The 57,671-nt window shown below is 52.0% G+C and carries 53 protein-coding genes (2 of these 53 only partly in view); 23 read left to right on the top strand and 30 right to left on the bottom strand.

Annotation, left to right across the window (positions count from 1 at the left end):
• Positions 1-1,712 carry the 5' portion of an ABC transporter permease gene (locus ACYVBJ_RS04635; RefSeq protein ID WP_460981119.1) on the bottom strand. 703 nt of this gene lie to the left of the window's left edge, so 1,712 of the gene's 2,415 nt are visible here — the first part of the coding sequence; its start codon is at positions 1,710-1,712; its stop codon lies beyond the left edge, outside the window.
• 205 nt (positions 1,713-1,917) lie between these two features.
• A complete protein-coding gene (locus ACYVBJ_RS04630) occupies positions 1,918-4,305 on the bottom strand; it encodes an ABC transporter permease (RefSeq protein ID WP_460981118.1) in 2,388 nt (795 codons plus the stop codon).
• Positions 4,306-4,374: 69 nt separating this feature from the next.
• On the opposite strand from ACYVBJ_RS04630, the gene ACYVBJ_RS04625 reads away from it, so the two are divergent.
• Positions 4,375-4,788: a hypothetical protein gene (locus tag ACYVBJ_RS04625; protein ID WP_460981267.1), complete on the top strand. Its 414-nt coding sequence runs from the start codon at positions 4,375-4,377 to the stop codon at positions 4,786-4,788.
• Between the two features lie 43 nt (positions 4,789-4,831).
• On the opposite strand, the gene ACYVBJ_RS04620 is transcribed toward ACYVBJ_RS04625, so the two are convergent.
• A complete protein-coding gene (locus tag ACYVBJ_RS04620) occupies positions 4,832-5,509 on the bottom strand; it encodes an ABC transporter ATP-binding protein (protein ID WP_460981117.1) in 678 nt (225 codons plus the stop codon).
• Positions 5,510-5,598: 89 nt separating this feature from the next.
• On the opposite strand from ACYVBJ_RS04620, the gene ACYVBJ_RS04615 reads away from it, so the two are divergent.
• The gene (locus tag ACYVBJ_RS04615) at positions 5,599-5,958 is read left to right on the top strand and encodes a four helix bundle protein (RefSeq protein ID WP_460981116.1); all 360 of its coding nucleotides are present in this window, start codon (positions 5,599-5,601) and stop codon (positions 5,956-5,958) included.
• A 75-nt stretch (positions 5,959-6,033) separates the two neighbouring features.
• Here the strand turns inward: ACYVBJ_RS04615 and ACYVBJ_RS04610 are convergent, their stop codons facing one another.
• Positions 6,034-7,281 (bottom strand): efflux RND transporter periplasmic adaptor subunit, encoded by a 1,248-nt coding sequence (locus tag ACYVBJ_RS04610; protein ID WP_460981115.1) that lies wholly within the window; start codon positions 7,279-7,281, stop codon positions 6,034-6,036.
• A gap of 202 nt (positions 7,282-7,483) precedes the next feature.
• Positions 7,484-9,208, bottom strand: a complete 1,725-nt coding sequence (locus ACYVBJ_RS04605; RefSeq protein ID WP_460981114.1) for an ArnT family glycosyltransferase — start codon at positions 9,206-9,208, stop codon at positions 7,484-7,486.
• Between the two features lie 170 nt (positions 9,209-9,378).
• Here ACYVBJ_RS04605 and ACYVBJ_RS04600 point away from each other — a divergent pair, with 170 nt between their 5' ends.
• Entirely contained in the window at positions 9,379-10,749 is a 1,371-nt protein-coding gene (locus tag ACYVBJ_RS04600) for a sigma-54-dependent transcriptional regulator (RefSeq protein WP_460981113.1), read from the top strand.
• Between the two features lie 11 nt (positions 10,750-10,760).
• Here ACYVBJ_RS04600 and ACYVBJ_RS04595 read toward each other — a convergent pair whose 3' ends face one another.
• The gene (locus ACYVBJ_RS04595) at positions 10,761-11,510 is read right to left on the bottom strand and encodes a lysophospholipid acyltransferase family protein (protein WP_460981112.1); all 750 of its coding nucleotides are present in this window, start codon (positions 11,508-11,510) and stop codon (positions 10,761-10,763) included.
• Positions 11,511-11,682: 172 nt separating this feature from the next.
• Between ACYVBJ_RS04595 and ACYVBJ_RS04590 the strand changes: the two genes are divergently transcribed.
• From ACYVBJ_RS04590 to ACYVBJ_RS04580, 3 genes are all read left to right on the top strand, one after another.
• On the top strand, positions 11,683-12,660 hold the full coding sequence (locus ACYVBJ_RS04590; protein ID WP_460981111.1) for an acyl-ACP desaturase: 978 nt from the start codon (positions 11,683-11,685) through the stop codon (positions 12,658-12,660).
• A gap of 6 nt (positions 12,661-12,666) precedes the next feature.
• The gene (locus tag ACYVBJ_RS04585; protein WP_460981110.1) at positions 12,667-14,070 is read left to right on the top strand and encodes a sensor histidine kinase; all 1,404 of its coding nucleotides are present in this window, start codon (positions 12,667-12,669) and stop codon (positions 14,068-14,070) included.
• 83 nt (positions 14,071-14,153) lie between these two features.
• Positions 14,154-14,921 carry a cyclase family protein gene (locus ACYVBJ_RS04580; protein ID WP_460981109.1) on the top strand — a complete coding sequence of 256 codons (768 nt, stop codon included), beginning with the start codon at positions 14,154-14,156 and terminating at the stop codon, positions 14,919-14,921.
• A gap of 1 nt (position 14,922) precedes the next feature.
• On the opposite strand, the gene ACYVBJ_RS04575 is transcribed toward ACYVBJ_RS04580, so the two are convergent.
• From ACYVBJ_RS04575 to ACYVBJ_RS04525, 11 genes are all read right to left on the bottom strand, one after another.
• The gene (locus tag ACYVBJ_RS04575) at positions 14,923-15,450 is read right to left on the bottom strand and encodes a hypothetical protein (RefSeq protein ID WP_460981108.1); all 528 of its coding nucleotides are present in this window, start codon (positions 15,448-15,450) and stop codon (positions 14,923-14,925) included.
• A 54-nt stretch (positions 15,451-15,504) separates the two neighbouring features.
• A complete protein-coding gene (locus ACYVBJ_RS04570) occupies positions 15,505-15,960 on the bottom strand; it encodes a DinB family protein (protein ID WP_460981107.1) in 456 nt (151 codons plus the stop codon).
• On the bottom strand, positions 15,957-18,962 hold the full coding sequence (locus ACYVBJ_RS04565; protein WP_460981106.1) for a glycoside hydrolase family 3 N-terminal domain-containing protein: 3,006 nt from the start codon (positions 18,960-18,962) through the stop codon (positions 15,957-15,959). The genes ACYVBJ_RS04570 and ACYVBJ_RS04565 overlap by 4 nt, the downstream gene beginning before the upstream one ends.
• 136 nt (positions 18,963-19,098) lie before the next feature.
• On the bottom strand, positions 19,099-20,262 hold the full coding sequence (locus tag ACYVBJ_RS04560; RefSeq protein ID WP_460981105.1) for a trans-sulfuration enzyme family protein: 1,164 nt from the start codon (positions 20,260-20,262) through the stop codon (positions 19,099-19,101).
• Positions 20,263-20,372: 110 nt separating this feature from the next.
• Positions 20,373-21,077 carry a porin family protein gene (locus ACYVBJ_RS04555; protein WP_460981104.1) on the bottom strand — a complete coding sequence of 235 codons (705 nt, stop codon included), beginning with the start codon at positions 21,075-21,077 and terminating at the stop codon, positions 20,373-20,375.
• Between the two features lie 201 nt (positions 21,078-21,278).
• Complete coding sequence (locus ACYVBJ_RS04550; RefSeq protein ID WP_460981103.1) at positions 21,279-23,003, bottom strand: M14 family metallopeptidase; 1,725 nt, start codon at positions 23,001-23,003, stop codon at positions 21,279-21,281.
• Between the two features lie 188 nt (positions 23,004-23,191).
• On the bottom strand, positions 23,192-24,355 hold the full coding sequence (locus ACYVBJ_RS04545; protein ID WP_460981102.1) for an FAD-dependent oxidoreductase: 1,164 nt from the start codon (positions 24,353-24,355) through the stop codon (positions 23,192-23,194).
• 36 nt (positions 24,356-24,391) lie between these two features.
• Entirely contained in the window at positions 24,392-25,150 is a 759-nt protein-coding gene (locus ACYVBJ_RS04540) for a helix-turn-helix domain-containing protein (RefSeq protein ID WP_460981101.1), read from the bottom strand.
• A 142-nt stretch (positions 25,151-25,292) separates the two neighbouring features.
• Positions 25,293-25,640 (bottom strand): cupin domain-containing protein, encoded by a 348-nt coding sequence (locus tag ACYVBJ_RS04535; protein WP_460981100.1) that lies wholly within the window; start codon positions 25,638-25,640, stop codon positions 25,293-25,295.
• 11 nt (positions 25,641-25,651) lie between these two features.
• Positions 25,652-26,065, bottom strand: coding sequence for a hypothetical protein (locus tag ACYVBJ_RS04530; protein WP_460981099.1), 414 nt, complete (start codon positions 26,063-26,065; stop codon positions 25,652-25,654).
• Between the two features lie 54 nt (positions 26,066-26,119).
• Positions 26,120-26,716: an RNA polymerase sigma factor gene (locus ACYVBJ_RS04525; RefSeq protein ID WP_460981098.1), complete on the bottom strand. Its 597-nt coding sequence runs from the start codon at positions 26,714-26,716 to the stop codon at positions 26,120-26,122.
• A gap of 267 nt (positions 26,717-26,983) precedes the next feature.
• Between ACYVBJ_RS04525 and ACYVBJ_RS04520 the strand changes: the two genes are divergently transcribed.
• A complete protein-coding gene (locus tag ACYVBJ_RS04520; protein ID WP_460981097.1) occupies positions 26,984-27,268 on the top strand; it encodes a hypothetical protein in 285 nt (94 codons plus the stop codon).
• A gap of 77 nt (positions 27,269-27,345) precedes the next feature.
• Positions 27,346-27,696: a hypothetical protein gene (locus ACYVBJ_RS04515; RefSeq protein WP_460981096.1), complete on the top strand. Its 351-nt coding sequence runs from the start codon at positions 27,346-27,348 to the stop codon at positions 27,694-27,696.
• A gap of 104 nt (positions 27,697-27,800) precedes the next feature.
• On the opposite strand, the gene ACYVBJ_RS04510 is transcribed toward ACYVBJ_RS04515, so the two are convergent.
• The 5 genes from ACYVBJ_RS04510 to ACYVBJ_RS04490 all read right to left on the bottom strand — a co-directional run bounded on the left by ACYVBJ_RS04510 (position 27,801) and on the right by ACYVBJ_RS04490 (position 31,981).
• Positions 27,801-28,991 (bottom strand): DUF748 domain-containing protein, encoded by a 1,191-nt coding sequence (locus ACYVBJ_RS04510; protein WP_460981095.1) that lies wholly within the window; start codon positions 28,989-28,991, stop codon positions 27,801-27,803.
• Between the two features lie 138 nt (positions 28,992-29,129).
• Positions 29,130-29,897, bottom strand: a complete 768-nt coding sequence (locus ACYVBJ_RS04505; RefSeq protein WP_460981094.1) for a pentapeptide repeat-containing protein — start codon at positions 29,895-29,897, stop codon at positions 29,130-29,132.
• A gap of 134 nt (positions 29,898-30,031) precedes the next feature.
• Positions 30,032-30,379 carry a hypothetical protein gene (locus tag ACYVBJ_RS04500; protein ID WP_460981093.1) on the bottom strand — a complete coding sequence of 116 codons (348 nt, stop codon included), beginning with the start codon at positions 30,377-30,379 and terminating at the stop codon, positions 30,032-30,034.
• A gap of 72 nt (positions 30,380-30,451) precedes the next feature.
• Complete coding sequence (locus ACYVBJ_RS04495; protein WP_460981092.1) at positions 30,452-31,228, bottom strand: PD-(D/E)XK nuclease-like domain-containing protein; 777 nt, start codon at positions 31,226-31,228, stop codon at positions 30,452-30,454.
• Between the two features lie 108 nt (positions 31,229-31,336).
• Entirely contained in the window at positions 31,337-31,981 is a 645-nt protein-coding gene (locus ACYVBJ_RS04490) for a hypothetical protein (RefSeq protein ID WP_460981091.1), read from the bottom strand.
• A gap of 239 nt (positions 31,982-32,220) precedes the next feature.
• On the opposite strand from ACYVBJ_RS04490, the gene ACYVBJ_RS04485 reads away from it, so the two are divergent.
• The 4 genes from ACYVBJ_RS04485 to galU all read left to right on the top strand — a co-directional run bounded on the left by ACYVBJ_RS04485 (position 32,221) and on the right by galU (position 35,272).
• Positions 32,221-32,589 (top strand): XRE family transcriptional regulator, encoded by a 369-nt coding sequence (locus tag ACYVBJ_RS04485; RefSeq protein WP_460981090.1) that lies wholly within the window; start codon positions 32,221-32,223, stop codon positions 32,587-32,589.
• Between the two features lie 106 nt (positions 32,590-32,695).
• Positions 32,696-33,166 (top strand): hypothetical protein, encoded by a 471-nt coding sequence (locus ACYVBJ_RS04480; RefSeq protein WP_460981089.1) that lies wholly within the window; start codon positions 32,696-32,698, stop codon positions 33,164-33,166.
• Positions 33,167-33,325: 159 nt separating this feature from the next.
• Positions 33,326-34,321, top strand: coding sequence for a mevalonate kinase family protein (locus ACYVBJ_RS04475; protein WP_460981266.1), 996 nt, complete (start codon positions 33,326-33,328; stop codon positions 34,319-34,321).
• 84 nt (positions 34,322-34,405) lie between these two features.
• On the top strand, positions 34,406-35,272 hold the full coding sequence (gene galU, locus ACYVBJ_RS04470) for a UTP--glucose-1-phosphate uridylyltransferase GalU (RefSeq protein WP_460981088.1): 867 nt from the start codon (positions 34,406-34,408) through the stop codon (positions 35,270-35,272).
• A gap of 36 nt (positions 35,273-35,308) precedes the next feature.
• On the opposite strand, the gene ACYVBJ_RS04465 is transcribed toward galU, so the two are convergent.
• Positions 35,309-38,302: a sialate O-acetylesterase gene (locus ACYVBJ_RS04465; protein WP_460981087.1), complete on the bottom strand. Its 2,994-nt coding sequence runs from the start codon at positions 38,300-38,302 to the stop codon at positions 35,309-35,311.
• Positions 38,303-38,488: 186 nt separating this feature from the next.
• A complete protein-coding gene (locus ACYVBJ_RS04460) occupies positions 38,489-41,491 on the bottom strand; it encodes a sialate O-acetylesterase (protein WP_460981086.1) in 3,003 nt (1,000 codons plus the stop codon).
• Positions 41,492-41,873: 382 nt separating this feature from the next.
• Here ACYVBJ_RS04460 and ACYVBJ_RS04455 point away from each other — a divergent pair, with 382 nt between their 5' ends.
• A complete protein-coding gene (locus tag ACYVBJ_RS04455; protein ID WP_460981085.1) occupies positions 41,874-42,572 on the top strand; it encodes a hypothetical protein in 699 nt (232 codons plus the stop codon).
• Between the two features lie 63 nt (positions 42,573-42,635).
• On the opposite strand, the gene aspS is transcribed toward ACYVBJ_RS04455, so the two are convergent.
• Both aspS and ACYVBJ_RS04445 read right to left on the bottom strand, forming a co-directional pair.
• Positions 42,636-44,411, bottom strand: a complete 1,776-nt coding sequence (gene aspS / locus ACYVBJ_RS04450; protein ID WP_460981084.1) for an aspartate--tRNA ligase — start codon at positions 44,409-44,411, stop codon at positions 42,636-42,638.
• Positions 44,412-44,582: 171 nt separating this feature from the next.
• Positions 44,583-46,064, bottom strand: coding sequence for an amidohydrolase (locus ACYVBJ_RS04445; RefSeq protein ID WP_460981083.1), 1,482 nt, complete (start codon positions 46,062-46,064; stop codon positions 44,583-44,585).
• Between the two features lie 98 nt (positions 46,065-46,162).
• Here ACYVBJ_RS04445 and ACYVBJ_RS04440 point away from each other — a divergent pair, with 98 nt between their 5' ends.
• The gene (locus ACYVBJ_RS04440) at positions 46,163-47,140 is read left to right on the top strand and encodes an HNH endonuclease (protein WP_460981082.1); all 978 of its coding nucleotides are present in this window, start codon (positions 46,163-46,165) and stop codon (positions 47,138-47,140) included.
• A gap of 164 nt (positions 47,141-47,304) precedes the next feature.
• On the top strand, positions 47,305-47,541 hold the full coding sequence (locus ACYVBJ_RS04435) for a hypothetical protein (RefSeq protein ID WP_460981081.1): 237 nt from the start codon (positions 47,305-47,307) through the stop codon (positions 47,539-47,541).
• Positions 47,542-47,875: 334 nt separating this feature from the next.
• Here the strand turns inward: ACYVBJ_RS04435 and ACYVBJ_RS04430 are convergent, their stop codons facing one another.
• From ACYVBJ_RS04430 to ACYVBJ_RS04420, 3 genes are all read right to left on the bottom strand, one after another.
• Positions 47,876-48,298: a DUF4143 domain-containing protein gene (locus ACYVBJ_RS04430; RefSeq protein WP_460981080.1), complete on the bottom strand. Its 423-nt coding sequence runs from the start codon at positions 48,296-48,298 to the stop codon at positions 47,876-47,878.
• A 44-nt stretch (positions 48,299-48,342) separates the two neighbouring features.
• Entirely contained in the window at positions 48,343-48,936 is a 594-nt protein-coding gene (locus ACYVBJ_RS04425) for an ATP-binding protein (protein WP_460981079.1), read from the bottom strand.
• A 158-nt stretch (positions 48,937-49,094) separates the two neighbouring features.
• Entirely contained in the window at positions 49,095-50,237 is a 1,143-nt protein-coding gene (locus ACYVBJ_RS04420) for a cysteine desulfurase family protein (protein WP_460981078.1), read from the bottom strand.
• A gap of 98 nt (positions 50,238-50,335) precedes the next feature.
• Between ACYVBJ_RS04420 and ACYVBJ_RS04415 the strand changes: the two genes are divergently transcribed.
• The 5 genes from ACYVBJ_RS04415 to ACYVBJ_RS04395 all read left to right on the top strand — a co-directional run bounded on the left by ACYVBJ_RS04415 (position 50,336) and on the right by ACYVBJ_RS04395 (position 54,565).
• A complete protein-coding gene (locus tag ACYVBJ_RS04415) occupies positions 50,336-50,620 on the top strand; it encodes a hypothetical protein (RefSeq protein ID WP_460981077.1) in 285 nt (94 codons plus the stop codon).
• 195 nt (positions 50,621-50,815) lie between these two features.
• The gene (locus tag ACYVBJ_RS04410) at positions 50,816-51,382 is read left to right on the top strand and encodes a DinB family protein (RefSeq protein ID WP_460981076.1); all 567 of its coding nucleotides are present in this window, start codon (positions 50,816-50,818) and stop codon (positions 51,380-51,382) included.
• Between the two features lie 92 nt (positions 51,383-51,474).
• Positions 51,475-52,266, top strand: coding sequence for an SDR family NAD(P)-dependent oxidoreductase (locus ACYVBJ_RS04405; RefSeq protein ID WP_460981075.1), 792 nt, complete (start codon positions 51,475-51,477; stop codon positions 52,264-52,266).
• 161 nt (positions 52,267-52,427) lie between these two features.
• Positions 52,428-53,360 carry a polysaccharide deacetylase family protein gene (locus ACYVBJ_RS04400; protein WP_460981074.1) on the top strand — a complete coding sequence of 311 codons (933 nt, stop codon included), beginning with the start codon at positions 52,428-52,430 and terminating at the stop codon, positions 53,358-53,360.
• Positions 53,361-53,605: 245 nt separating this feature from the next.
• Entirely contained in the window at positions 53,606-54,565 is a 960-nt protein-coding gene (locus ACYVBJ_RS04395; protein WP_460981073.1) for an ABC transporter substrate-binding protein, read from the top strand.
• A 64-nt stretch (positions 54,566-54,629) separates the two neighbouring features.
• Here ACYVBJ_RS04395 and moaA read toward each other — a convergent pair whose 3' ends face one another.
• The gene (gene moaA / locus ACYVBJ_RS04390) at positions 54,630-55,610 is read right to left on the bottom strand and encodes a GTP 3',8-cyclase MoaA (RefSeq protein ID WP_460981072.1); all 981 of its coding nucleotides are present in this window, start codon (positions 55,608-55,610) and stop codon (positions 54,630-54,632) included.
• Positions 55,611-55,900: 290 nt separating this feature from the next.
• On the opposite strand from moaA, the gene ACYVBJ_RS04385 reads away from it, so the two are divergent.
• From ACYVBJ_RS04385 to ACYVBJ_RS04375, 3 genes are all read left to right on the top strand, one after another.
• The gene (locus ACYVBJ_RS04385) at positions 55,901-56,452 is read left to right on the top strand and encodes a DUF2490 domain-containing protein (RefSeq protein WP_460981071.1); all 552 of its coding nucleotides are present in this window, start codon (positions 55,901-55,903) and stop codon (positions 56,450-56,452) included.
• Between the two features lie 177 nt (positions 56,453-56,629).
• Positions 56,630-57,169 (top strand): hypothetical protein, encoded by a 540-nt coding sequence (locus ACYVBJ_RS04380; RefSeq protein WP_460981070.1) that lies wholly within the window; start codon positions 56,630-56,632, stop codon positions 57,167-57,169.
• Between the two features lie 270 nt (positions 57,170-57,439).
• Positions 57,440-57,671, top strand: the beginning of a protein-coding gene (locus tag ACYVBJ_RS04375; RefSeq protein ID WP_460981069.1) for a hypothetical protein. The gene runs 893 nt beyond the window's last position; the window shows 232 of its 1,125 coding nt (coding positions 1-232); the start codon lies at positions 57,440-57,442; the stop codon falls past the right edge of the window.

Below are 57,671 nucleotides of genomic sequence, written 5' to 3'. Positions count from 1 at the left end.
AGCACGGACGATACCGTGTCGGTGCCAAATGTCGAACTGAAATCACGGCCTTTGACGAGTTTAACCCCCAACGTTTTCAGGTAGTCGAAGTCGACCCGCAGCCAGTCGCAGCGTACATCACGCTTGTTATACGTAAAGCCGTACATCATACGCGACGAGTTGCCATCCAGCCCGGCACCAATGTTAACCCCTGAGCCCGACACCGATACAATGTTGGGGTTGTTGGCCAACTGGTTGCGCACTTGCTGCAGGGCGGTTGCGCCGTCGAGGTCCTGCCCAACTGGTATACTAATAACCTGCTCCTCGTTTATACCCATCGGCTTTTCGCGCAGGTATTTTATTTGCTGACCCATGATCAGCGTACAAACAATGAGCAGGCAGGCAATGGAAAACTGGGCCACGATAAGGGAGTTACGTAACACCCCTGGCCGTTTCATACTCACTTTACCCTTTAAGACTTCTACCGCATTGAAGCGGGTCGCAAACCAGGATGGGTAACCTCCCGCCACCAGGGTTACAAGCACAAAACCTAAACCCGTTATGAGCAACGTATCGACTTTCAGAAAGTTGTCGAGCGACAGGTGGCTGCTGAAGAGCCGGTTGAAGGTGGGCAAAAAGAACCAGGCCAGTCCGAGTCCAATCAACAGCGAGACAAAACAGAGCAGGAATGTTTCGCCCCAGATCTGACCAAACAACTGCGTCCGACCAGCGCCCAGCGATTTCCGGACGCCCACTTCCCGCGCCCGGCCAACGGCCTGTGCAATGGTCAGATTGACGAAGTTAATACAGGCAATCGCCAGAATAAATAAGCCTACCAATAGCAGCGTATAAATGTATGTTTTGCTGATTCCCTGGCCTCCGCCCGTTTCTGTATCGAAATGAACATCGGTAAAGGGCATTAGCAAGAGACTTTTCTGATAGCCCAGACTGTTTTTCGGATACCCCTGAGCGTTACGTTCCTTGTTGTCGGACGCGAAGTATTTGTCGGTAAAGGCTTGCAAGCGCCGTTCGAGCATGGCCGGTGTGGTTCCGGCTTTCAATTTCACATACGTCTCATGATTCGTGTGATCCCACCGGCCTTTATAATCTGCGTAATCGCCTTTGTTTTCAATACGGGTCAGGGCATCGTACTGCTGAGTAGAGTTGTCCGGAAAGTCGCCGATAACACCGGTTACGACGAAGGGTTGCCAGCCGTTGTCCAGTCGAATCTGGATCGATTTACCCATAGGGTCTGCCGTCCCGAATACGTCTTTGGCCATATTCTCGCTGATAACGATATTACTCAGGCCAGCCAGGGCGGTATTGATATTGCCTTTCTTGAGCGGAAACGAGAATACCTTCAGAAAATCGGCGTCGCAGCTTCGCACCATCTTCTTGTAGGTCTGCTCTCCCTTTCGGACCCCGCCACTGCCCCACACAATTCGCGTTACCGCTTCAATTTCCGGAACTTCGGCTTTCAGAGCCGGTGTCAGCGGATAAGGCATTGACGCACTTTTGTTGGGTTTACCATCGCGTTCGCTTTGTTCAAAATAGAGCCTGAAAATGCGGTCAGCGTCGGTATGGAACCGGTCGTATGATAGCTCGAACGCTGAGGTCAGAAAAAGCAGCAGACCGGTGGCAAAAGCTACCGCCAAACCGACTACATTAATTACTGTATGCGTACGATGTTTCCAGAGATTGCGAAGGCCAATTTTGATGTAACTGAAAAGCATAGCTGGCTAAACGTTAAAGGAGATCGAATCGGGTGTTTGAGACGTAGCACCCTCGAAAATTAGCTGCGTTGTGTCGAATACCGCACTAACTAAGCTCAACTGTTGTGCCATGATACAAAAAGGCCGCCCTCGTTAAGAAAACGGCTTTTTTGTAAGGTTTCGTTGTCCAGTTCCGGACAGTCGTACGTCCGATTATGAACGGTTTCTACTCGGCTTTTAAGCTCTTGACGGGGTTCATCAGGGCGGCTTTGATACTTTGATAGCTTACCGTCAGGAAGGCAATAAACACGGCCAGCCCGCCCGACAAACCGAAAATCCACCAGGTCAAATCGGTTTTATAGGCAAACGTGCCCAGCCACTTGTTCAGCGCCCACCAGGCTAACGGTGAGGCCAGTACCAGAGCAATAAATACAAGCTTGAGAAAGTCTTTTGACAGCAAACCGACAATGCTGGTAACGCTGGCACCCAGCACTTTGCGCACACCAATTTCTTTGGTCCGTTGTTCCGCCATGAAAGCGGCCAGCCCGAATAAACCTAAGCAGGAAATCAGAATCGCCAGCAGACCAAAGTAATTCACAAGCGTATTAACCTGCTGCTCAGCGCGGTACAGGCCTTCGTATTCTTCATCCAGGAAATGATAGCTGAACGGATAGTTTGGGTTGAAGTCTTTGGCCAGCCGCTCCATATCGCTGATGGCCTGTTGGGTCTGCCCGGCCTTGGTTCGTACGAGAAGATAGCTGGTGTTTCGCGCATCGAACGCCAGAATCAACGGTTTAATGGGGTCGTGCAGTGAATTGATGTGGAAGTCTTTCATCAACCCAATAATCTTTCCTTTACCGGGCCAGAACGAAACTTCTTTGCCCACCGGGTCTTTCATGCCCGGCCGGTCCGCCGGTGCGGCCGATTCGCTCATCAGTTTGGCCGTTGCTTCATTGATCAGGTAGTTGGTTGAATCTGCCGGACTATCGAACCGGAAATCACGACCGTCGAGCAACCTGATATTCATGGTTTTGGTAAAATCACCGCCGACAAACATGCAGGAGACGCTCGTTTGCAGCTTAGGGTCCTTACCCGGCCACGTCAGATCGGCAGAAGAGGCCTGAATATTTACGGGTAACAACATAGTCGTCGTCGCCGACGAAATAGCCGGAGTCCGCATGACTTCCTGCCGGAAAGCTTCTACCTTTTTAGGCTGGGCAATTTCCCCTTCCAGCGGCATGTAAATCACATTTTCGCGGTCGAGACCCAGGTTTTTGGTACGTAGGTAATCCATCTGTCTGCCAACGGCCAGCATGCCTACGATCAGGAATATAGACAACGAAAACTGAAAAACGACCAGCGTCCGACGAAACAGGGTGGGGCCAGGGCCGAACTGTAAACGCCCTTTCAGTATTTTGATGGGTTGGAGGGAGGAGAGAAACAACGCTGGGTAGCTGCCCGACACAACGCCGGTTACCAGTATAAGGCCTCCAAGCAGGAGCCAGAGTGAAGGCTCAGCCAGGCTTATAACCAGCTGTTTGCTAAACAACGTATTGAACGTCGGCAGGATAACCCAAACCAGTGCTAAAGCCAGCAGTACCGCCAGTAAACTTGTTAATACAGCTTCGCTTAGAAACTGGCCAATCAGTGATGACCGCATGGCCCCTACTACCTTCCGAACGCCAACTTCTTTGGCACGCATGGCCGAACGGGCTGTCGCTAGGTTCATGAAGTTGATGCAGGCAACGAGCAGGATGAACAAAGCTACGATAGAGAAAATTCGAACGTACTCGATCCGGCCGCCAACGGCTTTGCCATTTTTGTAGTCTTCATACAAGTGCAGGTCAGTGATGGGCTGTAAGATGGGGCGGCCCGTTTCGAAATTCTTTCCGGCATAACGTGGGTAGATCACGCCCATCGCGGTTTCTGTCTGCGCCAGCGTCGTATTAGGCTTGAGTCGGACGAAGGTCTGAAACGAGCTGTTGCCCCAGGTTTTCATCCAGTCCTCTTCCTGCACCTTCCAGTTTACCAGCCAGCCGAATTGCAACGTAGCGTTGTAAGGCAAATCCTCAATTATAGCGCCTACGACGTAAAATTTGTTGTTGTCGAGCTGTACCGTTTTGCCCAGCGCCGACGTATTTGGGAAATATTTTTCGGCTACTTTTCGAGTGATAACAATCTGATTCGTCTGGGCCAGCGCTGCTTTAGGATTCCCCTGCACAACGGGCAAGTTGAAAACATCAAAGAAGTCTGCGGTTGCGTAATGTCCCTTTTCTTTCGCGGCTTTATCCCCGGCTTTAATGAGCGTTTCGAAGCCCCAGTTGATTTTGGTGGCAGCCGCCACTTCTGGAATATGCTGTGAAATCGTTTCCTGCAACGGACCCGGCGTCGCAAAATTTGTCACCGTGTCGCCGTTGAAAGGAAAATTTACCCGTACAAAATAGATCTTGTCAGCATCGGGCAGGAAACGGTCATAGCTCAATTCATCCCTGACCCATAAGCCGATCAGTAAACTGCAGGCCATCCCTAAGGCCAGCCCAAATATGTTTATCGACGAGTAGAGTTTATGCTTTAACAAACTCCGAACGGCGATCTTGACGTAGTTGCGGAACATGATCGTTTTGGATAGTTTTGTGAGAAACGCACAGCCACTAGGTATTTTCCTCCTGTTACGTCAACATCCATTGCCAATGAGGACCTTGGCCTTTGGGCACCGGTTGAACATCAGCGAATAATTTCGTTGCTGACAGTGGGATTAGGCGTGTTGTACTATCGCGAGAAGAGTATTCGACTAGAACCGCTTCCCGAGACCATGCTTGACGAAGGGAAGGCCAGTCAGATACCTGATGTTTCGTTACGCGATAACCAAACCGACCAAACGCCGATTATTATTGAAGTATGCCACACAAATGGGTTAAAAGGTGATCTTCAGAAGGTAATCCAACTGATTGATGAGGACCTATACGGTATTCGTGAGGGCTTTGTCTTCAATTATAAAACGCGAGAGTGGCTTCGATACCGATTTGGCGATGGTGCCTTACCAACGGCATCGTCGTTCTCGGAGCTACTACAACTCGATTTAAACGAATTCTTATAAAAGCGAGCCGCAGGTATCTGCGGCTCGCTTTGGTTATACGCGATTATACGTGGAAATTTTCCGTCACCACTTTTCCGTCGAATAGATTGACAATGCGGTGGGCAAAGCCAGCATCGTAGGGTGAGTGCGTTACCATGATGATCGTAGTACCTTCGTCGTTCAGCTCGCCCAGCAGTTTCATTACTTCTTCTCCGTTTTTCGAATCGAGGTTACCCGTCGGTTCATCAGCCAGAATCAGCTTGGGTTTAGCGACGACCGCCCGGGCGATGGCCGTCCGTTGCTGCTGACCACCCGACAGTTGCTGCGGGAAGTGATTGCGCCGGTGCATAATGCTCATCCGGTTCAAGGCTTCTTCAACGCGAGCTTTACGTTCGTCGGTGGGAGTTTTTAAGTACAGGAGCGGCAACTCCACGTTTTCATAAACCGTCAGTTCGTCGATCAGATTGAAGCTTTGGAAAACAAACCCGATTGAGCCTTTACGGAGCTGGGCGCGCTGCCGTTCCGTCATTTTGGCCACTTCCGTACCGTAGAAATTGTACTCGCCATCGCTAGGGTTATCCAGCAGACCGAGAATGTTGAGCAGCGTCGACTTGCCGCAACCGGAGGGGCCCATGATGGCAACAAACTCGCCGTCTTTCACATCCATGTTGATGCCATTGAGGGCGGTGGTTTCAACTTCTTCGGTAGCGAAGAGTTTCTGAAGGTTAATTGTCTGGATCATTGTTATTTTAGGAGAAGCGGGAGGGAAGGAGAATAAGGACGAAAGGGATTTTACTAGCTTTGCCTATACTCACCTAAACTCTCGTAATCATGGCTAAAGTTGAAAAATTCGAAGACCTATTAGTTTGGCAAAAAGGTTTGGCTCAGGCAGTTAATTTATACAAGTTACTTGCTGATTGTAAAGACTATGGTTTGCGTGATCAAATGCAACGCTCATCCGTTTCTGTGCCGTCAAATATTGCAGAGGGCTTCGAGCGCCACACTAACAAAGAGTTTATTCGATTTTTACGCATTGCAAAGGGCTCTAATGGTGAGTCAAGAACACAAATCTACCTGGCTATCGGTGTTGGCATCCTCGATGCAGAAGCTGGTAATGAACTACTTAGCAAGAGCCGCATCATTTCGTCGATGCTGCAAAACCTGATTAAAACTAGAATAGAGAAGTTCTAATAGTATTGAGTAAGGAGGAGCGAGCGAAACAAGACCAAAGTAACGCTCCTCTCTTTCCATTCCTCCCTTTCCTCCTTAAAACTCCAAGACTTCGTTATCGCCAAAATTTTCGTAAGAACTCGTAATGACCTGTTCGCCGGGTTGCAATCCATCCAGCACTTCGTAGAACTCTGGATTCTTGCGGCCTAACGTAATGGTACGCTTGACCGCCCGCTTGCCAGAGTTATCGACAACGTACACCCAGTTGCCACCCGTGTCGGAGAAGAAACCACCCACCGGCAGCAGAGTCGCTTTAGCCGCCTTGCCTAATTCAAGCTGAATCGGCGATGACTGGCCCCGTTTAATGCCGGTTGGCGCGCCATTCACAAACGTCATATCAACTTCAAAGCGGCCATTCTTTACTTCCGGATAGACACGTTTGATTTCTAACTGGTGCATTTTGCCGTTAAACTCGAACGAACCTTTCAGGCCCGGAAATACGCGGCTGATGTAGTGTTCGTCGATGCCGACCCGCATCTTAAAGCCGTTCAAATCGTCGATCTGGCCGATGTTCTGGCCCCGGTTGATGTTCGATCCAACTTCCACATCAATACTTGACAACTGACCGGATACCGGGGCTTTTACAACCAGGTTATCGAGCGTTTGCTGCCAGAGCGCTACGTTACGTTGGGTCCGTCGCAGCGTACCTTCCAGTTGCTGAATCTGAAGTTTTGAGTTGTCCTCCTGATATTTCTGGGACTCAATTTCAATTTTGCGCTGCTCGACCAGGCGCTCGTACGCCCGTTTGGCTTTTAGATAGTCTTCTTCCGAAACAACCTTGTCTTTAATAAGCTTGGCCTGCCGATCGTAGGTGTCCTTTGCCTGCTCGATTTGAGCTTCCAGATCAGCCAGGGTTTTGCGCAGGGTATAGCGTTCAACGCGCAGTCGCTGGCGGGTATTCTGTAAATCGTTAACGAGTCGGTTGGCTTCCGTTTCCGATTGCAGAAAGCTTAGCTTAAGGTTCTGGTTTTCCAGTTTTAGCAGCACATCACCTTTGTCGACTGTATTACCGCCTTCCACTAATTTTTGCGTTACGTAGCCACCTTCAATGGCATCGAGCCGGATGGTTTTAAGGGGCTGCACAACGCCGGTCACCGCAATGAAATCTTCAAACGGGCCTGTTTTGACCTCCGAAACGGTGATTTTATCTTTCTCTACGTTAAGCTTCGAGCGACGATCGGCAAAGAAGAATGTGTAAGCCAGTAAGGCGGCAATCAGTACTCCACCACCTGAGAGTGCAATGCGCTGGGTTGTCCAGAAACGTTTAGGTAAGACGCGATCCATTGTTAATGAGCGAACGAGTGAAATAGTGAAACCGGGACGCCGGCCGAAGCGATCAAACGCTTTGAACTCATTCGCTTGCCAGATACTTCCCAATAGCCGTGCCAACTAGGGTCTATCATTGACGATCAGCTATTTAGACGGTTTTGTTGCTTATTGTCTGTCCGGTTTCGGACAAAATGCTGTCCGCTTTTGTCCTGCGGTATTACGGCCGGGAAACTTCCGCCAGAACGTAGGGGGTTACTGTCCGGGCGCGGGTCTTATGGTTGAGAAAATCATACGTCAATACACTGACATGGTAGTAGGGAAACGAAGCTACCCGGCGGACGTTGAAACCTCGGGTGGCTAATGAATCGGCCTCGGTTGCCGTAGTAAACACCTGTTTCGATTGCTCCCGAACCTGAGCCGATAACGCTGAATCCGACCGGGCATATACGGTCGGGGCATCGGCGTAAAATTCATACGTCCAGTAACTTCCCCCCCCCACACCCGTACCGGGTTCATACAGTACGGTTGGTCGATTGGCTAGTCCTGGTTGTCCATTCACGTAGCGAGCGGCCGTCATGCCTGCCTGATAATACATGAGCGTTGGGTACAGAAACAGATTCAGCATACCGGCCAGCATCAGTACTACGCCAACCATACGGCCCATAAGCGACAGCAGACTGGTTTTTCGGAACAGAGTGAACGTAGCGAACGTAATGACCGCAACCCAGCCCAGCGCCAGCCCCAGTTGACTGGGCTCGACCAGCAGCAGAATAGCGACACTGAGCAGGACTAAAAGCAGGCCAATTACCGTCTGTCCGATGGTCCAGCGTCGGAGCGCAAGGGGGCGTAAATTGACCAGAAAGTGAGCCGTAAGTATCGAAAAGAATGGGAAAACAATGTTCATGTAGTGCGGTAGCTGAAATCCCGACAGCGAAAAGAGCAGGAACGTAGCAAGTCCCGACCCCAGCGATACGTACTCCGGTAAGCTGCCTGAACCTGGCAGGTTTCGCTTCGTTAAACCAGCCAGCGCCTTACCGACGCTCACGTAAAGGGGAAGCGACCAGGGCAGAAAGGCCCACAGGAGCGTATGCACAAAGAAAAACTTGTCACCTTGGCCCTTGATCGGGCCCGTGTTAAAGAAGCGACCGAACTGGCTATCCCAAAAGAAAAAGCGCACGCCCGATACGCCCGTTTCGCCAAATATCACCTTTTCAGGATGAAGGTCAAACTGTACGTACAGGCAATACACTTCGGGGAGCGTAAACAGAAACGACAAGACCACTGCTGCGTACCAGCGCGGTTTTAGAAGCTCGCGCCCGTTGCCGGTGATCAGCCAATGCACTACAAGCCCGGCGCCGATTGGCACCAGCACAAACACACCTTTGGTCATCAGGGCGCAGCCAGTCAGCAGCGAACCGAAAAGTATATGCCGCCATTGCTGAACGGAACCTCTGCGATTGTCCGTCGACTGAAAAACCCGCCAGAAGTGGTAAACGGGGCCGATAATCAGGAGCATCAGGTACGGTTCGGCCCGGACGTCGCTGTTCGACAGTACGCCGTGAAAGGCCGTTAACAGCACGAGTGCCGCAACCTGAGCAACCAGTTTTGGGTAAATTAGCCGGGCAAAGGAATACGTATAAGCAACGCTGCCCAGAAAAAACAGCAGTGCCGGAAATTTATAGGCAAACGTAGTAACGCCCAATATCTGATAACTAATTGCCGTTATCCAGAATGGAAAATGGGGTTTGTCGAGCCAATCGGTTCCAACTGCGTATAAATTGACAAAGTCACCGGTTTGCGCTATCTTTTTGGCAATAGTAGCGTATAGGGCACCATCGGGTTCGAGAATGGGCGCAACCAGGCCGGTTGCGTTCAAAAATAGGCCAGCCGCCAGTAAACCGTAAAACCAGCGATTCGTAAAAGATAACCGTTCGTCTGTCATTAACTTGGTAGGGAGAGCCAGTACAGCAACGGCGGCCAGGCTCACAAATGAGTTGTGGTCCACACCGACGCAGTGACTTTTATCGTCCTCAAAGTACGTAAGAAAAGCCTAATCTGCCGTTCATCCGGTATCGTATGCAACAATATAGTCATCCGGTTTATCTTTGAGCTATGCAAGATGCCAAACTTCTAATCGTCGACGATGACCCCGACGTTTTACTGGCCGCCCGCTTGTTGCTGAAGCGGCACGCCCGTACGGTGGACATTGAAAAGAACCCCGAAAAGCTTCCATTCCTGCTCAACAATAATCAGTATGATGCCATTGTGCTGGATATGAATTTTCAGCGCGATGTGAGCAGTGGACGCGAAGGCTTTGCCTGGCTCGACCGCATTCTGGATATTAATCCACAGGCGCGGGTGGTACTCTTTACGGCCTATGGCGATGTAGAGATGGCCGTTCGGGCGATTAAGGCCGGGGCCGTTGATTTTGTGCTGAAACCCTGGCAGAACGACAAATTTCTGGATACCATTCGCGGGGCCGTTGAAGGCAAAAAAAATGAGGGCGACGAAGTGCCCAAGGATAAAGAAGGGAAGGTTGTTGGCAAAAATAGCTCAGTTCCGAAAGCCGTTTCTCAATCCTTAATTGGCGCGGCTATGCGCCCGGTTCTCGACACCGTCGAACGGGTGGCGCCTACCGATGCCAACGTGTTGATTCTGGGCGAAAACGGTACCGGTAAGGATCTGGTTGCCCGCGCTATCCACGAACAATCGCTCCGACGCGATAAGCCGTTCGTGAGCGTCGATGTGGGCGCCTTAACCGAAAGCCTGTTCGAGAGTGAGCTGTTTGGTCATGTGAAAGGCGCCTTTACTGATGCGCGGGAGGATCGGGCCGGACGGTTCGAAGAAGCGAATGGCGGCACTATCTTTCTCGACGAAATCGGAAACTTAAGCGCTTCGCAGCAGGCGCGTCTGCTAACCGTTCTGCAACAGCGGCAAGTAACGCGGGTTGGGTCTAATAAAGCCAAGCCTATTGATGTCCGGTTGATTTGCGCGACGAATGCCGATTTGAACGAACGCGTTGCGGAGCGCGTATTCCGGCAGGATTTACTGTATCGCATTAACACGATTGAGCTGCACTTGCCCGCCCTGCGTGACCGCCCTACGGACATTGGTCCGCTGGCCGAGCATTTCATGAAGAAATACGCCAAGCAATACAGCCGGCCTGTCACCAACCTAAGTCCCATCTTACTTCAGGAAATGAAGCAATACCGCTGGCCCGGTAATGTACGGGAACTACAGCATGCGGTTGAGCGGGCGGTGATTCTGGCCCAGGGTTCTACGTTAGAAGTGACCGATTTTGTGTTTCGGAAAGACGCTTCGGCGAGTTCGCCTGTCAATGAAACGCTGCAACTGGAAGACATGGAACGCCAGTTGATTCAGCAGGCTATGCAGAAACATCGGGGTAGTATTACCGACGTAGCGCGTGAACTGGGCCTGTCACGGCAGGCCTTGTACCGGCGTCTGGAAAAATTTGGCTTGTAAGCAAGTTTGGCTCAGCGCTGAGCGATAAGTCCATCCAGCTCCTCCGTAATCGACTCCTGCGCGAGCCGTACTACCTCATCGGCTGTGCGGCCGGTCGGTTCAATGCCGGGTAACACCATCCACGACATTTTCGAGAACGACCGGAGCGGAAACACCCCTTTCGGATTGAAATGACCCGTACCGCGCACAGCGATTGGAACGACCAGGGCATTCGGGGCCCGTTTCAGCAGGGTAGCTACTCCGCCAGTGACAAAAGGGCGCATTTGCCCCGATGCGGACCGGGTTCCTTCCGGAAAAATAACCGCCGAGTAGTTGTGCTGCTGAATAAACTTACCCAGACGGGCTATTTCAACGATGGCCTGTTTGGGGTCCTTCCGATCGATGAGCGCAGCGCCACTCTTGCGGAGGTTGTACGAAACGCCGGGGATGCCGTGCGCCAGTTCAATCTTGGAAACAAACACCGGCGTATGTCGACGCAGAAACCAGATGATCGGCGAGATGTCGAACATGCTTTGGTGATTAGCCAGAAAAATAAGGGGCCGGTCGGTCGGTAGGTTCGACGGCTGCTGAAACCGGATTCGGCTGCCGGTCAGATACCAGCCATAGGCGATACACGCATTCATCCAGTCTACTGTCTTTTTGTGGGCGGCCTTGCCAAACGTATGAAAGGCGACTACCTGAGCAACGTGAAATACAACGAGCACTAACCCGAAGTAGAGTAAGTAAAGGCAGCTCAGCACGTAATCCAGTAATTTTTTCATAAAGAATGCGCGGCTATACGACTACCGCCAGAACAAATATTTTGGGTTCAAAATTAACGATTGGCGGTTTTTTATTGCGTAGAAATTGACCGGCTGCCTAAAATGGTGGTGTATTTTAATCGTACTTTGCTGGATAATTGGATTATTTATCAATCTTCTGCGTTGAGTTTACATGAGTTTATCTGGAGCACGTTTGGATGTTATGCGGTTCGTCGGCGAGAAAATCGACGCCCTGATCGGAGAGTACCTGAAACCTATTGAGTCAAACTGGCAGCCAGCGGATCTATTGCCGGACACTACCAAAGATGACTTTCTGGCGGAGGTGAAACTGCTTCGCGAAAGTGCGCGTGAACTGTCGTACGATTACGTGGCCGTTCTCATCGGCGACACCATAACCGAAGAAGCCCTGCCCACCTACGAAGCCTGGCTGATGGATATGGAAGGGGTTGATCAGGGTGACCGGCAACAAGCATGGACGAAGTGGATTCGGGCCTGGACTGCCGAAGAAAATCGGCACGGTGACCTGTTGAACAAATTTTTGTATTTGTCGGGCCGGGTTAACATGCGGGCAATGGAGGTTTCCACCCAGTATCTGATTGCCGACGGATTTGATATTGGCACGGGTCGCGATCCCTACCGAAATTTCGTGTACACCTCGTTTCAGGAATTGGCTACGAACGTATCGCACCGCCGGACAGCTACGTTAGCTAAACAGGCGGGCTGTACCCAGCTCTCCAAGATCTGTGGCGTCATTGCTTCGGACGAAATGCGGCATGCTAAAGCGTATAAGGCATTTGTGCAGCAGATTTTCGAGGTTGACCCTTCCGAGATGATGCTGGCCTTTGAAGATATGATGCGCAAAAAAATTGTGATGCCCGCTCACTTTTTGCGCGAAACAGGTACTAAAATTGGGCAGACCTTTAGTCATTTCTCCGATGCCGCCCAGCGGTTAGGCGTCTACACGACCCATGACTACATTGATATTGCCGATTCTTTGCTGACCGACTGGAACATTGGCGCTATTGTTGAACTGAACGACGCCGGTCAACGCGCCCGCGACTATCTGATGGCTCTGCCGGATCGGCTGCGCCGGGTAGCTGATCGCACAAAGGTGCCAACGCTCGAATACCCATTTAGCTGGATTGCCTAGATATCTATGAACCGTTTCGCTTTCGGTATTGGCTGGCGTATTGTCAGCATTGTCGTCCTGACCGGAGCGATCGTGACCATGTATTTGCGGCAGGCAAATCAATTCTGGCTGTTTCCGACGGCCAGTCTGTTGCTGCTGCTCACGCTGAACCTGTACCAGTATGTGACGGGGCTGAATCGTAAACTCACTCGATTTCTGGAGTCGGTGCGCTATTCTGATTTCGCCGTTGCGTTTCGAACCGATAGTAATCTGGGTCCCTCGTTTGTTGACCTCAACGACCAGTTCAACGAAGTGCTGGATGCGTTTCGGCAGGCACGGGCCGAGAAAGAAGCGAACCTGCACTACGTCAATACCATTGTGCAGCATGTCAGTGTTGGCCTGCTGACGTTCGACGTAGCGGGGCAGGTCGAACTCGTTAATCAAACGGCGCTTCGGCTGCTGGGTATCTACCGGGTACGGACGCTCAGTGATTTAAACGCTACGCACCCCGATCTGGCCGACCTGCTCCGTTCGGCAACGAATGCCTCGGGTCCGGTCATGTACCAGACCGGTACGGATGGCGAATTGTCGGTTCGGTGCACGGCCGTGCGGCTGCGCGGTCGCCTGGTTACCGTTGCTTCGTTACAGAACATCCGGACGGAACTGCAGCAGCGCGAACTTGAAGCCTGGCAAAACCTGACGAAGGTACTGCGGCACGAGATCATGAACTCCATCACGCCGATTGTGTCGCTGGCAAGCACCATGCGCGATATTGTTGAAACCGATTTAGTGCCACTTACAAAAACGGAACAGACGGTAGACCTGGAGAACGGAGGTGCTGACAACGACCTTGTTCTGCCAACGGTCGTTTCCGAATCGATCAGTGACCTGCGCGACGCACTGAGTACCATTGAGCAGCGGGGGGCTGGCGTTATGCGGTTCGTTGATGCGTACCGGCATTTTACCACCATTCCGCAGCCCATTTTTGCCGAGGTGGGTGTTGAGCAGTTGTTACGTCACGTTGCGCAGCTTGCCCAGGCCAATGCGCAGAAAAGCCAGATCACCATCGACATTGCTTCGCCAAACCTGGCCATTCGGGGCGATGCTGCGCAAATCGAAATGGTATTAATTAATCTGCTGAAGAACGCCGTTGAAAGTCTGGAAAAAACGCCGGGTCTGACACCGGCCGACCCATCCATCCGGCTTGAGGCCACTGCCGACGGTCCACACGTCGTAATCCGCGTGGCCGACAACGGTCCTGGCATTGAACCTGAAGCGCTGGAGCAGATTTTTATTCCGTTTTACACGACTAAAAAAACGGGTTCGGGTATCGGGCTAAGTCTGTCGCGGCAAATCATGCAGCTCCACGGTGGCCAGCTTACCGCCGAGTCGACCCCAGGCCAGGGCAGTACGTTCAACATGATTTTCTAACGTTTTTTTGAAAGTATACTGCGGTTTAAACTGCTAGTTTAGTGCGCCCCTAATACGTTGCATGCTGTAGCTGATATTTTCTGATGCCACGGATCATTGACCTTTCCAAACCCATTCGTTTCAATGCCGATGACCCGTGGTTTATGCGGGTAAAGATCAAACACAAGAGCCATAGCAAAGCCCGGTGGCTCATTCGCTTTCTTGGATTGCCGTTTCGGCTGTTTCCAAAAGACTTTCAGGGGTGGGCCGACGATACCATCCAGAAAATGGGTGTCCATTCGACAACGCACCTTGATGCGCCCTGGCATTATGCACCAACCGTTGCGGGACAGCCTGCCAAGACAATCGATCAGATTCCGCTGGATTGGTGTTATGGCGATGGGGTTGTCATTGATGTGAGCCATAAAGCCGATTTTGACCCGATTACTGTTGCCGATTTGCAGGAAGCCTTACAAAAGACGGGGGCTCAGCTTCGCCCGACCATGATCGTATTGATTCGGACAGGCCGCGATACGTTGAACGGTACCAAAGAGTTTGCCGAGAAAGGAACCGGCATGAGCCCGGAAGCCACTCGCTGGCTGATTGATCAGGGCATTAAAGTCATGGGTATCGACCAGTGGGGGTGGGACTTACCCTTACCGTATATGATTCAGCAGGCGAAGCAAAGGCAGGATCGCGACCTGTTCTGGCAGGCGCATCTGGTCGGTCGCGAGCAGGAATACTGCCACATGGAACAGTTGGTTAACCTGGATGCGTTACCGCCCTTCGGCTTTAAAGTATGCGTGTTCCCGCTCAAGATTGTCGGCGCGTCAGCGGCTCCGGCGCGTGTAGTGGCTATTCTGGACGAATAGGCTATTTGGTATACTTATAGCTCTTCTTATTCGCAGTAAACAATTCTTTCTTATCGAATTGAAGGCTAAAGGCAAAGGGTCTATCCTTATGATCTGTAAAATAGAGCACTTTAGCCTTAGGAAGCCCTTTTAATTCGAATAGAATTGGAATAATTGGAACCAGTTCATACTCACCATTCCCCGGCAGGATGAGCCATAGCGTTTTATTCTCTCTGACCTGAACCGTTACATCGCCTTCAGCGGGTACACTCCACGCTTGGTATGTATGTGGGTCATCGCTGATGTTTACGAATTGAGACGGTCTGTTCAGGTTTTTAAATGAGTATTCACCGCTTAACGCGTTGAGATAGCTGGTGTCCCTCATCTTAGCCGCCGTTGAACTGTCCGAATGGTGGGTGATGTAAACAGGGACTTTAATGGGCGTACTCGCTGAATTGGGCGATTGATTACCCAGTTCTACAGCCGGCGATTGAGCATATATAGCCGTAGAAATCAGTACTGAGAAGGACAAGCAGAGCCAGGCGTCCATTTTGATTACGTTGAGACGTTAAAAGCCGTTTATCATTCGCCAAATCGCCTAAAACTAACTTTCCCGCGCCCAGACGATGAAATCCGTTACCGGCGCTTCGGTCAGCATGGGCCGAATGAGCTGCACCACCTGCCCCCGGTGGTAAGCCGCATGGTGACTCATGTGCGTAAGAATGTCGATAATCGTACTTTGATACGACTCCCCGGCCGAGGTAACATACTCGACGGGTCGAAGCAGTTCCGGCTCCGCTAATGCCGTTACGTAACTGACCAGCTGGCGGTGTTGCCGCTCCGCCGTTTCGCCCATCCAGCTAACGGGTATATTTTCCCAAATGGCCACGTACGTAGGTTCCTTAGCAACCCGCCCGAACCAAACTTGCTGGGCCGATAAGACGTGACCCATTACCGCCAGCGCTCTTGCTGGCGGGTTATCTATTGTCTGAAGACTTTCGATGATGCGCTGGTTGGCCCATAGTTCGTAGTTCAGCAGGTGAATTAGAAAGTTTTTCATTGTATACCCCGCTTAATCGCCTGATAGAATGCTTCGGCGACATTCGTCCGTATATTCAACGTACTAATCCGGTTGTTGTTTCGCGTAGGGTACACCCGATTTGATAAAAAAACGTACGACAGGTTATACGCCGGGTCCGGATCAATCCACACGAACGTACCGGTAAAGCCCGAATGACCGAAGCTGGCCTTCGTGGCCGACCGGGGCGCATTACCGGTAAAGGTAAACGACGGCTTCTCGAAGCCGAGCCCGCGCCGGTTACCCAGTTCCGGGAATTGATAACGGGTGAACTCCGCAATGGTCTTAGTCGAAATGAATCGCTGACCCGCGTACGCTCCCTGCTGACGGTACATTTCCATGAGCTTCATCAGATCGTTGGCTGTACCAAACAGGCCCGCATGGCCCGATAGACCGTTGAGCATGGCGGCTCCTTCGTCGTGAACGCGCCCCCAGATCAGGGTTTTGCGGAACAGCGAATCGTATTCTGTCGGCACAATCCGGTTCAGACTGTAGAAACGGCGTGGGTTATACCTCAGCGTTGTTGCGCCCAGTGGGCGGTAAAACGTCGTTTTCAGGTAATCTTCAAAGTCCTCGCCCGTGAGTCGTTTGATAACCTGCGGGTAAAGAATGAACGACAGATCTGAATACACGTATTCTTTTTTCTCGTTCAGGGGGGAGTCTCTGATCTGCTGAAAAATCGTTTTTGGATAGCTCTTATACTCATACAAACTATCCGTAACCTCAATAGGGTAGCGGCTCGACCGTTCATTCTTAAACGTCTTGGGCTTCCACGTACCATCGGGGTTTTTCGTATCCATCCAGAACGGTATCCAGGCTTTTAGCCGGGCCTGGTGCGTCAGAACGTCCCGCCAGACCAGGTTAGCTTTGTTGGATTTTTTCAGGCCGGGCAGGTAATCGGCCATTTTACCGTCCAGATTGAACTTGCCCTCGTCAACCAGCCGCATCAGCGCCGGGGTCGACGTACTGACTTTGGTTACCGAAGCCATATCGAACAGGTCGTCAAGTTGCACCGGTACGGGTTCGGCTCCGAGTGATGCGTCGTAGGTATGCGTACCGTATGCCTTCTGGAAGATTATTTTACCATCTTTGGCCATCTGCACCACACAACCCGGAAACGCGCGCTGGCTGATACCTACGTTCACCAGCGAATCGACCTGACGAGCCAGGAACTGCCCATCGATACCCACCTCTTCGGGGATGGTATACTTGACCCGACCAATGGATTGAACCTGTAAACCGTCGCCTACCCGGAACCGCTGATTGACCGTAACGGGGAGCTTACCCGATGCGCCAATTGCACCAAAGATCAACTGCGCCGATAACTCCTCGGTGTTGTTCGTCAACTGATACGGCATCACAATAGCTCTGGCCTCCTCGATGTTACGTCCCGGTTGCGCCGTGTCGGCCGGGAAGGTCAGCTTATCGAGGGCGTACGCATTGCCGAAGACCGTAACAATGGCTTTGCCAGTCGCCACCAGTTCACTGAGTAAACCGGCAGTTTTGGTCTGCAACCCATAACGCGCAGCGGGACGGATGTTGTTCAGGTGAACATCCACCAGAATCAGGTTGTAGTTCCTCAGTGAATCGCGCACCTGGGCGATGGTCGAGTCGGGCGATTTGGACGTCAGGTTGAAGTGGTTAACCTGCGTGTAATTTCCCGCCATTTGCTGAAAAGCCGTTTGCTTGTCGCTCTCCAGGGCAACCGATGCGATACGTAACGTATCGAGTCGCTGCAGCGGTAAAATATGTTTATCGTTTTTAAGAACGGTCAGGCTGGCCTCGGTCAGTCGGCGATTCAGCAGTTCGTCCTGCACCGAATTCAGATCGCGCACTAAATCGTTCAGCACGATTGGCTTATACCGATCAAGACCCACCCAGGCTTTTGCCCGCAGCACTTTCAGACAGCGCGCATCAATGGACGCCTGCGTAATGCGTCCTTCGGTAATTGCCTGTTTGACCAGTGAAATGGCCGCCGGAACGTCTTCAGTAAATTCCAGCACATCCATGCCGGCTTCCAGGCCAAGTTCATCGGCCCGCCCCGAAGGAAAATACTTCGTTACGCCTTTCATGTTCATGGCGTCCGAAAAAATGAGACCCTGGAAACCCAGTTCATTTCTGAGCAGGTTGGTAACAATGTTGGGCGAGAGCGTGGAAGGCCGGTTGCGGGTGGTGTCTAAAGCCGGAATGCTCAGATGAGCCACCATCACGCCCGCTGCGCCCGCATTTATCAGTTGCCGAAATGGGTAGAGTTCGAGCGAGTCGAGGTCAGCCCGGCTTTTTATAATCAGCGGCAAATCGTAATGCGAATCGGTGCCGGTATCGCCGTGGCCGGGAAAATGCTTGATACTGGTCAGGAGCCGGTTGTCCTGCATCCCCCGCATGTAGGCGAGTGCTTTCCGCGTAACGGCGTATTTGTCTTCGCCAAACGAACGAAAGTTGATGACCGGGTTATTGGGGTTGTTATTCACGTCGACCGACGGCGCAAAATTGACGTGCACGCCCAGCCGGCGAGCCTGACGGGCGAGGTTAGCGCCCATCCGGTAGATCAAACTGTCGTTGCCCTGAATGGCACCCAGGGTCATTTGATACGGGTACCGAACGGTACTGTCGAGCCGCATTGCCAACCCCCACTCCGCGTCCATCGCAATCAGCAGCGGAACGGCCGATAGCGCCTGTAGCCGGTTGGTAAGCTTTGCCTGCCGCATGGGGCCACCCTGAAACATCACCACGCCACCGAGTTTATTGGTGCGCACGAGCGTAACGAGCGAGTCTTCGTAGGCGGGTTTTCGGTTCGAATAGCCCGCTACCATAATCAGCTGGCCAATCCGCTCATCGGGCGTCAGCGTCGCGAAGACCGAGTCGGCCCAGCGGTTCTGCCGTTCTGTGAGTTTGAGAAATGAAGGCGCCTGGGTTTGCGCAAACGCCGAAAGAGATAAACAAAGGCAGACTAAAGCAGAAAGAACAGACCGGCAGAAGGCCATGAGCAAAAAATTGGGTCGTGAAAGGTCAAAAATACGAAAAGTAGCCGAGGGCATGGCTTAAACTTGACAGCCGTCTGCCAGAATTGCCCGGTATGGTCCTGTTATTTAGTATGCGGTTCTGGAGCGTAACGCCTGCCTACTGCGCTACGTGGCGTAGTGCCTGGTCCAGATCGGTGATGAGCAGGGCAGGGTCCTCCAGGCCGATGTAGAGCCGAACCAGCTTGAACCCGTCGTCTTCCGGAGCTGTATCGGAAGCGTAGCCAACGCTGGCCGGAAACACCAGCGATTCATGACCACCCCAAGAAACACCCAGGATAAAGCGCGTCAGCGAATCGGCAAATGTATCGACGTCTTCTAACCGATTGGTATTCAGTTCCAGCGTAATAAGGCCCCCGCAGCCCGCCATCTGCCGACGGGCCAGCTCAACCTGCGGGTGACTATCGGCCAGCGGAAAGTGGACACGACTCACGGCCGGGTGCGTTTCCAGAAACCGGACAATCTGGTGCGCGCTGTCGTTGCTACGTTGCACCCGCAGGGGCAGGGTTCGTAAGCCTCGAATCAGCAGCCAGGCATTTTGCGGGGAAATAATCCCACCCAGCGTCATGTATTCGCCGAAGAAAATCTTCTTCATCATCGCTTTTGTGCCACAAACCACCCCCGCTATTACGTCCGAATGGCCGCCGATGTATTTTGAAGCCGAGTGCATCACCAGATCGATGCCCAATTCAATAGGTCGCTGAAAAAGCGGAGTGCAGTGGCTATTGTCGATCATGGTCAGAATACCGTGCTGCTTCGCCAGTTGGGCTACGGCTGCGAGGTCCTGCAACTCAAACAGCCACGAACTGGGCGATTCGAGGTAAATGATTTTCGTGTTTGGCTGGATAGCCTGCTCAAAATTAGCCAGGTCCGTACCATCGACAAAGGTAGTGGTGACCCCAAATCGGGGCAGGTAGTTAGCCATCAGCTTCTCAGTCCAACTGTAGGGTTTTCTGACGGAGACGATGTGGTCGCCCTGGCTTACATTCGCTAATACTGCAACCGAAATTGCCGCGCTGCCACTCGCCATCACGAGGGCGTCTTCGGCCCCTTCCAGTGCTGCCAGCTTTTTGCGCAGGATCTCGACCGTTGGATTGTTGCCGCGCGTGTAAAAATGGCGTTCGTCTTCGTGGGCCAGATCGGCCCGCATGGTCGCTACGTTGGCGAACGTGAAATTACTGGCCTGAATAACGGGCGGAGCAATGGCGTTGAAGTAGCGCTCGCGCTCTTCGCCAAGCTCATTAAGAATATAGGAAAGATCCAAAAGCGTGAAGCGTTCTAGGTAAGGAAGCCCAAGTTTAAGCAAAAAAGCTGTCCCCAGTACCATTTGGAAGGGATACTGGGGACAGCTAAAGTTGATCAATGCGCAGACTTTTAGCGCTTGTAGCGGCTGCGGTATTCCGGACCAACGCCAAAGCCATAGCCCAGCGTAAGCGTAATGGTTGAGTTATAGATATTTTGCTGGCCCACACCTCCCCGGTAAATAGGCTGGCTCGTAATATCCGCTAGTCCAAAAGTGTAGCGGGCATCAATCAAAAACCGCTGGCGTTCGCCGAAGCCGGGCCAGTTTAACTGAAAGCCAGCCAGTAGACCCAGATCTAAGTTCTTGAAGGCGCTGGAATTGTCAATATCAGGCTGCGAGAATCCGTTGATTTTTTGTTTCGTCACTTTAGCGCTCAGGGGAATCGCCAGGGATGGCCCCAGAAACAGGTTTGGTCTGAACCGGCCGTTTAAGGTCAGAAAGTACCGGAGCGCCACTGGAATCTCCAGGTAGTTAACGTGTTGCTTAAACTCCACTGGAACGTTACCGGGATCAACTCCTTCAAACTTACCCCCGCGCTGCGAATACAGTACGTCGGCTGAAATGCCAAAATGGTTTAGTGAACTGTACATCAGGAAAGCGCCGGCCGCTAAACCTGGCGTTAGTTTATACCCGTTTACGTCGCCACGTAATGTGGATAAATTTAAGCCCACACGAGGCCCCGCACTGAAACGTTGCTGCGCAAAAACGCTTGATATACAGAAAGAAAAAACAAAAAAGGCTGCAATGAATGGACGTAGCGAAATTGAGCGAAACATAGAATGTAATAATAGATTGTTACGCCCCGTTAACGCCTGAGGTTTCACAAATGTTTTAAGCAACCGGGCTACTTTTTAGATTCCGGGCTTATTTTTTGTATTAGCTGGAAGCATTGGCAACGAAAGTTGCCGTTCAGAAAACGAGTATGGCAATTGCTCAGCGCAGGTTGTTAGGCATCGTTAGCCTCATTCCAAACTCCGCTATCGACTGTTCTCCAGCCGATATACCGGGTAGCGATTAAACGTCTTTTCGAAGTAGGGCGTTTGTTTGTAGATGAATTCCAGCTGAACATTGGCGTTTTGGGCGAAAGCTTTGTCGGCCGCTTGCTTGTCGGCTAACTTTTGGCGCAGGGCGGGGTCTTTCCGGAGCAATTCAGCGGCCGTGTCTTCGAAAATGTAATCCGAGAAATATTCTTTCTGGTCGAGAATGCTGTCGAAGAAATTCCAGGTAAAAAACGAGTCGGCGGCCTGGGGTTCCAGCGTTTCGATCAGGTAACGGTTCGCGGGTTGGTTCGTAACAATGAGGTAATCGCCTTTATAAAACTGGATTCGCTGCGACTCCGTCCGAACCTTTACGCCCGAGTGCAGATAGTGCCCTTCGTACGGCCGCTGGCTGGTCCGGTAGTCGTCCAGATAGTAAGCCGACACGCTGATCAGCGTATCCTTGGGTAGCGTCTGCATCCGAACGCCGTTACGTTTCAGCAGGGCAATCACGTCCGACCAGGCCTGCGGAATGACGTAGGCATTGGGTTTCGTCAGTTGAAGATCGGGCACAAAGGTGTTCAGATACGGTATGCGCTTTGTAAAAGGTTTCGTCCGGTCGTAATACAGCCGCTTCAGGCCCGACACTTCACTGGGTTTGTACCCCGCTTCGTAACCACGAAACGTAACGGAGTCTACCTTGCTGCGGTCGAGTCTGTAATTGGTTGCGAACGTAGCCTGCTGGCTTACAGCGGCATCCGCGCGTTGTTTGTTAGCTAGAATCGTTTTGGCGTCACGTTCGCACAGGCGCAGTACAGCCTCGTCAAACGCATAACTGCCCTTTACCCGTGCTGGATAGTTTTTCCACATGTGCGTTTCGAGCGTAAAACCAAAGCAGTTGAACATAGCCGCGTACCCTGTTGTGTAGCGTGGCGAATCGTTATAGCCGAGGAGTCCACTTTCAGGCGTTTCTTTCGGGTGGTTCACGTACGGCGCGGGCGGAAACCCTTTTTCGGTGAGCGCTTTATCCAAATCGGGCTGAAAGGTCTGGGTCATGTAGCCCGATACGACGGGTTGGAGCTTGTCTTTCTGCGTAGCAAAATACGTAACCACGTGCTGATAGTCAGCGCCGTTGCTGGTATGGTTGTCGATAAACACCTGCGGATTCAACTGCTGATACATCGCCTGAAACGAACGCGTATTTTCGGCATCGGCCTTAATGAAATCACGGTTTAAATTCAGGTTTCTGGCATTTCCGCGAAAACCGTACAAATCAGGCCCATTCTGATTCACCCGCGACACACCCCGGTTCAGACTGCCGCCCACGTTGAAAACAGGTACAATAGCCAGCAAGACGTTTTTGGGTAGTTTGTTCGTCAGCAGCAGGTCGCGTGCCAGCATCATGCAGGCATCGATACCTTCCGGCTCGCCGGGGTGAATGCCGTTATTGATCAACAGCGCAACGCGGTTGGGTCGGGCGGTAAATACTTTATCGGACGCAAGCAGGAATACATGCAGCGGCTTTCCGACATCCGTTTTACCCACCTCAATCAGTTTCGCCTGATCAAACTGTTGATCGAGCCGTTGGTAATAGTCAATGATTTCAGTGTACGTAGCGGTTTGGCGGCCCTGACTTCGTTCGTAAGGCGTAGTCCAGTTGGCTTTAGTCTGGGCGAAACCAGCGGTTGAGAATATGGTGAGCAGCAGGTAAAGCTGTTTTTTCATAAGTAAGCCTTTATAAGATACAAAATTATCCGAAATAGCCCAGATCGTTTGCCTAATGATGCAATGGGATATTCAGGATGTTGCCTGGTGTTGAAAAGCTGACGCGAATGAGACCCAACGGTTAGCCGACCGTCTTTAACGTCTGATTCGCGTCGGCAATATTATCGACCAACACAAAGCTTATCAAGCTATTTATTTCCCAGCCTTTCAAACTCGTTGAACAGGCCAAGGAGGCTATTGAGAGAATCGGGGGAGTGGAGCATGGCCGTTGAATTCAATGTCATTTGTGCGATTTCGGCAGCTCTGGCCCGCATGTATTTTTCGTAGTGAGCAATGGCCGACTGGACATCTGGAAATGCAGTACTAATCAGGCATTCGCTTAATTCCAGGGCATCCTGCATCGCCATGTTAACACCCTCACCGGCATAGGGTGGCATCAGGTGAGCCGCATCCCCCAGCATCGTAAGGTTCGGTAAGGCTTCCCAGGATTGATCTGACGGCATACAGTACTGGGGACGAGGAACAAAATGCGGCTCTGCCTGTTCGAACAGCTCAGTCCAGACAGGTGCCCAACCCGCAAATTCGGTTTGGAACCAGGCCAATACCTGCGCATTGTCGGTAAAATCAAGGCCGCATGTAGCCGCCCAGGATTCGTCAGTTTTGCAGCCTGTATAGAAAGCCAGACTACCGTCGCCTTTGGAACTCACGATCAATGATTTGCTGTCGTCCAACACGAATAGTTTTCCGCCTTTCAAGAGCTTATGAATGGTCGGAGCAGCCGTTTCTGAATGATAAACCGCGCCTTCTACGATAGTAATGCCCGCGTAAAACGGTGTAACAGACGTAATCAGCGGACGAATTCTGGAGTTTGCTCCATCGGCAGCAATCACAATATCGGCTTTGGCTGAGCTACCATTTTTGAAATTAAGTTTCCAGCCATTACCCAGCGGACTCATCGAGACAAACTGACTGTTCCAGACAACAGTATCGGGTTGTAAAGAGTCCAGTAAGATGTTTCGCAATGGTCCGCGGTCAATCTCCGGACGACCTTCCTCGAACGAGTTCCGCTCGTGGTCATCAAATCGGATACCTGCCTGTTTGTCCAGCACACGTAACTGGCCAGCTCCGGGACGGTAATTCACCCAAAAGGCGTCGATCAATCCGGCTTTACGCAGGGCTTCCAGGCCAGATTCTTCGTGCAAATCAAGGGTAGCGCCCTGCACACGAGCGGCTCTGGTTGTATCTCGTTCAAAGACCGTTACGTTAGCGCCGTTCAGTTGTAACAGTCTGGCCAGTGTGAGGCCACCCGGACCTCCGCCTACAATCGCGATGTGTTTATTAGTTAGTAGCATTGCCGTTTTAACTGATAAGTAGTTGACGGCACAAAGCTATTTTTGGGGTAGGGTAGAAAATTGTATAAATCGGTCGTTGGCGTTCCTGGCCAGTTCTTTGGGCGTAACGCCGGAATAGCGCTTAACTTCTTTAATGAAGTGCGCCTGATCCGTGAAGTTTTGTTCAGGAAAGAGTTTGCCTTCTTTGATCTGACCGAACGAGGCCCGGTAGCGCAGAATGTTGCAATACGCCTTTACGGACAGGCCAAACCACTGATTAAAATATCGATTGAGCTGGCGGCTGCTCCACTGAATGGAATCGGAAAGCTCTTTGATGGTGACTGCCCCGTTGGCTGCATACATCAGGTTGAATAACTTTCGCTTTCGTTCATCGACGTCGGCATCAAGCAGCCCTTTCATTTTCTCGGATACTTTATCACAAAACTGATCGAAGTCGGTGAGGTCGTCGTCGGTTAGGCCCCAGAAATCGGCTGGCAGCGATTGAACTTCGTTGATCAGTGAGGATATCTTTGTTTGAAGGATGTACTCAACGCCGAGCGGCTTGAAGCTGACCGCAAAAATGACCGAGTCAGGAGCCAGCGTACCGGGTGAAGCTTCGCTGCCTAAGCCCAGAAGTACTACGTGATAGGGTTCAACGGCAGAAACCGAAAAGAAGATATCGATTCGGCCGTCGGGGAGCACAACCACAGCCTGTTCGTCGGCAGAATGATTGGCAAGCATCCAAAGGCTTTCGACAAAATCGGCTAACTGTGGCGCAGGCTTGCTGATTCGATAGTCGATGTTGCGGGCTGTCATAGTAGAACAGGTTGACTACGTATAACCCGCGCTGGGTTTGTGCACAGATACTCACTAGCTCTGCCTGTAGCCATATCTTGACGAGTCGGTAAAAACGCCTTGCTTATTGTACGCTTTGGGAAACGAAAGAGATTTTCGCTGGCTATTCAGTAATTGTCGTTCTATCGCCGTGGGACTTGGGTTCCGAAATAACGAGAAAATGCAAATTGTCTGCTCCGTGATTCGAGATTTTGTGCCGTTGATTTGGTTTGATGTGCACACCTTCGTTGGCCTTTACGTGAATGATCTCTCCCTCCACGTCAAACGTGGCAACCCCGTCTAGCACATAAAAGAACTGTTGAGCTTTGTGATGAACATGTAATGCCTCGCTTGTATTGGGCGGCATGCGTTCCTGAATAACGCTAAGTGTATCGGTTTTTACTAAATGCCATCCGTCACAGTGGTTACCCCATGTGTACTGTTCAGCTGTTTGTTCACTAACCTTCTCCATCTAATAAGCTACTAGCTAGCCTTGATAAAAGAACCGCCAATTGTCAAATTACTAACGTGCCGGGCAGGTGCTACCAGACTGGTGTGCGGTTTTGGGGTCTTGATGGGACGCTTCGGCGCAAAAAAGATAAAGTAAATAGCCATTGCCAGCATAAACAGAATGGCTGCGGTGGTTGTCGCAATCCAGAGTGGCCAGAGCCGTTTTTTTGTAGCCGACTCGTGAATTCGGTTGTGCAGGGCGTCACGTAGACTGGCCAGTTGTTCGGCCGTCGGCGTGGCGGTTTGCTGCATGGCTTCCAGACCGGCCAGCGCATCGGCGTAAAACGGATCTTCGAGCAGTAAGCGCTCCACACGATACCGTGCCGGGCCGCTTAGCCGTCCATCCTGATAAGCCTTCAGGTCATCGAAAGTCAATTGTTCGTTCATAGTACTGCGGCACAACAGGCCGAGGAAATCACATACCGCCAGTCAAAACCAGCGTTATTTACTCATACAAATTTTCAACATTCGGCGGCCATTTTGCAAATAACTCTTCACCTGTTTTAAATCGTAACCGGTTAGGGTAGCTACCTCGGTGTAGGTTTTACGATCCAGGTAAAACAGGGTGAGGCAGGTTCGCTGCTCAATCGGCAACGTTTGCAAGCAGGCCTCCATTCGGCTCAGGTCTTCTTCCAGGTCCGGCTCCTCGTCGAGGGGTATGTTCACCGACGAGGCTCGCTCATCGTTCGCTGGCCGATCGAGCAGACCGGCATCTCGATCGTCAAGGCTGGCCATTACGTGCGTTTTTCGGCTCCGCAGCTGCATCAGGCAGTAGTTTCGGGCTACACTGTGAAGCCAGGCCTGAAACTGCTGCACATCGTGTCGGCGCAAATCGGCGATCAACTGTTCGAACAGATGCATCACCGCATCTTTGGCCTCCTCTTCGTCGCGCAGATAATTATAGCAAACGGCGTAGACCAGTTCCATGTGCCGCTCATACAGCTCACCCAATACCGCCAGATCGCCCGTGGCCCGGTAGGCCGCGACGTACTCGGCGTCGGTAGAGGGTTTGTGCTTGCGGAACCGTTTCAGGAACATACGCTGTCTGACTGCTTACCAGTAAGATGCAGAAATCGCCCTGATTCCACACCAGTCTGTTTATAAAAATAACTGGAACTACATACTGAAACGGGCTTAGCCCGGCAGCAGGCAGTTTACTGAGTTTAAGTACCGAGACGTCTGCCATTTCGTTCGAGCCAATCAACCTTGGTCCCTCGGCGGTATCTCACTAAGTCGATAAGGCTGAGGGCTTATAACCTAAGCCCTTAGATAGGCGTTACGTAGTCATACTAAACAATCAACGTTATGAAACTTCCCCTGTTGTTTGCTGCTGTCATGAGTGTATGTTTTGCTACTGCTGCCTTCGCGCAGAGCAATCAATCGCCGGAGATGCAGCAGTCTACCTCTACCCAGGATCGCCGGGCGGCCAATCCACCCCGGCCAAAACTGAAGAAACAAAGTCAGCAGCAGCGCTCGCGGATGGAATCTGGTTTAGACACCACGCTGCCCAAAGATCGCAAGCAAAAGCGACTGCGGCCCGATTCGCTTCGGCGGGGTGGTGCCACGCGGGTTGATACGGTTCGCCGATAACCGTTTGTACATGCTCATAGCTTTAAACAAATTAGGACCCCTGCCAGTCCTGTTTAGCAACGAACAACGACAATGGTATGATTAAAATAATGATGGCAGCCCTGCTGACGACTTCCGTAGCAGTGGCTCAGACAACCCCTCAGAACGCGAAAGGGAACGCAACGAACGCAACGACAAGCACTGGCCCTAAAGGCGCATCAGCTGCAAAGTCGGCATCAACGTCAAAAACACCAGCTTCGGGCACTGAACCGTCTCGTCCGCTGCCGGAACATTCGTTAAAGACGAAGCTGAAAAACGACAACACGAGTAACCCGAATTACAACCTCGAAAAAGCACGGAGCGACCGGGGCACGAAGCGGGAATACACCCCCCGCCGTACGGAATCGGGTGCCCGGAAAGATACCATGGACCGGCGTAAATCGTCGTAGCTCACATCTTTCAAGGCATATTCAAATACCCCCAACCTCCCCTGGTAGGGGAGGTTGGGGGTACAACAGAGGTGGGCTTTCTGCCTAGCCTGCCTCTGTTCATATTAATTTTTTTTCTGGCGTTCGGCTTTTCGTTCCTCGCGCTTTGCTTTTCGGTCCGCCTTTCGTTCTTCGCGCTTTTCTTTCCGTTCCGCCTTTCGCTCGGCACGCGCTGCCTTAAAGTCGTCTTTAACGGTTTTCAGCGCATCCTGAAACGTAATGTTGTTGTCAATTTCGCCCTTGAAGGCTTCGATATAAGCGTTACGTAACAAACCGAAGACCGTCGGCCATACTGCCGTTTCTACGTTCTCAACCGTGCCTGATATCGGTACGCGGGTGGCTACCTGATCCTTGCGGGGGTTAGTCAGTATACTGGACCCCGCCTGGGCCAACAGTTCGGTGAAGAATTTGCCAACCGAGCGGCCTTCGTGCTCATTCAGCTTGAAAATCTTCATGTCCTTGGTCAGCGGCTTGATGTAGCCGTTGAAACGACTATCGTACATGGCCATTTCGCTGAAGACACTCACAGTGCCGCGCTCGAAGTCAACGTTGGCGTATTCACGGGCAAGGTTGTTGATTTTTACGAGTTGAACGTCGGTGAACTTCATGTTGTAATCGAAGTCAGGCATGACCTTTAGCAGATTCATGTTCGCCGAGAAGTCCAGCTTACCGCCATAACCCGGCGCATCGGCGGTGGCGATGACCGGCGAGGGGAGTTTCTTGTTCGCGTCATCCACGTTTCGGATGTTACGTAGTTCGGCGTTGAAGTTTTGCAGCGAAAGGTCGGCACGCGGACTCGTAACCAGACTGGTGAGATCGATTTTACCATTAATGACGGCGAAGCGGTTGATGCTGATGGGGAGCAGCTTTTTCAGATAAGCCGTCCAGTCGACTTCGGCCCCGGTCTGGCTGCTGGCTTCGTCGTTGCTGAAAGCGAAATTAAGCTCTGGCTCGTAGGCTTCAACCTCACTCACCAGCTTACCCTTAAAGAGTGATTTCCACTCGACCGACAAATCCGTTTTGGGCATGTACAGGAATGGCTCTTTGATTTTGCCATTGACCTTACGGATGCGCAGTTCATCAATCTGGTAAGCTCCCCGAATCAGTTGAATGTCGATGTCTTCAACGTGACCTGTGTATTCGCCCATGTCGGCCAGCGTTTTATTGACGTACTTCAAGACGAAGTACGGCAGCAGGAGCCGCGCGACTACGAGCAGGACAACAAGTACTACGAGAATTTTGGTTGTGCGTTTCAAAACGTTGAGTGATTTGGTGTAACGTTCTGATAAACGCAAAAAGAGGGGTGGGGGTTGGATATGGGCCGAACATGTGTAGCAATGCCGTGGGGGAAGTGAATTCGTTTGCTACTTCATCCACGGCATTGTCAGACTAGTTTATCGGCTGCCCGGCGCAAACTTGCGGCCGTTCAACGTCGTGTATTTGAAATCGCTGGAGCCGCTGAATGTGACCTCGTCGAAGTTGGTTCCGCGTGGGAAGTGGGTGTATTTGAAATCGGCGTTACCAGAAAACCGGGCCTGGCTGAAATTGACGCCTTCCTCGAATTTGGTGTATTTAAAGTCGGCTGATCGTTCAAAACGGGCTTTCTGAAAGGTCGATTCTTCGTTGAAATGCGTGTACTTGAAATCAGCGTAGCCCCGAAACGACGACCCGCTGAAATTAGCCGCATCCTTAAACTTGGTGTATTTGAAGAGGGCTTCTTCGCGGAACGTATTACCCGCAAACATGGCCCGCTGGGCAAACGTTGAGTACTTAAAGGCCGCGTTGTCTTCGAACTGGCAGTTCTCAATCGTTACGGCTTCGTCGAAATTGGCGTTGTAAACTTTATTGCCGCCTTTGCTTAACTTAAAATCTTCCGAGATATACGCCAGAAACTTACCACTGAACGTGCAGTTACGGAACGTAAGCGGAACCTCTACCGTGCTGAGGTATTGTTGGGAATCACCCCAGCCGCCTTCGCGTACCTCCCGGCGATTAGCCAGATTAGTCAGATCAAGGTCGCCAGTTATGGTTACGTCCTGATACGAAACTGGTTCTTTACGGTTGATCTTGTCGATGATCTCACGAGCCGTAACTGTCTTTTGCGCTAGTGATGGTGCCAGTGCTGTAAAGGCTATCAGAAGGGTAGTAAGAAGGGTTTTCATAGAATGTTGCTGTGTTGTTTGGCGTAAAGATGCAGGCTGCCAAACAAAGGTTGCGTAGAGGGTAAAACAAAACCGCCGAACTCTTGAAACGAGTTCGGCGGTTTTGTCAGCGAAGTGTGTTTCTATCCGTTGTGCTAATCCAGCCACATGACTTTGTCATACGCAATTTCGTAATCCATTTCTTCCAGAGGGATCAGACTGGTGAACTGGCCCGTTTCGGTTGTCTTAATGGCATTCCACCGGCCCGACGCATCGCGCAACAACAGCCGATAGCCGTATAACGGATGCAACGTAGTACCATCGGTGCGGTGATCCCAGCCGGTTTGCAGTTCAATGGCGAAGGCGATGCGGTTGAGCACTTCATTCAGCTGATATACCAGACTGCCCGTTCCGTCCAGCTCTTCAATCCATAGCACCAGCCCGTCGGTACCCCAGTCGAAGTGGAGTTCGGTAGGCGTAAGTGTGATTATTGACGCATTCATAACGATTCAGAGTTTTGAGTTGTCAGTTCGTCTTGGGCTCATCAGTAAGAGCCATTCAGTACGAATCTGCTGTTAGGCGCTCAGGCTCCAGGATGAAACGGAAGGCTGAGCGAATTCCTGTTCTTCACGCCATTTCCGAAGCCAGAACCGGTATTTCTTACGGCCGTAGTCGATAAAGTCTGGAATCGACGTAGCGTCGACCGCAAAAAGACGATGCGGCCGTTGCTTCATTACACCAATGAACACAAACCGAAACTGCCGGGTCATAGCCCAGTCCGCTGCCTCAGCGTAGCGAAGGCTGTCCAGGTAAAAAGCAGCCTGCCGATCGTAGTCATACGTATAGCACGACTCCAGAAACTGCGCCTGCGTGCGGGCTGAGGTCGTTTTGACGTCGATGATCAGGGCGTTCCGACGCTTGGGACTCGTGTATACCATATCCAGCCGCGATTTGCAGGCTACGCCCGTGGCGGGGTCCGTAAACAGCACCACCCGCTCCCGCTCCGACATCCGCAAATACCGACGACAGAAGCCATCCTGCCGAATCGTACGCATCAGGGTGCTTAACTGCTCGGCTTGCCTGGGAGCCAGCAACTGATTGTCGGGATTTAAATCGGGCAACAACTGCTGCAACACCGTTCCGACCGTTTCGGGCTCCAGCAGATGCTGGTGAAACGCCCGGCCAAACACCTTGGCTTTCTCGGGAATAAACCGCGCCGAAGGAACTGACCAATAGCCCAGATGCTCTTCCTTAAGCCGGGTCAGGTCCGAATTCGATACGCGGGGCAGCGCCCGGTAATCGTCGCTGGTACCCACCAACGGCTGAGGTGTATTGATGCGTTGAGAAATCATACGAGAGAAGGAAAGAAAAGGGAGTAAGGGGGGAAAGGGACGAGAGGATAAAGGAGCTTTTCAATTTCCTTCCTCCCATTCGTCCCCTTTTTCCCTTTACTCCTCCAATTAAATTTGACCCGCTGGCAACAGTTCTGGTTCTTCGGCGATATTGGCGAAGGGATTGTAGTAGTTCATTGCCGTTTTGATGTTGGCAATGTCGGTGAGTGTTTCCTGCCGGAACACCTTAACTTCCTGCGCAAACTGTTTCAGTTCTTTCGTGCGTTCAACGTCGCCTATTTTGTAGGAGAACGTAGCGATATAATACACGCCTTTGGGCTGGATCTTGGTGTTTTCTTTCTTTTCAGCTACGGCCGTGATTACTACGTCGGCCAGCGTGAGGTCGTCGTAATACAGCGGTTCAATAAGCCGGAATATGTTATCTACCGAATAGCCATGGAACAGCACCGCCGATACGCAGTTTTTCTCATCGATAAAGAAAAGCTCCGCCCAGTTCTTGGTGCCCATGTTCAGAATGTTGTCGGTAAAGATTCGCCAGGCAATTGGCTGAAAGGTCAGGGTACGTCCTAACTTCTCGGAACCATTGATATTGAACACACCTTCCTTGGCGTCGAATCGGTACTGGCGTGGGTGACCCTCCAGATATTTGTATTTGTTAACCACCTCACCCGTTAATTCGTGAATCTTTTGATAAGGTTTCAGGGCCTCACCATTTTGAATTGTCGAAAGTTGGCTTTTGTTTTGTGTGTTCATTAGTATTTGTTGTTTACTGTTCAAGCAGGGGGCCCATATTGCGGTCCCTTTTGCCTTTTAAAACGGTAGTGTTTACTGCCTTAAAATTACACAGTTTTGCGTAAAAAGCAAACCCATTTAGGAATAATCCCTCTTGAATTTTACGTAGTTTTATGTAAAAATGACGTAGTCTAAACGGTGCTGGACGGCCTAAGGGTTTTCGCGCTGCCCCCTTGGTCGCCAGTTCCGCTACAACGATTATGACGATTGAATCCCGCCTTCAGCAATTAATTGATGCGCTTAATGTGAGCGTTCTGGAGTTTGCCCGGCAATTAGGCGAACGGCGGGGTGAAAAAGTGTATCATATTCTGCACGGTCGCCTGAAGCCCCGGTACGATACCCTCGAAAAAATTCTGGTTGCCTACCCGCAGGTCAATGCCGACTGGCTGCTGCGGGGAGAAGGGCTGATGTTTAAACAACTCGACTCGCCCTCGGCCGCCATTACCACCGAGGAGCGGCTACGTAACGTAGAGTTCCTGCTTTTTCAACTGAACGAACGGATAGCCTTACTCCAGCAAACCAACGACCAGTTGCTGGCTGAGTTAACCGCGCTCAAAGAAACGCGCTGATCTCAAAGCACGTAGCAGCTAGCCAGTTAAGGCCGCACATCCAGGCGGTTCTTTCTGAACAACTCGGTCGTTTCTGGGTTATACTCCCAAAAAACACCTTAACGTTATGGCAACGACATCACCATTCGACCCTAATAAAGTTGACCCCGAATTTTATTCGCAGGACCCTAATCAGCACGGTGATTCTGATTTCGGCCGCGTATCGGAAGGGGTCGGTAATGCACAATACAACTCCGTCACCACCAACGACCGGGGCGAAACGTCAGAAGAAATGGCGCACGTCCGCGAAGCAAACGTCAATGTGGGCGATCCAGACCTGCCGGTTGGCGAAAACTATGGCGGTACGCAGGCGTGGGACGTTGATGCTGACGCGATCAACGACTCAGACCAGCCCAAGGGCCAGATGATGAGCGACGAAGCCAGTCAGAAGCTAAACGAAATCGCTGAGAATCCATCGGATGATGCGCTCTTCCACCGGGGTGACGCTACGTACCTGGAAGATGGCGATGACCCGAATCAGGGGTACGACCCGCACAATAAAGGCTACGACGGAAAAGATAAAACGAATCCGCAGTGACATAAACAGTGAATCGGTTAAGTAACCGGGTTAGCGGCTGGAAGATCTTCCGGCCGCTTTTTTATTGGCAGGCAAGCTAATGTATGGGTGCAGTGAGATTCTTTTGTAAACTTGCTGCTGAATCGTATAGCTTGCGGATGAATGGTCCGCTCCCCCGTTTTGCTTATTGAAACTCGTGCTTATGCCCGGGCCGGATTGCTTGGTAATCCGTCCGACGGCTTTTTTGGGAAAACCATCGCCATATCTGTGCGCAATTTCGGCGCGTCCGTTACGCTGTATCAGTCGCCGGAGCTGCACATTGAGCCGCAGGCTCAGGATACCAACGTGTTCCGAAGCATGCACCACCTGCGCGACGCCGTCAGTACGCTGGGCTACCACGGGGGGGTGCCTCTTTTGAAAGCTGCTATCAAGAAATTTGCTGAATACTGCGAAGCCGAGGGGATTCGTCTACCAAACCAGAACTTCTCAATTCGCTATAATACGTCGATACCACGTCAGGTCGGTTTGTCGGGCTCCAGCGCAATCATTGTAGCGACTTTTCGGGCGTTGATGCAATTCTACAATGTCGAGATTCCACGGCCTATCCTGCCGAACCTGGTGCTTGCTACCGAAACCGAGGAGCTGGGCATTACGGCCGGCTTGCAGGACCGGGTCATTCAGTGCTACGAGGGCTGTGTGTACATGAATTTCGATCAGGCCATTATGGAACACCAGGGCTACGGTCAGTACGAGCAGGTAGACCCACGTCTGCTGCCTAAACTGTACATCGCCTACAACACGGACCTGGGCAAGCAGTCGGGACGGGTGCATAACGACGTTAAAGCCCGCTGGCTGAAAGGCGAAGCATTGATTATCGACACCATGAGCGCCATTGCCGACGTAGCGCGTGAAGGGCGCGAAGCCATGATCAGACAGGATACCGATGCTCTGCACGAACTGGTGAACCGAAACTTTGATCTGCGGGCGCGTATTTACACCATCAGCGATCGAAACCGCAGCCTGATCGAAACCGCGCGCGCCTGTGGAGCGTCGGCTTCGTTTACCGGGTCGGGCGGTTCCATTATCGGCCTCTACCGCAACGATGCCATGCTCAACCGCCTGTTCGTCGAACTCAAAAAAATCAACGCCCGCGTGATCAAGCCTTATGTTATATAAAGAACGAAAGAGTGATAGAGTGAAAGTGTGGCAGACGCGACATCCTTTCGCTCTTTCGCTCTTTCGCCCTATCACTCTTTACCCATGATCAAGAAAGCTGTTATTCCCGCTGCCGGACTGGGGACCCGGTTCTTACCCGCTACTAAGGCGCAGCCCAAAGAGATGCTGCCGATTATCGACCGCCCAACGATTCAGTACGTTGTGCAGGAAGCCGTTGATTCGGGGATCGAAGACATTCTGATTATTACCGGCAAAGGTAAACGCGCCATCGAAGACCATTTCGACCGCAATTACGAGCTGGAAACCCGACTCGAAGAAAAAGAAGATCAGTTGCTGCTGGACGAGATGCGCCGGCTGTCGGACATGGCGAATCTGCACTACGTTCGTCAGCGGGAGCTGAACGGCCTGGGTGACGCGATTCGGTACGCCCGGCATCATATTGGCAACGAACCGTTTGCGGTGCTGCTGGGCGATACGATCATGGACGCCGTGATTCCGGTGACTCAGCAGCTGATTGATACGTATGCTCAATACGGCTGTACAGTGATTGCCGTTGAAGAGGTGCCGCACGACAAGGTGAATCGGTACGGAATCATCGGGGGGAAGTCGCTGAGCGACCGTATTCTGGAACTGGAAACTCTGGTGGAGAAGCCCGCGCTGAACGAAGCTCCGTCTAACCTGGCCATTGCGGGCCGCTATATACTAACGCCCGAAATTTTTACGATGCTGGAGCAGACGCCCGCCGGTAAGAACAACGAAATCCAGTTGACCGACGCCATGCTGCTGCTGCTCAAACGCGAAAACCTGTACGCGCATCGGATTGAAGGCAAACGCCACGACATTGGCAACAAGCTCGATTTCTTGAAAACAACCGTTGAGTTTGCCCTTAAGCGCCCTGAATTTGCCGATAAGTTTCGGACTTTCCTGGAAGAGATTCTTAAGAAAGAGTAACGCAAGAGGCTCCGATGATCGGGGCCTCTTGCGTTACTACCGTACCCTTAGCGTGAGCGTGGCTTCGTCGTCTTCGCCATTCGTATAGCCGTTGCCCGGTGTCGAATCGGGGTCAGCAGGAAAAGCACGCGCTATCTGGGCTTTCAGGGTTCCGGTTCGGCTGCTGGTCTGCAACAGAACGGATAGCACTACCGTTGCTGACGCCCCCGCAGGAACTTGAGCTACTGTGCTGCTAACGACCTGACCGTTGAGCGTTAACCCAGTGGTGTTGGCCAATGACCAGCCATCAGGAAGCTCTAGCTGAATGTTGACGTTAGCGGCCGAAGCCCCACCCCGATTACTGACTATGGCCGAAAGGCTAATGGGCATAGTTGATTCAGTGTATAACCGACTGCTCACCAGATCCAGGCTTAAATCGGCTTTCGCTGAGTCGACCGGTGGTTGGTTAGCCTCTACCGGTGGTAGTGGTGTCTGGTTCGGATTGGGCGAGACCGATGTGCTACCATTACCATCGCTTGTCCGCAGGGCTACCTGAGCCGCATCGTCCTGCCCATCGCCGGTACCGGAGTTCGGCTGACTGTCCGGATCGGGCTGGCTGCTGGCCGTAATTTGAGCCGCGGTCACAAAGCTGCCCGCCCGGCTGGCTTTCAGCTGAAACACAAAGGGCTGGCTGGTACCCCTGGCTAACGTACCGGCGTTTACGACAATTTCAGTAGCGCTGGCACTTACCGCGGGGCTGCTGGCTCCCACAAAATTCAGCCCGTCAGGCAGGCGGCTTGTTGCCCTAATATCCCTGGCTGTTCCTGGTCCGGTATTGTTTAGAACTAACGTAAACGTAACAGGTTGACCTAGTTTCGGGGTTCGGCTACTGGTCTGCATTAGAACGGATAAATCGGCGCTGAGTCCGCTTACTCCGCAGATGGTGAGCGATTCGCTGGGCGCGCTGGCTACCGTGGGGTTACTGGCTACTACGCGAATGCGATAGTCCTCGCCGGGCGGCAGCGAAGCCGGTAACGTAACCGAAACCGGACTACCTGATCCGCTGCCAATGGTGGTTTCGTCCGCAAAAGACCCGTCTCCATCCGATAAGCGTACGCTATAGACGTTGCCGCTGTTCATTAAGCCGTCCGTTACGTCAATCGCTACGTTGAACGACCCGCTCAGGCAGGTCGATGCCGTGGGCAACGTACTCGGCGTCAATACCGGCGGAATGGCCGCGACCGGTTCCATGGGGTAGTAAAGAATAGTACGGCCGTCCAGCAGGCGCATCTCGAACCATAGTCCATCGCCCGTGGTCCCCTGCCTGCGCACCGATAACCGATACCGGCCGGGCTCCACACCCCCGGTAGCCATGGCGATGGGTGGGTAGTTGCGCAGGTAATTAAAGTCGGCAAAGTCCCAATAATCGGGTTCCTGACTGCTGGGTACTACCGAATTCCAGTTTGTATCTGTAAACGGGCCACCGTCGAGCCGTTGCAGCCTGACTTCCATCGGGACACGGGCCTTAACCATTGCGTAGAAACCATGACTGGTGCTTTCGTAGCGGTAGGCAAAGCGTTGTAGCGCCGAATCGGCGAGGCCTCCGCTTACGGGCTGACGTAAAATCGGAAGCGGAGCAGCGGGAGCGGCTGACTGACGCACGGTAAACGGCTCTCCCAACGTACCGGCCATAGCCGGGTGCGTCGATAGCGTACGTAAACGGTACTGGCCATCGGGCAAATCCATCGGCAAGGCAATCAGGATCGGATTGTCGACACTCCGCGCCGATTCATAAACGGTGGCTCCGTCGCTCACGCGAACGACCTGGGTGATATATTGATTGTCGGCTTCTGATGGGTTGCTACGTACCGAAGCCACAGCAAGCGTTTCGCCGGGACGCCGGGTTAGGGGGAGCGTGTACCCACTCGTGATGAGGGCGGATTCGTTTTGTGGGGCGAAGGGAGCAGCCTGCCGGAAAAAGCTGTCGGATAAACTTTGATTGAGGCTAACGACGAATCGGGTCCTGCCAATTCCCTGCATGTGAACGCCGTCGGGTCGGTTTTGCGGGCCAGTGATGCTATCCGTAGCCGGACCTGCAAACACAGACGATACGTCGGCAATCAGTCGATTCTGGGCCGCGATGACGCGGGAATTTGTCTGGCCGCTGATGTAGCTCACCCGCGAAACAAGCCAGGGGAGTGCATATCCACCAAGCTGCTGCCGACTCTTTTCAATAACGAATTTAACATTGTTGAAATAGGTTTCCGCATCGGTGTTTATATCACTTTCACCCTGGTGCCAGATTACCGCACGAGCCCCCGTCCGGGCTATGTAGTGTAACAAAACGGCACCCAGACGGCGATAAACGGATTGATCGGGCGTTGAACCAACTTGTCCGGCCGCCGATTGCTGCCATTGGCGGCTGCTGGTTCCACCCAGTGCCGCGCCCAGAAACAAGACTGGTACGTTAAGCCGCCGGACGAGGCTGTCGCCTAAACTACCCCACAGATGAGCAGGCTGACTTGGACCGAGGTTAGTCCCGTAGCTGATGTGACTGAACTGAAACGGAAGCAATTGTTCGCTGAGGCTATCCTGCCTGAAATCGACGCAGGACACCCGATCGTCGACGGCACTAATGGCTCGCTCGAACCCGCCGTAAACGTTCGATTGTCCGGCAATAACAAACACTTCGCCAACGCCCACTCGATTTACGTGTGTTTCGGCAATCAGGGATGCCCCCACTTTGGCCCGGACATCCAGGCGATACCAACCCGCGGAAACGGTTACCTGGCCGAGGAACGACGATGAAGCCGGGAGCCGTTCCAGCTTTATCCAGGGAGTTACTTCGCCCTGCCCGATGGCCAAGGGAACAAAACGGGCTTCAATTTGGGTAGCTGCCGCTGGTGCTACCCCCACCACCGTAATAACCGCTTCGTTGGCTAGCGTACGCTGAAAAACCATCCGCGGAGCCGGGCTACTTACCCGTAACTGGGCAAAGGCAGCCGACAAAAGCAGATGATAAATCAGGAAGCTGAGGTAGCCTTTTTGCATGGTTGCGGTATGGCATCAGGGAGGCCCGCCATAGTCGTATCATCGCAAAAAATATGCCTTGTATACTGATTTAGTATATTATTTAGCTTTATATACTCGCTTTATATATTTGGTTGACATATAGCGTCTATTCGGCTACATAAACAAAGTAGTTTATTATTTGTGTCTGCGCCTGACAACATTCGTTTATAATCTGGTCCGTATGCCGATTGATGCTTCGTCATCTTCCCCGTTATCATAGCCATTTCCTGGCGTCGAGTCGGCATCGGAGACACTGTTCGCAAACACCTGCGCCTGAAGTCGGCCATCGGCAGCGGCCCGTATTGAAAGCGTAACAACACTGGCGCTTCCGGCGGTAATACGTCCTATTAAACCCGATACGGTCTGACCGTCGATAGTCAGGCCGTTGGAATTCGTCAGACTCCAGCCAACCGGCAAGACAGTCCGGATCACGACGTTGTCGGCCGCCAGGCTGCCCTGGTTTTTTACCCGAAGCTGAACCGACAGCGTATTGTTAGAAAGAGTTGTTAAGCTGCTGGCGACAATCTCCAGACTAAGATCGGACTGGTTTGCGGTGGGCGAGGGCTGGTTCGACTGAACCGGTGGCAACGGGGCCTGATTCGCATTGGGAGAGATCGACTGACCACCCTCCGCATCCGTTGTGCGCAGATCGAGCTGAGCGGTATCGTCCTGGCCATCACCGGTACCCGAGTTCGGCTGACTGTCCGGATCGGGCTGACTGCTGGCTGTGACCTGGGCTGCGGCCACAAAACTGCCTGCCCGATTCGCTTTCAGTCGAAACGCAAACGGAACGCTGGCCGATGGAGCTAAGGAACCGGCATTCACGGTTACTTCGGTGCCCGTAGCGCTGATGGCCGGGTGAAGGGCTTCCACAAACGCTAGTCCAGCCGGCAATACGCTTTTGACCGTAATGGCACTAACCGGCGAGGAACTGGAATTGGTTAGGACAAGCGTTACCGTAACGGGCTGCCCTGGCTGAAGCAGGCGGGAACTCGCGTACATGGCCAGGGAGATATCCGCCGGGGGCGGGGTGGAAGGCACTCCGGCGCAAAAGGTCAGCGACTCTCCGGGGGCGCTGGCGACTCCCGGATTACTGGCTACCAGCCGCAGCCGATAATAATTGCCCGGTGGTAACGAAGCCGGTAAGGTCGCCGGGATAGGACTGCCGCTGCCACTGCCGATGGTGGTCTCGTTGACGAACGACCCATCTCGATCCGACAGGCGAACGGTATACAGGTTTCCAGCATTAACCGGACTTTCTGTAGCCTCAAAGGCAACGCTGAATGTTGTGCCCCGGCACGGCGAAACCGGATTGAGCGAGGTCAGCGTAAGTACCGTTGGAAGAGCACTAACCGGTTCCATCGACGCATAGAGGATATTGCGGCCATCGAGCAACTGTACCTCATACCAGATTCCGTCGCCGGTTGTGCCCTGTGGTCGAACGGACAGCCGGTAGCGGCCGGGCTCAACCCCACCTATGCCCCCCGAAATAGGCGGGTAACTGCGTATGTAATTAAAGTCGGCAAAATCGGCAAAATCGGGGGCCTGGCCGCTGGCGGGCGCCGGGTTCCAGCCGGAGTCGCTGGACCCGCCATCCAGCCGCTGTAGGCGAACTTCCATCGGCGCACTCGCCTGGATCATCGCAAAAAAGCCGTGACTTTCCGCTTCGTATCGATAGCCAATACGTTGCAGGGCCGAACTGGCCGTACCTCCCGTCACTACGGGCGGAATCGGCTGGGCGGTGGGAGTAGGCGAAGCCGCATAATCAACGCGAAACGGTTCGCCCAACGTACCGGCCGCAGCTGGGTGCGTCGATAGCGTTCGCAGGCGGTATTGGCCATCGGGTAGATTCGCCGGTAAAGTCAGCGAAATCGGGTTGTCGGTTGAGCGGGCCGATTCGGCGACTAACGTATTATCAGCCGCCCGGAGCAGCTGCACAAAATACTGGTTGTCGGCTTCGTGCGGATCGGTACGTAGCGAAGGCGATAGTACGGTTTCGCCGGGTCGACGAACTAGCGGCAAAGTATAGCTGCTGGTAATTAAAGCGGATTCGGTATTGGGGGTTAAGGGGGTAGAATTCGCGAAAAAGTTGTTAGTCAGGCTTTCGTCCCAGCGGTCGGTAAATCTGGCCAGTCCTTTTCCGCCGATGTGAACATTGTCGCCAAGCCGATTGTCGGGACCGGTGAGGTCGTCGGTAGAAGGGCCCGCAAATACGTCGTTTACGTCAGTAATCAACCGGTTTTGCGCAGCTATAACTCCCGCATTTGTCTGTCCCTGTACGTACGTAACGCGTGAAACGACCCACGGAAGATTATCGAATCCGGTTTGTTGCCGCGTTTTTCGGATTACGTAGCTAATGTTCGAGAAGTACGTATCACCCGCCGAACCTATATCGCCTTCGCCCTGGTGCCAGAGAATGGCCCGTGCACCCGTTCGCGCTACGTAGTGCTGCAGGACAACGCCCAGGCGTCGATATGGGTTGGGCCGACCCTGCGCGTCTGTACCGCCAGCGGCCGATTGCCGCCACTGTTCGCTTGAGGTGCCAGCCTGGGCCGCCCCCAGAAAGAGAACCGGTACGTTTAGCCGACGTACCAGCTTATCACCTAATTGACCCCAGATGTGAGGGGGCTGGCTCGGTCCGATGCTGGTACCGTAGCTTACGTGGCTGAACCGAAGGGGTAAAAGCTGCTCATCTAAGGCGTCCTGCCGAAAGTCAAGGCAGGAAACCCGGTCATCGCTGGCGCCCGGCTCGCGTTCAAATCCGCCCACTGCATTCGATTGTCCGGCAATGACAAACACCTCGCCAACGCCGACTCGATTGACCTGCATCTGAGTAAGTACCGCAGCTCCCGATTTCGCCCGCACATCCAGGCGATACCAGCCCGCCGTAACGGGTACAGTTCCCCGAAACGCTTTTGAGGTGGGTAAAAAGTCGAGCGGTGTCCAGGGAGTTAGTTGTCCCTGCCCCGTAGCCAGGGGCACAAAACGGGCCTCTATCTGGGTCGCTGTCGAAGGAGCCAGCCCGGCTACCAGTACGTTCGCTTCGTTATAAGAATTTCGCTGAAAAACCATCCGCGGAACCGGACTGGTTACACTCAGTTGAGCAAATGAAATGCCGGGCAGCAGGCAGGACAAAAGCAGCCATAGCCGAAGGGCGAATAAAGTCATATAACGTGTTACGGTGAGTCGGTTTGAAAACCGAATTTTACAAATCTACTAAATCTATCATGTAATAAGAATTAAAAATTGGGGTATAATGAACTTGTAGTAATAATTATAAGTTAAATATTATTAATATAAGTAAACAAAATATATCAATAATGTTTGTATTGGTATACGATATTGATGCGTATCAGGATTGTCTCTAAGGCTATTTATTTTACTAGAAAACACAGCTTATACTCTCCTGGCGTAACTGACTAGCTTCGAGACAAGCGCAACGACTCAAAATAAATTACCCAACACTGATTCCACGGCCACGTTAAACCTCGACTAAGTTCGTAACGGAGCCTCCTGTACCCTTACTTCTTCATCGCTCCGTGTGCATCTTATGAAAACGATCTTAATCAAACTCCTTCTGTTAAGCGGCATCAGCGTTGCGCTAACCAACTGTAGCAAGAAAGAAATTGTGCCCCAGTCAGGGCTGTCCCAAGACATTCGGAACATTGTGCCGCAAACCATTATTGACGACCTACGCAAACGGGGCATGGTGATTAATGAGGGAGCGAAACCACCTAAACTGGATGGGGTTATTTACGCTGATCCGTATCGGCTGGTTAGCCCGTACGGCCCCAGCGATGCCTGGCGGGAAGGCAAAGTAATTGACTCGTATCATTATAAATTTTACGGTCAGACGGCTGATAACAAAATCACGTACGACTACACGAACGGGTCGGACAAAGGCAAGGGCAACGGAGCTTTTGTGGCGGGTAACGGCAATCTGTTCACGATTTTTTCGGAAGATGTAGGCGTATCGAAAGGTATTAACTACAAGACGGTAACCATCATGTCGGGCGAAGTTACCGACAAGGGCGTTCAGGCATTTCAGTACGCGTTTGTGATGACCGAGAAAACGGGTGAGGACCCAACCGTAGAAGATAAGTTGATTGCGGTGGGTAACGGACGTATCTGGGACGACGGTGATCAACTCGCTGAGTGGGCCAGCAAGTTTCCGCAGGCCGTCTCGCCCGGAGCAACCGGCGACGCACGTCGGAAAGCCGCCCTCAGCGCCAAAGAAACTGGAGAGTAGTAAAAAAGCCCGGCCAATACGTAACTAACGTACTGACCGGGCTTCGTAATGCTGAGCAAGATCTTATTTCGCGTCGGCAACCGTTTTGATTTTCAGCTCATCCAGTTGCTTGTCTGAAATCGTTGATGGCGAATCGATCATGACGTCGCGACCCGAGTTGTTTTTCGGGAAAGCAATAAAATCACGGATCGAATCGGCCCCGCCGAAGAGGGAGCACAACCGGTCGAAGCCAAAGGCAATACCACCGTGGGGCGGTGCACCAAACTCAAACGCATCCATCAGGAAGCCGAACTGCGCCTTCGCTTCTTCGTCGGAGAAGCCCAGCAGGCTAAACATCCGGGCCTGCAAATCCCGGTTGAAGATACGAATCGAGCCGCCCCCAACTTCGGTGCCGTTGATGACTAGGTCATACGCATTAGCACGCACCGAACCGGGGTCAGTGTCGAGCAGCGGAATATCTTCGGGTTTGGGCGAGGTGAAGGGGTGGTGCATGGCAAACCAACGCTCCTCTTCTTCGCCGTATTCGAGCAGCGGAAAATCGAGCACCCACAACGTACTGAACACATTCGGATCGCGCAGACCTAACCGGCTTCCCATCTCTAAACGGAGTTCGTTGAGTTGCTTGCGTGCCCTGGCGGCATCCCCCGAGATGACCAGCATCAAATCGCCAGGTTTTGCGCCGAAACGAGCGGCCCAGGTCTTCAACGCTTCTTCATCGTAGAACTTATCGACCGATGATTTCAACGTACCATCTTCGTTGTAACGTACGTAGATCAGGCCTTTCGCGCCAATCTGCGGGCGTTTCACCCAGTCGGTAAGCTCGTCTAGCTGCTTGCGGGTGTAATTAGCGCAACCGGGTGCGTTGATGCCGACCACGATTTCAGCCGAATCGAACACGCCGAAGCCTTTGCCGGAGGTCAGGTCAATGGTGTCGAACGTACCTTTCAGTTCCACGAACTCCATGCCGAAGCGCGTGTCGGGTTTGTCGGAGCCGTATAACCGCATAGCATCGGCGTAGGTCATGCGCGGCACCTCGGCCAGGTCGATGTCCTTAACGGCTTTGAACAAGTGACGTACCAGTCCCTCGAACATATTCAGGATGTCTTCCTGCTCCACGAACGACATTTCGCAGTCGATCTGGGTAAACTCGGGCTGGCGGTCAGCGCGTAAATCTTCGTCGCGGAAACACTTCACAATCTGATAGTACCGGTCGAAACCCGACACCATCAGCAACTGCTTGAACGTCTGGGGTGATTGGGGTAAGGCGTAGAACTCACCGGGGTTCATGCGGCTCGGCACCACAAAATCGCGTGCACCTTCGGGCGTCGATTTGATCAGCACCGGCGTTTCGACCTCAATAAAATTCTGCCCGTCCATGTACAGCCGCGTTTGCTGGGCCATGCGGTGCCGTAACTCCAGGTTCCGGCGAACCGGATTCCGGCGGAGGTCGAGGTAGCGGTATTTCATCCGCAGGTCATCGCCCCCGTCGGTGCTGTCTTCGATGAGGAAGGGCGGTAGTTTCGCTGGGTTCAGAACCTCCAGGGACGTAACGCGCACTTCGACCTCACCGGTCGGAATGTTTGGGTTTTTGGATTTCCGTTCAACAACCGTGCCGCTGGCCTTAATCACAAATTCGCGGCCCAGCGTACGGGCGACAGCGAAAAGTTCAGGTGCTGTAACGCCTTCTTCCAGAATCAGCTGGGTAATGCCATAGCGGTCGCGAAGGTCAATCCAGAGTACGCCACCTTTGTCGCGGGTAATCTGAACCCAACCGGTCAGCGTGACGGTGGTGTCGGCGTCTGTAAGGCGGAGTTCTCCGCAGGTATGTGTTCGAAGCATGATTAAAGAGCGAAAGAGTGAATGAGTGAAAGAGTGAAAAGTTGCTGTGTAATAAACTGGACACTTACACTCAATTGCTTATTCACTCAATTACTCAATAATTTGGTCGCAAAGGTAGCCACTTTATGGTAACTCGGCATTCGCTCTTTCTCTCTTTCACGCTTTCGCTCTTTACTTTCTGTAATCCAGGGCGGGTTTTCGGTCGCCGAGCAGGGCTTCGTACTTGAAGTCGGCTCCGCGTTTCTGCTGCCATTCAGCACGGGCTTTCTCGATCAGGGCAGGCGTTTTGTATAAATCCAGAGCCGTCATAGCCAGCGTTTTAGCCGCGACGATCATCCCTTTCTGCCCGATGGTCATACCGCTGGCGGCTGTGGATTGCCAGCTGTGCGCCGACGAACCAGGTACCCACGTAGCCGTTTGTAAACCAACAGTCGGAACCGTCCAGCTCACGTCGCCCACGTCGGTAGAACCGCCACTCGTGGCACTCTCCGAGGCATCGCGGAAGTCTTTGACCAGCGCAGCGTTGGTGATGGGCACTTTCTGGCCTTCGCCAAAGGTTTCGCTGATTTTGTTCGCAAACGCCGTTTCTTCGGGTGTGTAGGTGATACCACCTACTGTTTTCAGGTTCTGGTGCATCACTTCCGCCAGCGTTACGTTTGGCAGCAGATTGAACACACCGCCCAGTACTTCCCATTCAACTTTCGTACCGGTGCCCTTAGCGGCACCTTCGGCCGCGTTTTCAATCCGTTTCCAGACGCTCTGCAAGATGTCGCGGTCTTTGTGGCGGGCGTAGTAATACACCTCCGCGAAGGCGGGTACAACATTGGGGGCCTCACCGCCTTTGGTGATGACGTAGTGAATGCGCGTGTCGGACGGAATGTGCTCGCGCATCATGTTCACCATGTAGTTCATGGCTTCTACGCCATCCAGCGCTGACCGGCCCCGTTCGGGTGAAGCCGCTGCGTGGGCGGCAATACCTTTGAATCGAAACTTAGCGTTTTTATTGGCCAGCGACGTACCGGCATCGGCCGCATTTTGTGAACCGGGGTGCCAGTGCAGTACAGCGTCTACATCGTTGAACAGCCCTTCCCGCACCATGTATACCTTTCCCGAACCGCCTTCTTCGGCTGGGCAACCGTAGATTTTTATTGTTCCGCTGTGCCCCGACGATTTAAGCCAGTCTTTTACCTCCGTTGCTGCCGCTACAGAAGCCGTACCGAAGAGGTTGTGGCCGCAGCCATGGCCGCCTTTCTGGCCCTGAATAGGTGTGAACTCCGGTTTCGATTCGGTGGCCAGGCCGGGTAGCGCATCGTATTCTCCCAAAATGCCAATGATTGGCTTGCCCTTACCATAGGTTGCAACAAATGCCGTCGGAATACCCGCTACGCCTGCTTTTACGTCGAACCCTTCTTTTTTCAGTTGTTCCTGAAGCAGCAGCGAGCTTTTCTCTTCCTGATAGCCTAACTCGGCGAAATCCCAGATTTGCTTCGAGATACCGGCATATTCCGGAAACCGTTTGTCGAGGTCAGCCATGATGGTCTGCTTATCCTTGTCGGCAGAACCGCCTTCTCTGGCAGCTAATTTTTTGGCCTTGGGTTGTGCTAGGGCGAGTAGCGGCAGGAGCATTGCCGTTGTAAGGAGCTGTTGTTTCATATAGGTTGTATTAGGAGTGGGTTGTAAACGGATAAAAATAGGCGAAAAAGGTAAGCGGGACAATTTGTGAAGCATCCCATTATATTTACCTGCCCAATATGTCTCCCTTTATGCCTGATAGCTTTGATTCAAGCCTGCTTTCTGTTTACACCCGTAAATTTGCTAAACTTAGACAAGGGGGCACTCAATATGGGAAGGCTCCACACAAACCCATCTTGTTGTTAACGCTCATCGAATTGATTGAGCAAGGGATTATAACCCACAACCGAGTGGCTATCTCTCCTGAGCTCGTTGCGACTTTTAAAGAAAACTTTGGCTTACTCGTCAACGCGGCTAATAAGGACGATTTTGCGCAACCCTTCTTTTACTTGAAAAATGAAGGGTTCTGGTACCTGCAGCCGAAATCAGGCTTTCTGTTAGATACGTATATCCGCAGTGTCCAAACGTTAAATGACCGGCTGGATTATGCCTGCTTTGCTGATGATTTGTATCATTTGCTGATACATCCGCAAGCACAACTGCAACTCAAAACCGTGTTGCTCGATACCTATTTTCCAGCTACGAAAGTGGCTTACTGGCAAGTCAAGAGTGTGGGGCGGAGGTACGTGCAGGACTTGGAAGCATACCTGCTCAACGAAAAAGAAGTTTCATATTCAACTGTCTTACAAATAACCGATGATGAAGAAACCCGTTTTGTCCGAGGGGGCTTATTCAAAAAGCTAGTACCAAAGGTCTACGATTTTACCTGCGCTATCTCGGGTATGAAAGTGATCGCCGTAGACGGTTCCTCATTAGTCGAAGCTTGCCACATCGTTCCCATCAGCATTGCTGGCGATGACAAAGTCACGAACGGCATTGCACTTTGTCCAACGCTCCATACCGCCTTTGACCGGGGCATGATTGGCGTCGACGAGCGTCTGCGCGTGGTTGTCTCGCCGTCCTTAGCTGACAACGTAACAAGCCCCTACAACCTCAAGCAGTTCCATGGCCAGCCGCTACGCTTGCCGTTTGGCGAGGTGCATTACCCAAAGATGGAAGGGTTTCGTTGGCACATGAAGGAGCGGTTTAAAGATTGACTTATGTTAAGGCGATACCTCAATTGACGACAACTAAATCATCCCTGAACCGAGTCTGTTGGATGCTGGTGAGCGGCTACAGCTGGAAAACGAGTTTGCCAATTTTAGGTAAGCAACCTAGGAATGCTAGATTTCGTTATCTTGCTGATAGCAAACCGAACAACGTGATAAATACAGTACCCAATTATGAGCAACTGATTGTGGAGGGTATCAAAGGACTGCCTCAGCAGTACCTGAGTGAGGTGGCCGATTTTGTGCTGTTTCTTCGTCGTCGGGTGGTTGAGCAGCAACCCTACGACATAGATAGCATCCGGCAGGAGTTGAGTTTGTTGGACGCTCGCGAACGGCAGCATCTTGACGATGATTTTGCAGACTTTTACCAACGATTCCCCAAAGAATAAGTCAGTACGTCACCGACACAATGGCTATCGTACTCTATCTGAGCAAGCGAAAGTTGCCTTTGCGAGTCAAACAACTCTTCCAATCTGCCGACCTCGGCCTTATGTCAATTACGATTCCGGCCTTTGTGGCTGTTGAGATTAGCTTTTTAGCTGCAAATGGGCGCATTGATGTGTCTTTGGCCGATTTACGACACCATGTCAATCAATATCCTTCGTATCAGTTTGAACCACTCACGATGGACGTTATTGAAGCAAGCCTTTCAATGACTGACATTCCTGAACTACACGATCGGCTTGTCATGTGCAAAAAAGCGCCAAAAAGGTACATGAGAGATTATACCAATACACCGAACGGTTCCAATGAGCTCCAAACGTTCGTAATGCTGCATACCTGAACGTCTTTTCGGAGCCAGTAACCATCAGCTTCCGGCGTGACAACGAGGGCCTGGTCGATACCAAGGTCGTTAATGGCCTGCGTGTTGCCGCGTGTCAGCGTTGGGGCGTTAGAATACCGAATCTCCAGTGCAACAATTGGTTTGCCGCCCTTAACCAGGAGCAAATCTAGTTCGGCCCCATTCTGCGTTCGATAGTAGTATGGAGTTATATCCGTTTTCAGTCGGGCAATAACCTGCTGAACAACGTAGCCTTCCCATGAAGCACCTAGCAGTAAGTTGCCCGATAAAGCGTTGAAATCGTCGATGCCAGTCAGTCGATGCATTAATCCGCTGTCGCGCACAAATACTTTAGGCGCTTTCACTAACCGTTTACCGATGTTGACAAAGAATGGCGGCAGTCGACGGATCAGATACGTGTTTCCAGGAAACCAACATAATGCTGAACCGTTGATACGGACAGGTCAAGCGAGCGAGCCAGATCGCTATAATTAAGTTGACCACCCTGAATACCAGCCAGCATCGTCAGCAGGTTACGGACGGTGCTGGCTGGAGCTGGTAAGCCTAAGTCGAGCAGGTCGCGTTGAATATAGGTCTGGATGAAACTGTCCATCCATAACTGCCAGATTAGTTGGTTTGGAGCCTGCAAGGCGTCTGGAAATCCTCCGCGTAGCCAGTGATCACGGTAGCTATACTGTCCTGAAACTTCCAGCAGATGCAAAGGAGTAAGTTCTAAATAGACAATACGTCCGGCGAGTGTCTCCGACGAATTTTTAAGCAGGTCGGGCGAGGCCGAACCTAGTAGTACAAAGCGCCCTGGAACCCGGTATTGATCAATTAATGACCGAAGCAGCGGAAACAGTTCGGGCATTCGTTGAATTTCGTCCAGCACAACAACCTTGTCCTGGTTAGCCTGAAAAAATAAGTCAGGTTGTTTAAGTCGATTCTGATCAACGAAATACTCTAAGTCTAAATAGATAACTTCTTTAGTGTAATTGCTCAAAAGTATCTTTACCAAAGTTGTCTTACCTACCTGTCGGGGTCCTAAAACAGCGACGGCCGGAAAATAAGACAAGGTATTTCGAAGCAATGACTGTAACGAACGTCTAAATATTAACCAAGTAAATTTTCGATGAAAATACAAATTTACTTGGTTAGTTATCACACCAACGCCCGCAGCTCTTCCACCACGCCTTTCACCGCATTGATTGTAGCTGTTATGTCCGCTTCGGTGTTGAATCGCCCCAAGCTGAATCGCAGGCACGAGAATGCTTCCTGCTCGGTTAATCCAAGCGCCAGCAACACATGCGACGGGTCGATACTCGCTGCCGTACACGCTGAACCGTTGGAAACCGCCATGCCTTCTAACCCCATTATCAGTGCATCAGAGTCGCAGTTTTCAAAATAGATGTTCGTCGTGTTATAAAGCCGATACTCCCGGTTGCCGTTTACTTTAGTGCCGGGAATCGTTAGTAAGGCGGTTTCTAACTTGTCGCGAAGGGCACTGATGCGCTGGCTGTCCCTGGTCATTTCGAGCTGTGCCAGTTCAGCCGATTTTCCCATTCCGACAATGCCCGGTACGTTGAGCGTTCCGCTCCGTAAACCGCGCTCATGGCCTCCGCCGTGTAAAAGTGCTTCTAGCTTTACCTTGTTCGGCCTGCGCTGCCGGATGAACAGACCTCCAACACCTTTCGGACCGTAAAATTTATGAGCCGAGAACGTAAGCAAATCGATGCCAAGTTGGTCAACGTCAATAGGCATTTTACCCACGGCCTGCGTTGCGTCGGTCATGAACAAGGCACCGGCGTCGTGAGCAAGTGCTGCAATCGCTTTGATCGGCTTAATAACGCCCGTTTCATTATTGACCAACATCACTGATACCAAGATTGTATCGGGTCGGATAGCCGCTTTTACTACGTCCAGATTTAATAACCCATCGGGTTGAACAGACAGGTATGTAATTTCGTAACCTCGAGTTTCCAGATAATGGCAAACGTCTAACACCGCTTTATGCTCCGTTTGCACCGTAACAATATGCTTACCCCGACTTAGATAATTTTCAGCTACACCTTTGATGGCCAGGTTGATTGCTTCCGTAGCGCCCGACGTAAATACTAATTCATGCGTCTCGCAGTTCAATAAGTCAGCTATCTGTTGCCGCGCCGTTTTCACCGCTTCGTGCGCTGATACGCCGAACGGATGAGTGCTGGCCGCGTTGGCGAAATTATCCGTCAGGAACGGCATCATTGTCTCTAAAACGCGTGGATCGATGCGCGTAGTGGCGTTGTTGTCGAGGTAAATCATAAAATAAAGATAGCACTAACAACAAACCCCTGACTGCATAATCTGTATATTTTGCAGATCCTGGTTACTAATCAATTACTTTCAGAACCCCTACTTTTATGAAAAGCATAACCATCACCTTAGACCTGAAATCCCTTTGCATTGGTGCGCTGGGCGTATTCGCCATCATGTCACTGTCTAACTTCAACAAATCAGATAACCATCAACAAGACACGGCTAATGAGGTACGTCGGTACCAGGTTGTAACGGCTGAGAAAGCTGGATTGATAATTCTTGATACAAAAACAGGTAAATATCTGATTAGTAATACGTTGAGACCGGCTCGTTGGCTAAAAGGCGAATTCACAGCCAAGCATGCCGATGTCGTAACTAAGCCGGATTAATTTTTCACTTTACGACGCTCTTGGTTTTTAAACTGGCAAGTTGATGAGTCTCATCAGGTTAATGAAATTAAACAACGTTTCGATTTAGCAGGCACAAACTCATTCGAACTGGCGTTACGTGGCTAAGGCTAGCTGATATACCGCATAGGGTTGTCGAGCCCCAAACTCAATCACTACCAACGCACAATACGTAACATGGAGCAGCTTCAGTACCCTGTCGGGCGCTTTTCGCCGAAAGATGAGTATTCAACTCAGGAAATCAATCAGCTTATTAACGTGCTGGAAACGGCTCCCGCCCGTTACGAACAACTTTTGGCGAACCGCTCCTCCGATGAGCTGGCTAAAACGTATCGTCCGGGGAGCTGGACGGTTCAGCAGTTAGTGCATCATGTCGCGGATATTCAGTTGCTCAATTTCGTGCGCATGAAAAAAGCGGTAACCGAAGAGGATTATGTAATGACCACTATCTTGATGGATGCCTGGGCCCAAACGGCCGATGCTACAACCGCTCCTATACAGGATTCGTTGGTGATTCTGGATGGTGTTACCCGGCGATTCGTCGGTTTACTACGTAGTCTCGACGAGCCGACATTAAGTAAAACGGTTTACCATCCGGTTCGTAAACTAAACCTCAGTTTAAAACAGGCGCTGTATATGGCCACCTGGCACGTAGCGCATCACCAGGGGCATATCGAACTGGCCTTCGGACTGGAACCAAATACATTGCTGACTCGTCTGTCCGATTCCCCGTCGCTGGTTTAGCCGCTAACTTGCCTTCCTGAACTGTGGCCAAATGATCGGCGTTACGGCTCAAGCAAGGCTTTTTTTACATATCAACTTATTCAACCCAGGTTATGGATTTACAATTAACGGGCAAAACAGCGCTGGTAACGGGTTCGACGGCCGGAATCGGCTTTGCCATCGCTAAGCTACTCGCCAAGGAAGGGGCCAATGTCATCTTGACAGGACGTAGTCAGGAACGGATTGATGAGGCTATTGCGAAGATTCAGCCCGAAGCCGCGGGGACAGTAACCGGCGTAGTGGTCGACTTTGGTCGGTCCGAGATGATCCAGCAGTTAGTCGAGCAGATGCCGGATGTGGATATCCTCATTAATAATGTGGGGATCTTCGGTACGAAAGACTTTGAACAAATTACTGATCAAGAATGGATGACTTTCTTCGAGGTCAATGTGCTGAGTGGTGTCCGGCTGTCGCGGGTATACTTCCCAAAGATGCTGGCGAAGAACTGGGGGCGTATCTTGTTTATATCCAGTGAATCGGCGCTTCAGATTCCCGAAGAAATGATTCATTACGGTACTACGAAAACGGCGCAACTTGCCGTAGCCCGCGGGTTGGCCGAGCTGACCAAAGGCACGAACGTAACGGTTAACTCCGTTTTGCCCGGCCCTACGAAAAGCGAAGGCGTGGGTACGTTCGTGAAAGAGTTGGCCGACAAGCAAAACATCACCGAAGCGCAGATGGAAGAACAATTCTTCCGGGAAATGCGCCCAACCTCGCTGATTCACCGCTTCGCTACGCCCGATGAAGTGGCGCAGATGGTAACTTTTCTGGCGAGTCCATTGTCGTCGGCGACAAATGGAGCCGCGATTCGGGTCGACGGGGGCGTGGTTAAAGCCGCTGTGTAATCGTTGTCCTGTTGGCATGGCAACGGCCATGCCAACAGGATACCTAAACAACTAGTCTGACTAGCCAGTAGAGGGCTAATTGATTAAAATTTGGCCTGTCTGCGAAAAAGGATAGCCACAGCAAGCAGATTTCCGTATGTTTGGGGATATACTAAATCGCTATGCTTACTCGTCATTCAAGACCTTTTCTAACCGCTTTCTGCTTATCTGTTCTCCTTGCTGGTGGTCTGACCGGCTGCCAGTCAAAAGGGTCCGATACAACTAAAACCACCGAGAGTGCTACCACCGCCGATGCGGCCGCTACCGAAAAACCGGCGGAGGCAAAGGCGACTCCAGCGGCTCCAGCACCTGATCCGTCGTCGATTCCGGCTAGTAAAATAGCCGATGCGGCCACGATCCTGGCCCGTCCACAGGTCCCTATTTTGTGCTACCACCAGATTCGGGACTGGCGCCCGAAAGATTCGAAAACGGCGAAAGATTACATCATTCCCGTTGCCGCTTTTCGGGAGCAGATGCAGATGCTGGCCGACAGTGGCTACCACACCGTTCTGCCCGACCAGCTTTATGCGTACCTGACAACCGGCGCGCCCCTGCCGCCCAAGCCGATTATGCTGACGTTTGATGATGGCGATCTCGATCAATACGAAACGGCAACTCCCATTCTTGAAAAACACGGGTTCAAAGGCGCGTTTTTCATCATGACAGTCGCTATTGGCCGACGGGGCAAGCAGCCCTACATGGACAAGACGCAGATCAAAGATCTGGCTGATCGGGGACATGCGATTGGCGCTCATACCTGGGATCACCATAACGTAAAGAAATACCAGGGCGAGGATTGGAAAATCCAGGTTGAAGAGCCGAAAGCAAAGCTGGAAGCGATTACGGGTAAACCTATTAACTACTTTGCCTATCCATTCGGCTTGTGGAATAAGCAAGCGCTGCCCGAATTGCAGAAGCGGGGTTACGCGGCTGCGTTTACACTCGCCGATAAACGCGATGACAGTATGCCGCTCTACACCGTGCGCCGTATTATTGCTGGTGGCCAGTGGACGGCGAAGACGCTGCATCGGAATATGGTTCAGAGTTTCGATTAACCGAATCGACGTGTTGGTTGTGGCAACCAAAAGCAGCGGATACCGAAGAGTCGATACCCGCTGCTTTTAGTAACGTACGTGATTGGCTGTGAGGCATTCATAAGAGCAGAATAAGCTGGCTGCATTTAGAATTATTCTGGTATTAAGTAGCAGTTACCGACCATTATCGACCGGATACGTAAATGACGTGAACCTTCCAACGGTTGAGTGGTTTAGCTACCCGGAATCCCTGTTCACCATACTATATGGAAATACCCATTCGCTTAGCCCTTGACTGGACACCGAATACCATTCACACCGGATTTTACGTCGCTTTAGCGAAAAAGGCTTATAAAAAGGCGGGGCTCGATGTACAGATCATAACCCCCGATCAGGACAGCTACAAGACAACGCCCGCCAAACGTGTCGCGCAGGGGCAAGCTGACCTGGCCATTACGCCCTCCGAAAGTGTCATTAGCTACCAGATGAACGGCGTGCCATTAGTAGCGGTAGCTGCTGTGCTGGCCCGCGACGCCAGTGCCGTTGTGACGCTTGCGCAGAGCGGAATCAATCGACCGCAGCAACTGGATGGTAAAGTGTATGCGTCGTACGGAGCCCGGTACGAAGACGCCATAATCCGGCAGATGATTCAGAACGATGGCGGACAGGGGCAGTTCGTTTCTTATAAACCGGAGCGGCTGGGTATCTGGCATTCTTTATTGAAGAATGAAGCTGATGCAACCTGGATTTTCCTGCCCTGGGAAGGCATAAAAGCCGATATGCACGGCGTTGAGCTAAATCAGTTCCTGCTCGATGACTACGACATTCCCTACGGCTACAGTCCTGTACTGACGGCTCACCGCGATTGGGCCAGCCAAAATGCCGATGCATTACGTCGGTTTATGGAAGCCACAGCCGCCGGTTTCCGGTTCGCGGTCGAAGATCCCGACGAGGCCGCCCGGCTGCTGGCCGAAACGGCAAAGCACCCTACATTAAGCAACCGAAATTTTCTGGAGCAAAGTCAGGAGATGGCTTCCGGCTATTACCTGGATGGCGAAGGCAACTGGGGATTCATGCACCGCGCCGTGTGGGCATCGTTTACAAACTGGCTTATCCGGAATCAGCTTATTACCGATGCTGCTGGCAACGTAGTCGGCCAGATTGATCCAGAAACATTATTTACGAACGAATACCTGGAGGAAGTGCCTGCCGTAGCCCGCTTTTAGAAGCAACGTATCTCGTCTATCTAGCTCGTTACTAGGTTAGAACCAAATTCTTGGCTATTTGGCCCTAGCCGCCAATGGTAGCCATCGACTCGGTAACGACATCCCGCTTCTGCTCGGCCTCAAAGCCGTTGGCTGGCCGGTGCGCGAAGGCACTCAGAAAAGCAGCTATTAATTCGTCGTCGGTAGCGCCCGCCCGGAGTAAAGCACGAACGTCTAGCACGCCGTTATCATACAAACAGGTCTTAAGCGTTCCCTGCGCCGTGAGCCGAATGCGGTTACACGTACCGCAGAATGTACGGCTGAAAGCGGCAATCACACCGATTGTACCCTGGTGACCCGGAATCTGGTAATTGGCCGAGGTTGAATATAACGGGTCCGGTATTTTTTCCAGGGACGGAAAATGCGCCTGTATTTCCTGCACAATACGCTTGTGCGTCCAGTTCAATACCGGATAATGGCTCCCTTCGCCGTTGAATGGCATTTCCTCAATGAACCGAACATCAACGGGTAAGGTACGTGTCAGGTCCGCGAGGGGAATCAGGTCCTGTGTATTCTGCCCATCCATGACCACGGCGTTGATTTTTGTCTGAATACCCACCGACAGCAATGCATCGAGGGTGTTTAGCACCGCCGGTAATTCGTCGCGTCGGGTGATTTGTTTGAACCGGGACCGGTCCAACGTATCAAGGCTTAAGTTAACGGATTTAACGCCAAGGGCCGCCAGATCAGCAACGTGTGGTGCGGTTAAAACGCCATTCGTTGTCATGGAAATATCCGTCAGTCCGTCAACCGCAGCCAGCCGGTGCATAAAGTCCATTAGGCCAGTACGAACAAACGGCTCCCCGCCCGTGATCCGTACTTTCGATACGCCCAGACGCGCCAGCACCTGAACCACCCGCTCCATTTCTTCGTACGTCAGGAGTTGCTTTTTGGGCAGATACGTAATACCCTCCTCTGGCATGCAGTAAAAGCAGCGCAGGTTACAGCGATCTGTCACGGCTAGCCGGAGGTAAGTGATCGGGCGATTGTGGTTATCGTAAATCATGCGGTATCAGACTAACACAAAACTACGAATTTTGATTGCACCGTTGATGGAATGACCGCCTTTACTGCGAAGAGCTGGCCAACTCGCTGACCTAGAATTAGTTGGCGTACAATTTGGCGCAGAGCCAACCTACCCACCAGCTTGTGTCCTTCCTGCGGTTTATTTACGTACTGTGTCTGTTGGCTTTTCATACCGCCTGCATCGCGCAGGACTGAACGTTTAACGGCGTCTTTCCGGCTATCTCTCAATCGGGTAACTTAAGAAAACGGCTGCAATACAACCTGTACGCATTGGTCACAATCGATGCATTTCATCAGCGCGTCGAAACCAGAGAATCTCCGGCGACAGCGCTTCAATACTATCTTCAACCTAGCCTAAGCTACAAATTTTCGCCGACGGTGCAGGCCGGTCTGGGCTACGCCTGTGTGAAGCATAATCTGTTCGGGTTGCACGTACACGAAAACCGGTTCTGGGCACAGGCGGTCGCTACGCATGATATACCCAGCTTAGGCCGCACCAAATTATCGCACCGGTTACGCTACGAAGAGCGCTACCCGCTCAACCGGCGAACCGGCCAGTGGTCGTATGCAACGCTCGTTCGTTATCAGATTGGATTTAATCTGCCACTGTACGATCCGAAGGTAAAAGCAACGGGGTTCTATGCATCAGCATTAAACGCGTTTTTCTTTTGTCTGACCGGGGCGCACAATGGCCCGACCAGTTTTAAAAACGCGTTCTACAGTGAAGATTGGGTGTATGGCGGACTGGGGTATAATACGGGTAAGCTGAGTAGAATTGAAGTGGGCTATATGTTTCAGGATTTAATTCGAAACTCCCCGTAAAACCACCGGCATCTGCATCTGATACAGACCACCTGGGCGCTGAACGTCGAGCTGTCAGCCATTGAAATTTGGTTATATACTCCATACGTTTTCCGGAAAAACGGTGGAAGAACTACGTAGTACTTGTATTGTTTGACATATTAGTATTATTTTTGGTATTATTTAACTGAGTAATTCGTGAAGAAAGTCGTTTCCATTGGCCTATTCGGGCTGCTGCTGTACCACACGCTGGCACATGTGCTTGTGTGCGTGGGAGCGTGGTGGCAAGCCGAACATGACCTCTCAGAACGACTACTGGTGTACCGGTCGGTTGACAGTATCGTCGAGTTCCAGATCCCTCTGAACGGCAAGCCGGATGCGAACGCCATTACCAGTACAACATCCGATGGATTTACGTACCGAGGGCACTATTACGACGTAGTGAGCCTGGAGGTTCGGGGCGATACGCTGCACATTGCGGGCCTGGAATCCGCTGACCGACCCTTCTGGCAGAGTGATCTGCTTTCGTTTCTGAACGACCACGTTGCGGGCACCACCGACTCGAACCGCAAATCAAACCAGCTCCTGAAGCTGCTGCTGAAAGAGTATTCGATTAGTCCCCGAGCTGTTTTCTGTTTTCTTCCCCCCACCTGGCGCGATGCTGTTCGGATTCCTGTGCATGACTTTGTCACGGAATCCCGCGCTATGCCAGTCCATTCTCCTCCGCCGGAGGTATAAAGGTTTTTTCCTGTTTACGCTCAATAGGCTGATCTGGCTGTGACTGCCGGATTGACGCCATGCACGTTGTCCTTGGGCCGGCTGTGTTCAGTTCATCCTGTTTCGGGCGACTGTCCACGTCTGTCAGGTAGGTCCTGGGCTGACTATAGTGCATAATGAGTACGTAACATGCATGCGCAACAGATCGGATGTCGCCCGACATCACTCTACGCACGTTCTGTCAAAAACCTTCAAAACGGCAACCAACCGCCATAGCGGTTTCCAATCTTCATGAAAAAAATAATTTCTACTAGTGCTTTAGCAGTAGCTTGTATAGTTATAGCACAGGCCCCCGCATCAGCGCAAGGCTGCGTAGCGGTACGGCATATGAGTTCTGCGGCCCCGGTGGGTACAAACTCCGCCGATTTTTTCAAACAACGTACGGGCCGCTGGCAGGTTTCGGCGGGGTACCGGTTCTTTAAATCCTACAAGCACTTTGTGGGCGACGCTGAACAGAAGCAAC

Source organism: Spirosoma fluminis (assembly GCF_054778895.1).
The sequence above is the reverse complement of the archived record's forward strand: the minus strand, read 5'-3'. Positions and strand labels throughout refer to the sequence as shown.

Coding starts and splice junctions, on each gene's coding strand:
- ACYVBJ_RS04600 (WP_460981113.1), top strand. CDS start 9,379: ATGCAAGATGCCAAACTTCTAATCGTCGACGATGACCCCGACGTTTTA.
- ACYVBJ_RS04455 (WP_460981085.1), top strand. CDS start 41,874: ATGAAAACGATCTTAATCAAACTCCTTCTGTTAAGCGGCATCAGCGTT.
- ACYVBJ_RS04400 (WP_460981074.1), top strand. CDS start 52,428: ATGCTTACTCGTCATTCAAGACCTTTTCTAACCGCTTTCTGCTTATCT.
- ACYVBJ_RS04565 (WP_460981106.1), bottom strand. CDS start 18,962: ATGGCCTTCTGCCGGTCTGTTCTTTCTGCTTTAGTCTGCCTTTGTTTA.
- ACYVBJ_RS04535 (WP_460981100.1), bottom strand. CDS start 25,640: ATGGAGAAGGTTAGTGAACAAACAGCTGAACAGTACACATGGGGTAAC.
- ACYVBJ_RS04630 (WP_460981118.1), bottom strand. CDS start 4,305: ATGTTCCGCAACTACGTCAAGATCGCCGTTCGGAGTTTGTTAAAGCAT.
- galU (WP_460981088.1), top strand. CDS start 34,406: ATGATCAAGAAAGCTGTTATTCCCGCTGCCGGACTGGGGACCCGGTTC.
- ACYVBJ_RS04530 (WP_460981099.1), bottom strand. CDS start 26,065: ATGAACGAACAATTGACTTTCGATGACCTGAAGGCTTATCAGGATGGA.
- ACYVBJ_RS04410 (WP_460981076.1), top strand. CDS start 50,816: ATGGAGCAGCTTCAGTACCCTGTCGGGCGCTTTTCGCCGAAAGATGAG.
- ACYVBJ_RS04505 (WP_460981094.1), bottom strand. CDS start 29,897: ATGAAAACCCTTCTTACTACCCTTCTGATAGCCTTTACAGCACTGGCA.
- ACYVBJ_RS04570 (WP_460981107.1), bottom strand. CDS start 15,960: ATGAAAAACTTTCTAATTCACCTGCTGAACTACGAACTATGGGCCAAC.
- ACYVBJ_RS04590 (WP_460981111.1), top strand. CDS start 11,683: ATGAGTTTATCTGGAGCACGTTTGGATGTTATGCGGTTCGTCGGCGAG.
- ACYVBJ_RS04420 (WP_460981078.1), bottom strand. CDS start 50,237: ATGATTTACCTCGACAACAACGCCACTACGCGCATCGATCCACGCGTT.
- aspS (WP_460981084.1), bottom strand. CDS start 44,411: ATGCTTCGAACACATACCTGCGGAGAACTCCGCCTTACAGACGCCGAC.
- ACYVBJ_RS04575 (WP_460981108.1), bottom strand. CDS start 15,450: ATGGACGCCTGGCTCTGCTTGTCCTTCTCAGTACTGATTTCTACGGCT.
- ACYVBJ_RS04605 (WP_460981114.1), bottom strand. CDS start 9,208: ATGACAGACGAACGGTTATCTTTTACGAATCGCTGGTTTTACGGTTTA.
- ACYVBJ_RS04555 (WP_460981104.1), bottom strand. CDS start 21,077: ATGTTTCGCTCAATTTCGCTACGTCCATTCATTGCAGCCTTTTTTGTT.
- ACYVBJ_RS04405 (WP_460981075.1), top strand. CDS start 51,475: ATGGATTTACAATTAACGGGCAAAACAGCGCTGGTAACGGGTTCGACG.
- ACYVBJ_RS04515 (WP_460981096.1), top strand. CDS start 27,346: ATGATTAAAATAATGATGGCAGCCCTGCTGACGACTTCCGTAGCAGTG.
- ACYVBJ_RS04445 (WP_460981083.1), bottom strand. CDS start 46,064: ATGAAACAACAGCTCCTTACAACGGCAATGCTCCTGCCGCTACTCGCC.
- ACYVBJ_RS04460 (WP_460981086.1), bottom strand. CDS start 41,491: ATGACTTTATTCGCCCTTCGGCTATGGCTGCTTTTGTCCTGCCTGCTG.
- ACYVBJ_RS04395 (WP_460981073.1), top strand. CDS start 53,606: ATGGAAATACCCATTCGCTTAGCCCTTGACTGGACACCGAATACCATT.
- ACYVBJ_RS04415 (WP_460981077.1), top strand. CDS start 50,336: ATGAAAAGCATAACCATCACCTTAGACCTGAAATCCCTTTGCATTGGT.
- ACYVBJ_RS04465 (WP_460981087.1), bottom strand. CDS start 38,302: ATGCAAAAAGGCTACCTCAGCTTCCTGATTTATCATCTGCTTTTGTCG.
- ACYVBJ_RS04595 (WP_460981112.1), bottom strand. CDS start 11,510: ATGAAAAAATTACTGGATTACGTGCTGAGCTGCCTTTACTTACTCTAC.
- ACYVBJ_RS04545 (WP_460981102.1), bottom strand. CDS start 24,355: ATGCTACTAACTAATAAACACATCGCGATTGTAGGCGGAGGTCCGGGT.
- ACYVBJ_RS04490 (WP_460981091.1), bottom strand. CDS start 31,981: ATGAACACACAAAACAAAAGCCAACTTTCGACAATTCAAAATGGTGAG.
- ACYVBJ_RS04500 (WP_460981093.1), bottom strand. CDS start 30,379: ATGAATGCGTCAATAATCACACTTACGCCTACCGAACTCCACTTCGAC.
- ACYVBJ_RS04440 (WP_460981082.1), top strand. CDS start 46,163: ATGTCTCCCTTTATGCCTGATAGCTTTGATTCAAGCCTGCTTTCTGTT.
- moaA (WP_460981072.1), bottom strand. CDS start 55,610: ATGATTTACGATAACCACAATCGCCCGATCACTTACCTCCGGCTAGCC.
- ACYVBJ_RS04525 (WP_460981098.1), bottom strand. CDS start 26,716: ATGTTCCTGAAACGGTTCCGCAAGCACAAACCCTCTACCGACGCCGAG.
- ACYVBJ_RS04585 (WP_460981110.1), top strand. CDS start 12,667: ATGAACCGTTTCGCTTTCGGTATTGGCTGGCGTATTGTCAGCATTGTC.
- ACYVBJ_RS04580 (WP_460981109.1), top strand. CDS start 14,154: ATGCCACGGATCATTGACCTTTCCAAACCCATTCGTTTCAATGCCGAT.
- ACYVBJ_RS04480 (WP_460981089.1), top strand. CDS start 32,696: ATGGCAACGACATCACCATTCGACCCTAATAAAGTTGACCCCGAATTT.
- ACYVBJ_RS04550 (WP_460981103.1), bottom strand. CDS start 23,003: ATGAAAAAACAGCTTTACCTGCTGCTCACCATATTCTCAACCGCTGGT.
- ACYVBJ_RS04620 (WP_460981117.1), bottom strand. CDS start 5,509: ATGATCCAGACAATTAACCTTCAGAAACTCTTCGCTACCGAAGAAGTT.
- ACYVBJ_RS04485 (WP_460981090.1), top strand. CDS start 32,221: ATGACGATTGAATCCCGCCTTCAGCAATTAATTGATGCGCTTAATGTG.
- ACYVBJ_RS04495 (WP_460981092.1), bottom strand. CDS start 31,228: ATGATTTCTCAACGCATCAATACACCTCAGCCGTTGGTGGGTACCAGC.
- ACYVBJ_RS04520 (WP_460981097.1), top strand. CDS start 26,984: ATGAAACTTCCCCTGTTGTTTGCTGCTGTCATGAGTGTATGTTTTGCT.
- ACYVBJ_RS04615 (WP_460981116.1), top strand. CDS start 5,599: ATGGCTAAAGTTGAAAAATTCGAAGACCTATTAGTTTGGCAAAAAGGT.
- ACYVBJ_RS04610 (WP_460981115.1), bottom strand. CDS start 7,281: ATGGATCGCGTCTTACCTAAACGTTTCTGGACAACCCAGCGCATTGCA.
- ACYVBJ_RS04540 (WP_460981101.1), bottom strand. CDS start 25,150: ATGACAGCCCGCAACATCGACTATCGAATCAGCAAGCCTGCGCCACAG.